Here is a 55,719-nt window from a genome sequence, read left to right as displayed (position 1 = left end):
GACACCAAATCGACGGTTAATACCACGAATGATTTTCAATATTTGCGGACTAACATCAGTTGGCAACAGGGTACTAGCCTTTGTTTTACCCATCTGAATAAACTCAATGTCATCTTGCTCTAGCCCATACTTAAGCATTAGGCGGTGGGCCATTCTTATCGCTTGAGCGGCTTCATTAATGTTGGCAGAGTTTCCCAGCTCTAGGCATTTTGCAATTTTTTTTAGCGCCTTTCGCTTTTGTTCAGACATTCGTTCGCACCATTTTTTAAAAGGGGGCGTATTTTAACGTTTTCATGCGTATAGCACAAACGTTAGATGTAAAGAATCCGCACTGTGAAGTACGAAATATGGCGTTAAAGGTCGAGTTTTAATCTGTTAAATCAAGCAATAATCGGTATGTGGTTGCGACCAAAGTAGATGACGATTAAGTTATTAAGGCTCTTGAGTCTACCAATGTTGCCCCCCATAATGATATTGAACCTAACTTATAAAGATGTAAGAGATGATCGAGACTTATCACTCAATAGATGTGCCATTTGAATATCGCCATACCTGCTGGTTTTGTGGTGAGCCTTACTTTGAATCGCATGCTTTCATGGCTTCACCAAACTACGATAATCAGTCATTACCAATACTTATTCCTTGTTGCCAAGAATGCTTTGGTATATGCCATAAAATCAAAGTGAGTGGGTTAGATCTACTTCGAGATAAAGTGAAAGAAAGCTTACATCGTAAGTACCAAAAACACCTTCAAATCGGCGTTAATTGGACTAAAGAAGAACTAGAAGATTGTGAGTTTGAAGGAAAAGCGCTTGAAGGGTTTAGAGAAAGCGCATGGGAGATGTTCGAGATTGCGAAAGCACGCGTAAATTATGCCGGATGGCCACTCGCCATTGATGGGCTACCTATTTCGAGCATGAGTACCACTTTTCATATTGAGTTTGATGGCATTATTTATACCAGCCTCAATCAGGCGGTGGAGCAATTAGCAAAGGCTTATGCTATACCGCAACCCTATTTAGAAGATGTCGTGCAACTCGTCGGTCGTGAACGTTTGGCATATGCCATTCGTTTTGCGAAAACAACGTATGGTTATTCTCCCGCTGAACGAGATGTGAGTATTGGTAGCCTTAAAGCTTTATTGGCTGAAGAACAGGTGCTGTCTTCAACGCAGGTTGTGAAAGGCAACACGATTGAAATTGCACTTGATGAAATCAAAGAACTGATATTACATCGAACATTAATACCGATACATGCCACGCAATGGATTCTCAATCATGGGGTCAGCTCATTGCAGCAATTGGCAGATGTTGAAGATGCGTTTTTTGAACATTTCGTGAAAGAGTCTGAGCTAACCGCATTTACCTATTTTAATGCCATGCAGATTTACCTTGAACAGCGAGAAATTGATCCGGAATGGTCAGCACAAGATGACCCGAATAATGGCTTGTTTGAACAAATGAAGCGTGCCAATTAAGGGGACTCGGAATCAAAAACAGGCACTTTGAGTGCCTGTTTTATTTAACCTAAGAGGGCTTGTTATTGATTATGACGAGACCAGACCGTGGTATTGCCATCTTCGTCAAAAGCGAGCACTTCATACGGGTCTTTCTGATTATTATATTCCATTCCAGGTGAGCCCATAGGCATACCTGGAACCGCTAGTCCAACCATGCGCTCGGGCTTCGATTCAATAAAGCGAAGAATTTCTTCTGCAGGTACATGTCCTTCAAACGTATAGCCTTCAATCTCTGCCGTATGGCAAGAGGCGTATTGTGGGCGAATACCAAGGTCAATTTTTACGGGGGTTAAGTTGTTTTCATAGACGACATCAAGCTCAAAGCCATTATCTTCCATATGCTCAACCCAGTCACCACAACAACCGCAAGAAGGGGATTGATAGTTTGTCCCTTTAATAACCTGAGCGACGACGAGAGAACTTGCAGTTAGTAGTGTAAAAGCCAATAGTGCGTTTAGCGAGTGTTTCATAATAATACCTATTTATACTGAGTTTTTAAAAAATAACGAAATTAAAAAATCAGCTATAAGCGGGTGGTCTTAATAGCACATTGGTTATTTGATGACTTTTTCCATTCGGTTCAGTAAATATCGGTTGTACTGAAGGCAATGAAAAGTGAAGTGTGTTTGTAAGAATAGCAAACTGAATATTGGTTGTATTGCAGTTGTGATCACCACAACAAGAGCCCATGTGAGTCGGGCTCATGTCGGCACATTCTAATAAGTTTATTACTTGTACCGAGGTCGTCTCTTGATCCATGCAACAAGACATAGTCATTGACTGGTGGCATGACATTGGAGTGGCTGGTGAAGGTAGGTGAGCAGCAGATACTACTGGCAGTACTGAACCAAACAGCATAGTCAGAATCACAAGCTTTGATATTACTTGTTGAAAGCAGCGCATATAAAACCTTAAAAACACCAATGGTAAGAGTATATCGTTCCTCGTAGGAGAACACACACAAAATGTATAAAAGTCTTATCAATTGAACAAAAAATGACAAGTGATTGATGTGGCAAAATCTTTTCAACTAACTGAGTAAATAATCGGCCTACGGCTGATGTGATGCGGGTTAGAAACAAAAAATCCCTTACCAAACGCTGACAAAGCATAACTCTGTTTAGGCTTAAATAAGTACAACGAAAAAATACAAGGTGCTAGGACGTTTGGTTATGCAATATACGGAACAAGATCGTCGTGTTCTTCATGATACGTGGATGAGCTATAAAGCGAAGATGCGAGTGACACAGATTGAAATGGCGAAGAAGCTGGGTGTTAGTCAATTAGTCTTCTCAGATATTTTACGTGGGCAAGTGCCTTTAGAGCACCGCTTTGTTAATCAATTTTGCGATTATATTGGCGTTGATCCTGCGATAACCCTGCCTTCGTTGAGAAATCAGGTTAGTGCAAATATGCCGAATTCTGTGACATTGAAAAATACTTATATTGTTGACGGTGATATCACGAACGTTCGTTATAGTGGTAATCAAATTATTGTGGAATATGTACATAGCGTTGATATTCACTAGTCGACTTCACGGTAATGCAGTAAGTAACGTTAATTGCTAGCACTAAGAAGTAGTCAATATTAAATAACAAAGCCCTCATTCGAGGGCTTTGTTATTTTGGGTATGAACTAGTGGCTAGTGGTAGGCTGAGTGGAAGTCATTGATTTATGTCCCCATTCAGGTACGAACAAATATAAAAAGGCTGCGCCACATAGCGAAGCGATGAGATCTGTTGGCCAGTGCATACCAAGCCAAATTCTACTGATACCAACACTTGTTGCCCACAAAATAATGATGGCGGTAGGTATCAATTTCTTTCTCCGTAAGAAAAAGCCTCCCCAGAAGGTCACACATACAGCTACAAAAATGGTATGTCCAGAAGGTAGAGAGTAGTTGGTTTCACCCAGCCAGTGTGAAAGGCGCCAGTGGCTTACAGTCCCTTCGGCTTGTCTTACCGCTTCATCCTTTTGTTTGGCTGAAAGTTGGTAAAAATTATCTGGTGATTCAACTATTTCTAGTGCTTGCAGCTGATACGTATAGGGGCGGGGCACCTCTGTAAGGTGTTTCATTGCTGTTTTTGCGACAAAACTAAGCGCAAGTAAAATGCCAAATTGAATCAGCAGCTTTAAAATCTGCTGCTTAGGAAGTTTAAGCGCAATAGGTATTAAACAGAGCAAACAGACAGAAATGAGAAAACCAGGATTGCCTGCTGAGTGACTAAGCAGAGAAAACACGAATCCGGTGGTGTCAGACACTTCCCCAGCGAGATTGCTTTGGGAATAGAACATTAATGTGCCTGATAGGATCGTAGCAAAAAGCAGCAATGCTATATAGCCGGGGATTTTTTCGGTAAGGAATTCTTTATTAAACATTATTACTGGCTATGTATTAAAAGGGGGCTGAAGTTTAACAGAGGATACTGTCCTCACTGTAAAAAGAATGTCATTTTATTAAGTCACGTATTCAGCTAATGTACAGTTGCAGGGCAGAATGCATACCGATGCATGAACTTAATAAGGAAGAAAATGAAAATAGCTGTGGTTGGTTTAGGCGACATTGCCGAGAAAGCGCATTTACCGATATTGACGCAACTTGAGGAGGTCGAGCTTGTCTTTTGTACTCGAAATATAGAGCGGCTAAAGCAGTTAGCGAATAAATACCGTATTCAAGAGTACTATACCGACTATAAAAGCTTGGTGAATGCAAATATTGATGCCGTTATGATTCATAGTGCAACGGCTTCACATTATGAAATCGCGCATTTTTTCTTGAACGTTGGCATTCCCGTTTTTGTCGATAAGCCGTTGGCTTCTACATATAAAGAGTGCGAACAATTGCATGACTTTGCTGAGAAGAAGCAGCAGCCCCTCTTTTTAGGGTTTAATCGCCGTTACATACCACTATATCAACAGCATTTGCCGACAGTAACAGCTAATGTGAGCGAGACAAATCCATTACTGTCGTTGCGCTGGGAAAAGAATCGTCACAACTTAGTTGGTGATGCGAGAACGTTTATCTTTGATGACTTTATTCACCCTCTCGATAGTATCAATGTATACGGAACAGTCTCGGAAGATGATCTCTACATCACTTCCCAACGTGATCAATTGTCATCAACCCCCGCAAAACTGGCACGATTAGATGTGCAATGGCAGCAGGAAGGAGCCATTTTCCATGCTTCAATGAATCGCTTGTCTGGGGCTACGAATGAAGTGATAAGTGCGAGTTATAGAAATACCAGCTTCCGCTTTGACTCATTTACCGAAGGGAATAAATGGCAAGATAATAGCCATGAAGTCGTGAAGCTTGCAGACTGGACACCAATGTTAGCGGCAAAGGGGTTTCAAGGCATGGCTGAACATTGGCTTGATGTCATTCGTTCTGGTAAGCAAATGCATTCGGTTACAATGCGTAATTTACATTCTCACCGCTTAGCTGAAACTATCTATCAAAAAGTGCTTCCCCAAATAGATTGATTAAACAGAAAACGTTCGATGTAACGATATTTATTCAGTTTTGAGTAGCTTAGGTGCTTCTATAAGGTGCATAAAAAACCTAGCCCTAAGCTGCAACCTGAAATCTGAATTTATCTTTTTGTGATTAAAAATCGCACAGAGAATGGTTCGTACACGAAATATTTTTTATTGTTCCTTTCTCCAAGCTAACTTATTAGTTACACAGTAAAAACTTGATGATTGTCACATTTTTGCTTCTACATTTTCGAAAAAACAAGTACTCGATCAGAAATATTTAACTGGTCTACTTGAGATCATGCTGGTAAAGTGCCGCCCCTCACACACAGCGTGAGAATATTATGCTAAGCAATACCCTAAAAGGTAGCGACAAACTTGTTCCAGCTTTAACGATTGGGTTCATGGGACTCTTTCTTCTTTCTTCCCTCATTGACCTAGGTGCAGTAACCCACTTCATTGGTGTGGCATTTTCTGCATCGGCTGCGTACTTTGGTGAATTTTGGCAGTGGCTAATGGTAATTAACTTTATCGTTGCTGTTGTAGTTGCGCTTAGTCCATACGGCAAAACGCGTATGGGTAAGCTGAAAAAACCAAATATCGGTACATTTCGCTGGTTAGCGATGATTATGTGTACATTACTTGCGGGTGGTGGTGTCTTCTGGTCTGCAGCAGAACCGATTTATCACTTTTTAACACCATCTCCAAGTTTTCCTGATGTGACAGCAGCAACAGTTGAAGCGGTAACACCAGCATTAAGCCAAAGCTTTTTGCACTGGGGTTTTCTTGCTTGGGCTGTACTGGGCACATTAGCAACGATTGTACTGATGTATGCGCACCATCAAGGTGGCGTAAAACTACGTCCTCGTGCACTGCTATACCCGATTGTTGGCGATCGTCTTGAGAACCACTGGGTGGGCTCTGTGATTGATGCTTGTTCAATCATTGCGGTTGCAGCAGGTACAATTGGTCCTATAGGTTTCTTAGCTTCTCAGTTAGGTTATAGCCTTGAAGCTGTAATGGGCATTGAGAACACTATCTCAAGTCAAATGGGTATTCTTGCGGTTGTTGTCGCGATTTACTCAATCTCAGCATTTACCGGAATGGATAAAGGCCTACAGTGGCTTAGTCGATTCAATGTCGTTGGTGCAGCTGCATTGCTAATGATCATGTTAGTGTTTGGGCCAACTCAATTTATCTTCCAACACTTTGGTTCAGCTTTTGCTACGTATTTGCAGCATTTCCCTGAAATGAGTGTCAATGTAGAAGACCCAACTTGGAACCCGTGGTGGACATGGTTCTTCTGGGGTTGGTTTATTGGTTTCGCACCAATGATGGCTATCTTTATTGCACGCATTTCTGAAGGTCGCAGTATTCGTGAATTAGTCCTAACGGTTGCTATTGGTGCTCCGATTGTGACGAACTTTTGGTTTACTGTACTTGGTGGCACAGGCATTTTCTTTGAACTGGAAACGGTGGGTAGCATTTCTGGTCCATTGGCTGAAGCTGGACTGCCTGCAGTATTGCTTGCAACACTAGCCCAGCTACCGTTTAGCGATTTACTGATTCCTGCTTTCCTGATTCTGACGACAACATTTGTTGTGACAACAGGCGACTCAATGGCTTACTCCATTGCAATGGTAGTTTCTGGCGATAATGAGCCAACGAAAGGCCAGCGTTTATTCTGGGCGATTTCGATGGGTTGTATTGCTGCGGTTCTACTTGTTGCGGGCGATGGCGGCTTGAATGCTCTGCAGTCATTTATCGTTATCACAGCGGTACCGGTATCACTGTTAATTGCGGTGACATTGGTAACTGGACCTATCGCTGCGGTTCGAATGAAAAAGCAAAAAGTTGCAGAAAAAGAAGCGAGTTGGCAACAAACCGACGTTGCTGGTCAAACGCTTTAATGCCTTTGTAAATTCACATGAGCACACTGCTAATGTGAGTTAGACGCTATATAGAAAAAACCGAGAGTGAATTTATTTCACTCTCGGTTTTTTATAGCAGAAATAGCGGTTAAGTTAACGCGCCCATACCTCAATTACTCTGAAGTTATTCCACTCTCTAAGACTTTGGTTTTGACTATCGTTATTGCCGTTACATATCAGTCGGATACTTTTTGCTGAAACGCTGCCTAGATTCAAGCTAATACGTTGCTCAGAGTCGCCAGGAGTGGTGATATCCGATAGCTTTTCAAATTTATGACCGTCTTCACTATATTCGACAGAAAAGAAATACTGTCTCAGGTCCCCTTTATTTTGTGCCACTTTAAGCGTGTGAATCTGATGTGGTTTGTCAAAGTGCAAAGTAAACGGGATACCGATGCCTTTGGCTGACCATTTTGTCTCTAACAAGCCATCGATGGCGTGACTCGGTGGCTCACTAGGCTTTTGTTCTTCAGCTTCGATAGCGGCTGGAGTGACTTGGTAATCACTGCTGCCATTCCCACAGCTCGCAAAAAGCGGTAATAGTTGAGGATTGAAGTTCTTCAACGATGGGAATAGAAAATTTAGGCCATCTTCAGAGACACCAAGCCAATTTAGCAAAGTGGCATGAAGCTGGTCACTGGCTAGGGTCGGGATCATTCGACCCCGACTTAAAGACTGCTCTCCATCAATAACCAATGACGGCCAAGCACCGTAGAGTTGGTTACCGTTTAAGTCACCGCTGATAACGAGGTGATTGCTTCCCCAGCCATGATCTGTCCCTGTTGCATTTGGCTCTATGGTTCGACCAAATTCTGAAAAGGTAAAAGCCGTAACGCTATCGGTAAGCCCATCTTCTTGTAGTCGAGTGAATAAAACCGTGAGGCTTTCTGCGAGGGAGGTGAATAGTTCCTGTTGTTCTCTTAATTGATTTGAGTGTGTATCGAACCCACCAAGTGTTAGTGAAAAGCACTGAATGTCTTGCGCAAGCTGAGCTTGTTCTCGGATCATTAAATATACGCGTCGACACTGTTGACCAAAATCGGAGTTGGGAAAGCCGTAGTCTTGCTCGTCTGACATAATGTCATCGAAGAGTGAATATTGATCTCGAGCACGCTGAGTTTCAGTACTGAAATGCTGACGATGAATATTATGATCTAACGAGTCGGCGTTATGTAAGTCATCGAATAGATCTTCTGCTTGATCATGACCATCAAAATTAAGATATGGCGGTAATGAATCACCGATTAGGTTCGGTACTACATTTCTGGACTGTGCCCAAACATTGCTGGCCGACGTCATGGAGTACATTGAAGATAACTGATTGAAGTGACTAAGTACGAGATCTAGGCCGTTAGCTCCCCAACCATCTTGAACTAGGCTTGCTCCGGTGTTGGTTTGAACTAACTGTGATTGATAGTCATGAGCGTATAGCCTATTAGGGTAAAGAGTTGGATCGTTACTTAGCTGCTCTTTGGTAACAGGCCTTAGCAGCGGGCCTGTATTAACAATAGGGCTAGCAAAGCCTAGATCAAATAAAGGCTGTAACGCTGTCATTGCTGGGTGTAACCCAAGCTGATTATTATCATCATTTAGAAAGAGTGGGACGATATCATCTTGTTTTATTGCCAAACTTTGTCTTGATGATGCATATTCTTGGTATTTTCCTTGCTCCCGTGGAATAAACATATTGAAGCCATCATTTCCTCCTGACAAGTTTATGGCAATTAAGGCTTTATATTGTTTTTGCTCACAGGTTTCAAACGCGCGTGCAAATGAACTGTTCAAGGTTAGAGTCGACACACCAAGGCTGCTCATACCCGTTTTTAAAAAGTTGCGGCGAGATAGTTTCATCGTTTACCCCTGAGTATGAAATGATGGTGAAAAAATAAGTTGGATAAAAAGCTGCCATAATCGCGTTTTACTACTGCGATTGCTGGGGGTGGCAACAAGGTATTTCCTGACGGCATCTTTAACTTTTTCAGGCATGGTATAGCCAAACAATTGGTGATCGAGCTTGGTGATTAATGCTTCATCCTCAAACTGTTCAAATAGGCTCTTGAACTGATAAAAGTCATATTCAATGCCTCCGTGTTGATGGCAAGCACGACGGATTTGATCATGGTAATAGTGGCAGTCTATCCAGTTATAAACTGCAAACTCAGGGCTGGCATGGTTTGCAAAGGCCTCATCACTCGGTGAGTCATCAGGTTGGTAGTAATAAAAAACAGAAGGGGCAGCCATTGGCCAAAAGCGCTGCCCACGCCACGAGTATAAATTATCCCAAGTTAACTTTTCTGGTCGGCGTTGTATGCCTAAGGCGCGATGGGCATGAATATAGACAATCTCAGGTTCTCGGAGTTTTCCGTCGTATTTTCCACCGGATTGTTTTGCTTCTGGATCATCAAGGATGGCAACAAGAATAGCCATCATGTCACCTTGAGAGTGGCTAAACTCATTGGCCACTCGCTGTATATATTCCGGACTCGGGTTTGCCGTAACCATTTTCTGGATAAAAAACTTCACTATATATGGCGCGGTATTAGGGTGGTCTGTCAGTATATCCAGCACTAGATCCATTTCGTTATCCGCGCTCATGCCGCCTGGAATACCTTGGCCAAGAAAGAATTTGCTGCTCGTATCATGAGAGCCACTATCAACCATCGGTTTCAGCCAATCACCATCATCAAGTTGCCAGCCGGTAAATACGCGAGCAAGGTTTTCGATATCAGCTTGGGTATAACTTGGTACTTCTTTGCCATCATCATCAAGTACTGGCGTAGCATTCTGATTGAGTATGATAGGGCCTAGGGTAAAGAGTTGTAGAATTTCTCTCGCAAAGTTTTCATCGGGGTTTTTTCCTTCTTTATAGTTGTTGTCACGATAGGTAAGAAACTCACCCATTAACGCATGACGTGCCATTACCCCAAGTGTATCTCGGAAAGAGCTAAGGCAATGCTGTGATAACTGATCATAATAATTTGCAAAGGCAATTTTGCGGTCGTGGCTTCTGAGTGTCGGAACATTTTTACTTATCACAAACAGCTGAGTGAAAATATAAGCAATACGCTGGCGCAAGATATCTTCATTTTCGATTGTCATATGCATCCAACTACAATTTAGATGAACATCAGTCCAGCCTGGTTTATCGTGGTTATTTTGGTTGTATTCAAATAAGCTCTGCCACGATGTTCTTGGTAATGCTTTTTGTTGGTCGGCCCATTGTGATATCGATGTAAATGAAAGGAAGTTGTCGATATCTTGTTCTTTGGGGCCAAAAGTACATTGCACTAATGACCTGTATGCTTGACGATATTGCTCTGACATTATTTGTCTCCCAGCCGGAAATAAATACGCTAATAGATAAAAATCTAGTGGCGTTATTTTGCTGTTATAATTGTATATGAAATAAAACAGTATCAATTCAGCTGAATACATAAATACGAGTGATTTATAACTGTGAGTTTATGTCCATAATTAATAAAAGTATATTCAGGAGGAAATAGCACAGGCGTTGTATTGCTATAGTGTTCTGTTGTAATACATATCTTGTTGGAAGCCGTATCTTGGTTTAATTAATTTATGTTTATTGTAACGAGAATAATTAACACTATGTTATGGTCAATATGGCTTAATATTTATTTACTGATGAGGAATTAGTGGAAAATTGGCGTGGAATAAGAAACAGGATAGTGTAGATTTAATGAATCGACAGTTGGCTGCGAGCAGCGAAACACTGCCCACAGGTGTTATTTTTATAGTGTGCTCTTTGTCGGGTATAAATACCCATCATTGTATTTTAGGCCATTATTTCTGTCGTGCTTTAGCAGTACTGGTCCATCTAAATCAACAATTTCGGCTCTGGTTGCGATAGGAAGTGCCATTTCCATGGCAAGTGAACTGCCAACCATACATCCAACCATGATTTTAAAGCCAAGCTCACGTGCTTGAGCTTCAAGTGCTAATGCCTCAGTAAGTCCGCCAGTTTTATCCAACTTGATGTTTATCATTTCATAATGGCCAACTAATGCATCGAGATCGGCGCGGGTATGGCAACTCTCATCAGCACAAAGAGGGATAGGGTGATGAATGCCTAAAAGTTTGTGATCTTCACCTTTCGGAACGGGTTGCTCGATCATTGATATATTAAGTGCAACGAGCTGTTCAAATAACGTCGGTAGCTCGAGCTCTCCCCATGCTTCGTTTGCATCCAAGATAATATCGACATCGGGCGCTGCTTTTCTAATGGCAGTTACTCGTTCGATGATCGCTTTGTCATCTAGTTTTACCTTCAGTAACTTCGCACCTTGTTGGCAACGTTCTTTGGCTTGTTGTGCCATGCTATCGGCATCACTTAGTGATACAGTCATGGCCGTCACAATACGATGTTTAATGTCAAAGCGTGGTGTAGGAAACGTTGAAGGGTTTTCTAACCGCCATAAAGCACAATCGATAACATTCCTTGCGGCACCAGGAGGAAGTAGTGACTGTAATTTATCTCGTGTTAGGGCGTTATTATCGCAGCTCATTGAGGCAGATTGAACTTGTGATATCACGCTGTCAACCGTTTCACCGTAATGTGGGTAGGGGGTGCATTCAGCTACTGCGGTTATTCCCTGATGCGAAATTTCAACCGTGACAACGTCTTGATGGGTACGAGTGCCCCGTGAAATTGTAAAAGGTTGCGCCATCGAGAAGCGTTCATGTTGCGTGGTGATTTTCATAAACCCTCCTACTTAAAGTGAATGTAATTTATCAACAATGTTCGCGACACCGAATCTGACAGGGTCGGTAACTGGCAAATTATAGAGCTCGCTCCATTCGTGACATAGCTGCTGGGCTTCTGTTTCGGAAAGCGAAGAGGTATTTAGGCAAATACCAACGAATTTAGCGTTAGGGTTGGTTAGCTTGGCTGCTTGCAAGTTTGCATCTAAAGTCGATTGAATTTCTGGTACAGCCATATGCGATAAGTGGCGAATATGTTGTCTGCCGATCTCATGGCATAAAACAAGGGCATCTGCTTGAGCACCATGTAACAAACCAAGGCTAACGCCAGCGTAAGACGGATTGAATAACGAACCCTGTCCTTCAATCACATCCCACTGGTGATCGGTAAAGCTAGGACTAATTGCTTCTGTTGCGCCAGAGATAAAATCTGCAACCACAGCATCAATTGAAATGCCTCGCCCTGAGATTAAAATGCCCGTTTGCCCTGTTGCACAAAATTGTGTTGATAAGCCTTGTTGATTCATTTCTTTTTCGAGTGCTAAAGATGAATACATTTTGCCGACTGAACAATCTGTTCCTACGGTTAGAAGGCGCTGACCGTCACGTGGCTTGCCGTTACCAACATCAAGTGTTTTATCATAATGACGAACATCAAAGAGCTGACATTGATTGGCTGCTGCTTTTGCATTTAATTCAGGGTAATCAACAAGACGCTGATGCATACCCGAAGCGATATTAAAGCCTAAATCGAGTGCAGCTGAAAGAGTACTAAGCCATCGTTCAGGAATGTAACCACCAGCATTTGCCGTACCGAGTACCAAGGTTTTTGCACCTAGCGCTTTAGCTTCTTCCAATGACAAATCACTAAGGCCTAGCGAGACGGTTTCCTTTGTCAGGCGGATTTGACCAACACAAAGTTCTGGTCGCCATTGCTGGATCCCTTTAGCGGTTTTAGCTGATAGCGGGTCGGTAACATCGCCGAGGAATAGTAAGTAAGGTTGAGGGATTAGCATATTACATCCTTGAATTTCGTGATTAATCTTCTTCCTTAAGCCTATGTAATTGCAGGGTGGTTAACGAATACTTTAATGTATTGAGGGTATAACCTGACGTTATAGTCATAGCGGGGGTATGATAGAGCCGCGAACCACTAAAAGGGTTAATTTAATAGCTAGCGGCTATGTTCTGTTTATAAAATGGGCGTTAAAAATACTGAAAGTTTAACTTTATCAATGTGCTAGTTTTCATTGACTGAAAGTGTTGTTGGCATAGGTACATCAGTCTCAACCCAGCCTCCACCAAGCACTTTATAAAGAGTGAGTAGATTGAGTTCTTTAGAGAGCTTGGTGGTTAATAATTCTTGTTGTGCTGTGTAGTATGAACGTTGTGAATCAAGTACGGTAAAATAGTCGTCTACGCCTTCATTAAAGCGAAGGTTTGAGAGCCTAAAGCTATCGCCTGTGGCATCGACAAGCATTTGTTGTGCTGTGACCTGATCTTTTAATGTAGCCTGATTGGCTAAGGCATCAGCCACTTCACGAAAAGCGGTTTGTATTGCTTTTTCGTAATTGTTTAATGCAATTTGTTGATCGGCTATAGCAACATCACGTCTTGAATCTAGTTCTCCCCAGTTGAAGATTGGTAAGTTTAGCGCAGGATTAAATGCCCAGCTGCGGCTATCACCAGAAAACAAATCACTTGCAGATGCACTAAGTAATCCACCCGTTGCAGTCAGTGAAATGGTTGGGAAATAGGCTGCTCGTGCTGCACCGATATTTGCATTTGCGGCAATTAATTGATGCTCGGCTTCGAGAATATCAGGTCGTTGTAGCAGTACATCTGATGGCATCCCAACGTAAACTGGGGCAAACCGGTTACTATCTCCAGCTTGAGGCAGTAAGTGTATAGGTACAGTAGCCCCCACTAATGCATTCAGCGCGTTTTTATCGACGTTTACCTGACTGGTAAAGCGGGCAACATCTTTCAATGCAGTAGCGACAGTGGTTTTGGCTTGAGCGACATCTAGCCCTGTTGCAACGCCATTGTTGAAACTTTTAAGGGTTAAATCGAGTGATCGTTGTTGAGAAATGAGAGTTTCATTTGCTAAGCGCAATAAATTTTCATCGGTCATCAACGTCAAATAGGCTTCGATGACGCTGCTCACTAAACTTAATTGTGTATTCCGTCGGCCTTCTACGGTTGCTAAATATTCCTCGAGTGCTTGTTTTTCAAGACTTGAAATTCGTCCCCAAAAATCAATTTCATAGTTGGTTATACCCAGGTCAACGCTATATTGTCTGTTGATGGTGGAGTTACCGTTAGACGCATTTTCAGGTAATCGCTGATTTGTACCGCCAGCACTTAACTCGAGGTTAGGGAAAAGATTTGCACGTTGAATACCATATTGTGCCTCAGCTCGAAGTATGTTCAACACTGCAATACGAACATCACGGTTATTGCTAAGAGCAAGGTCAACAACACTCTTGATTTTGTCATTGGTGACGAAGTTTCGCCAGTCACTATAGGGCGAAACGCTCGGCACGAAGGCTCGGGGTGGACTATTTACACTGTTGGATGGATCGCCTGTTTGGTAGATAGAGTAAGTTTGCTTACTTTCATCGACTGGCCATTGCGTATTAACAGGCGCTTCAGGACGAGCATAATCAGGGATGAAATTGGCACAGCCACTCATTAATACCGAGGTTGCCAACATGAATGAAATTTGTATTTTCATAATTTTGGCTCCTTTGCTTTTGCCTCGATAGGGTGTTCAGCATCCTCACCAAGAAAGATTTTTGTTACTACTACAAAAAACAATGGAACAAAGAGCACCCCAAGGAATGTCGCTGTTAATACTCCACCGAGTACACCAGTACCGACAGCATTTTGCGCCCCAGAGCCAGCACCACTTGAAATAGCGAGGGGGAGAACACCCATACCAAATGCCAGTGATGTCATTAAAATAGGGCGGAGACGAATTTTGGCTGCGTGGATTGTTGCTTTATATAACTCCTCACCAGAATCATGGTATGACTTAGCAAATTCCACGATCATAATGGCGTTTTTTGAACCTAAACCTATCGTTGTTAATAATCCGACCTGAAAATAGACGTCATTATCTAGCCCAAACAGCGATGTTGCGGTAACTGCGCCAAGTACGCCCAAGGGAATAATTAATATAACGGAGAAAGGAACGGCCCAACTTTCATAAAGTGCAGCAAGGCAGAGAAATACGATGAGGATGGAAAGTGCGTAGAGCATGGGGGCTTGCCCACCGGAAATACGTTCTTGATATGACATGCCGGTCCATTCAACCCCCACATCAGGAAGCTGTGCAATCAGGCTTTCCATCTTGTCCATCGCAGCACCTGTACTTACGCCAGCAGCAGGCTCCCCGAGGATTTCCATTGCGGAAATACCATTATAACGTTCAAGACGCGGTGAGCCGTAAGTCCATTCCCCTTTACTAAAGACTCGCATGGCGACCATGTCACCTTCTGCATTTCGTACCTTCCATTCCATAATGTCTTCAGGGTTCATACGGTAAGGCATGTCAGATTGAACATAGACTTGTTTTATCCGGCCTCGGTCAACAAAGTCATTCACATAGCTACTGCCTAATGAGGTGCCCAGTGTGCTGTTGATGTCATTAATCGAAACGCCCAGCGCTCGGGCTTTTAGCTGGTCGATTTCAATGTGGTATTGAGGCGTATCATCGAGCCCGTTAGGTCGTACCGCAGTCAGCTCTGGCTCTTGTGCTGCCATCCCTAATAATTGATTTCGAATGTCCGTCATTTTTTCATGACCGAGTCCAGCTCGGTCTTGAAGGAACATGTCAAAGCCAGTGGCATTACCAAGCTCCATGATGGCGGGTGGTGCAAAAGCAAAAATTAATGCCTCTGGGATTTGGGTGAAAGCACCCATTGCCCGTCCAACAATTGCGTTAACCTTGTCTGCATCATTTGTACGCTCACCCCAATCATTTAATGAGATAAACATCATGCCTGCATTTGCCCCCGCACCAGCAAAGCTAAACCCAGCGACGGAAAAGACTGATTTCACATTGGCTTTTTCATCTTCAAGGTAATAATTTTCCACCTTATCAAGAATGGCCAGAGTTTGTTCTTGGGTTGAACCACTCGGCAGCTGGACCATGCTCATCATGGTACCTTGGTCTTCGTCGGGTAAAAAACTGGTGGGCAAGCGTAGGAAAATGAAGGCCATAATGGCTGCAATTCCTAAATACACCAACATGAAACGTACACTGCGGTGAGTTATAAAGGTCACTGCGGAGGTATACTTTTCCGTTACCTTGCTAAAATTCCGATTAAACCAACCTGGAAACCCTGTGTCTTTATGGCCGTCAGTGGTTTTCAATAAACTGATGCACAGGGTCGGGGTTAAAATGATAGCAACTAAAACGGACAGGGCGACTGCAGTAACGATGGTAATTGAAAACTGACGATATATAGCACCAGTTGATCCGGCAAAAAACGCCATAGGAATAAAGACAGCACATAGCACCATACCAATACCAATAAGCGCACTGGTAATTTCTGTCATTGATTTCTCGGTGGCAGCTCGTGGCTCTAATCCTTCTTCTTCCATTATTCGCTCAACGTTTTCAACAACCACTATGGCATCATCGACTAATAGGCCAATAGCAAGTACAAGTGCAAACATGGTTAACGTATTGATGGAGTAGCCGAGTGCTTGTAATACCGCGAATGTGCCTAAGACAACAACCGGAACAGCAATCGTTGGGATGAGCGTCGCGCGCAAGCTTTGAAGAAATAGCAGCATAACCAAGAAGACTAAGAACACGGCTTCAAGTAGCGTTTTAACAACTTCTTCAATTGATATTTCGATGAACGGGGTTGTGTCGTAAGGGTAAACAATTTGAATACCTTCGGGGAAAAAAGGCTTTAGCTCTGCGAGTTTATCACGGACGGCATTTGCCGTTTCAAGTGCGTTTTTACCTGTGGCAAGTGCGATGGAAATACCGGTGGCAGGCTTTTTATTATAAAGCGAGACAGTTTGATATGACGCTGAGCCAAGTTCAACGTTAGCCACGTCTTTCAGTAATACTTGCGAGCCATCTTCGTTTACTTTTAGTAGAATTTGTTCAAATTGCTCAATGGTTTGCAATCGAGATTGGGCGGTTATTGTCGCAGATAGCTCTTGTCCAGCCGCGGCGGGTGCAGCGCCGAGCTGGCCTGCTGAAACCTGTGCATTTTGCTCTTGTATTGAAGCGACGATATCAGAAGGCATTAAGTTAAAACTTTCCAACTGATAAGGGTTTAACCAGATACGCATGGCGTACTCTGCACCGAATAGCTGTGTTTGCCCAACACCATTAACACGGCTGAGGGGATCCAACACGTTACTTGAAATGTAATCTGAGATATCAGCATTCGTAAGAGAGTCATCTTCAGACACAAAGCCGATAACCATTAAAATGGAGTTACTGGCTTTTTCAACGCGTACCCCTTGGTTTTGAACATCGAGCGGAAGTAACGGCGTGGCCGCAGATAATTTATTTTGGACTTGTACTTGGGCGATATCCGGGTCGGTGCCTGAAGCAAAAGTAAGTGTTGTTGTCGTGTTACCAAATGAGTCAGAGGTTGAAGACATGTACAGTAAGTTATCTAAGCCATTCATTTGTTGTTCGATAACTTGAGTGACCGAGTCTTCTGCCGTTTTAGCGGATGCCCCAGGGTAAACAGCTGAAATTTGAATGGCTGGTGGGGCGATGGTTGGGTATTGAGCAATAGGCAAAATAAACAGTGAGATAACCCCAGCGAGCATAACTAAGATCGCAAGTACCCAAGCAAAAACAGGGCGGTTTATAAAAAAATGCGCCATGGTTTAGTCCTATTGTTTTGTACTTGTTGTGGTAACTTCATGAGACTTAGCGACCGGTGCGCCAGGGCGAATGAATTGCAGTCCTTCGACAACCACTTTTTCGCCGGTTTTTAAACCATCCAGTATGAACCAGCTATTGTCGATCATGCTCTGGGTTTCTACCGTGCGTAACTCAATATTATTATCGCTACCAATCACATTGACTTGCGCTTCGCCTTTTGGCGTGCGTGATAGGGCTTTAGCTGGCACCATAATGGCACTTTTAACGATCCCGCGAGGCAATGATGCTCTGACAAACATGCCGGGCAATAAGATACGATCTGGGTTAGCAAAAGAAACCCTCAAAACAAATGAGCCAGTCGTTTGGTTTATATTGATATCGGAAAAAAGGATGCTGCCGGTATGATCATACGTGGTGCCATCTTCAAGAAATAAATCAATGCCACTTAGCTCTCCTTGATTTCGAGAAAAAGCCCCTTTAGCTAAATCACGACGAAATTGCAGTAATTCGGTACTTGAGGCTGTTAAGTCAACATGCATAGGATCATAGGTTTGCACGGTAACTAATGGTGATGATTGATTGGCGGTGACTAATGCACCTGCGGTTACCGTTGAGCGTCCAGCTCGCCCTGAAATAGGGGCGTTAACTTTGGTGTAGTTGAGGTTTATCTTTGCATTTTCAACAGCGGCGTCTGCACTTGCAACGTCTGATTGCGCTTGTTGGTAGGTGGCAACTGCATCATCATAATCTTGGCGTGAAACAGCTTGTTCTTTAACAAGTCGTTGGTAACGTCCTGCTCTATTTCGTGCTGTGCTCTGATTTGCTTTGGCTTTACGTAGCTCTGATTGCGCACTTTTAAGGCTGAGTTGAAAGGGGGCAGGATCTATCTGATACAGAGGCTGACCCTTTGTCACCATCGAACCCTCCTCAAAGAGTTGCTTTAGAATGATCCCGCCAACTTGTGGACGAACTTCCGATTCGAATGAGGCGACAGTTCGGCCAGGCATTTCATCGCGAAGCTCAATTGTTTTAGGGGTGATTACAACATACCCAATATCATACACTGGCCCCTGCTGCGGAGCTGTTTGTTCCTCACTACAGCCAATTATTACGACTGCGAAAAGTACAGTAATAATAAGGCTGAATAGTTTCTGCGGTTTGATAGTTACTGTTTTCACTGGGCGTCCACCGAACCTTTTGCGATGAGTGCATTAATGGCAATGCACCCTAGGTAAATATGTATGTGCTAATTCGTAAGAATATTAGATATAGAGAAGGAGGCTGTCTTAATTATAAGGGGTGAGAAGGTTATGCAATTAAACAGTACAGCGATTGCCTATATCGCTGTACTTTATATTGGCTATTGGCTATTGGCTATTGGCTATTGGCTATTGGCTATTGGCTCATTCGTTTGAGTTGTTGAATAAATGTCATCGCGATTGGTGAAAGCGGGTTATGGTCAGCATATAGGATGGAAACATCAATTGTTAATGGATGCCTAAGCGAGCAAACCTGTACGTCTTTATTAACCATTTGCGCAGTCCAAGGGTCGACGATTGCAACTCCGCAACCTTGAGCCACTAATTGAGCTGCCGCTGAATATGAACGCACCGAAATTTGATAACGGTATTGCGGTGATATCTGTTGAATAGCGTGCGAGACAATAAAGCCAATAGGGTCACGCGCATCTAACCCAATAATATTGTATGACCCATCGACAAGCTGATTTAACGTGATATCAGTTAAAGGCGAGGTTAAGTGAGGTGTTGACGTTGTTTGTGGTTCGAGTGGGAGGAGCGCGACCATTTTAGTCGAGAGTAGTGATTCACCAGAAATCGCGGGTGGGATTTCGCTACCAAAGCAAACGATAAAATCTAATTGGTTCTGTACCAGTGCATTACAAAGCTCTGCTCGGTTATCTGTGGAAAGTTCGATTGAAATGTTTTTATCGGCACAAACATGATTGATCACCTTGGGCAGCAAAGACGAGGCCAGAATTGGAGGTGCACCGATACGTAAATGTTGATGACCTTTTTGGATTTTACTGGTTAGCGAGTGAAAACGGTTCAGTTGTTGGTAGACATTTTCCGCTTCTGGTAATAACTTTTGAGCTTCTTCAGTTGCAACTAAACGGCCTTTAGCGCGATGGAAAAGCGTAAATCCAAGTTGTTGTTCGGTATGCGCGAGTACTCGAGTGACATTCGGTTGTGAGACATGCAACAGTTTAGCTGCACCAGATACTGAACCTGCTTTCATGATGGCGTAAAAAATTTCTATTTGTCTTAGGTTCATTCGTTATCCCTATGATTAAAATGGCTAGCGACATTTTTAGAATCCATTCACGCTGCTAAGGCGAATATAATACAAATTTTAATGATTACCTAGCGCACAAAGAAGCGCTTACATTCATTGAGTATGAGTAACTTCGTTGCTTATACTCAAAAAAGTGAATATGAATTGCTTATGCCTTATTAACAAATAATAACGACCGATGGCATTATATTGACGAGTTGGGTGGGAGGGTGACAGTTTATTGGCTAATATTGGTAAGTTTATAAATATTAGTACCTAGTTGAATTTTATTTCATATTGTTTTACAGAAATAACTGTAAGCTAGTTGTGCGATGATCCATGACTCATGTATATTTCGGTGCTCTATGTTTTTCGTCTATCAAGGCTGTTACCAATGTCATCAATTATTCCGCTATCAGATTTAACAGCGTTAGTTTGCTTTGATAACAGGGAGAAAGCATCACAAGTTAAACAAATGTTTATTAAAGCAGGCGTTAACAATGTTGATGTTATTAACCATGAAAAATTAAAGGCAACTTCTGTAACAAAGTATGATGTAAGTATTTTTGAGTACTCTTATGATTATGTAAGGGAACTTAATGATTTTACACGGAAAATGAAGGACAAGTTGTACTTTAAAACATACCCAGTTGTTATCTTGAACCTGCCTGATTTTTCAAAAGCTATTGATGTTGATAGTGCAAAAATGCTCAATTCTGATCATGTTATTACAGGGTTAATTAACTACGAGCAATTTAGAGAATTACTAAATCGACTTATTTCACTAAAGCAGTTTTACGATAAAGTATACGTTGGCGCAAAAAAGAATCATAAATTATTTTCACAAAGTGTCACTCAATATAATAGTAAAATTAAAAGTAAGCCTCTTATCAATTTAGCATTGGAATCTTTATATAAAAGTCACAATAAAGAAGAGTTTTTTTCTATTTATAATAAATATGAAAGAGCTGAGATATCCACGGTAAATGTTATTCGATTTAGTGAATTTTGTGATGATAGCAAGCGTAGTATTGCATCGTTAAAATGGGTCTTAAAAAAGAATGATTGCTTATTTATGGCGCATTGTCGTTTAGCCGAAGAGTATCGAGTATTAAAAAATTATGAAGCGATGAGCCATCATCGTCATAGTGCGTTTGAGTGCCACCCTGTTGATGACGACGCTTATAATCAGTTGATTGATTGTGAAATAAAGCAGGGAAAGTTAGAATCATTAGCTTCGGTTGTATCAAAACGAACACTTTACTTATCTAAAAGCCTCGATAGCTACCAGTCTTTGGTTATTTCAATGTTTAACTCTTTAATGTGTATGCGTGTTGGAATACGTGCAACGCAATACAAGCAGTATATTCAGCCAATCAATAGGGTGATAAATAAGCGTATACCATTAGATAAACGAGAGGAGTATACAGCAACCGTTAAACTGCTAGTGGCGATGCACTTTCATAAAGAGGGTAAGCAACTAAAAGCGAGGGCTATCGCATTAGATATCTTTCATAATGTCGTTAGACGTAAACGTAAGCCGTCAGTGCTACTCGTGTTAACGGCGCTTCGATGTTTAGCCATTTGCGGAGAGGCAAAACTCTGCGTACAAATCATTAACACAATGAATGTACCAGATGTGTCTAAGCGGTATCCGGAACAATTTCAGTGGGCAGCTTCACCTTATAGCCAACTGCAGAAGACCTATCATTGGCTGACAAGACAAAAGCATCAACGTGATCAATTAGCCAAAATACCAACGGTTATGGATCGTTATCCTTTCTCATTTGATTTGAATTGTCTATTACTGACGATACTGGTCGATAATGAAAAAGGGTCAAAGCAATATACAAAGACTATTATCAAGCGCTTAAATCGCAGCAACTATGTTGTGAGACGACTTGAGCTCCAACCAGAAGTGAATAAAAGTCAGTCATATATTGATTCGTTGGCTTTAAATCAAGTGGTGGCAGAATACTAGGGTTTAAAAACCCCGATATGTTCAGGAGTTATTGAGTATGAGCCATATCGGGGGGAAATGTTATTTATCAGCAACTGGCACCATGATGTGGACATAAGGTGTATCTTTCCACATAACATAAGGCCCACCAGAGCTAGGATCATCCGTAATGCCTACTAGCATTTCTTTCGGTACGATGATCATTAAATGAGGGCCCGTTTCTGTATAGTCTTCCGCTTTTTTAGGTTCTGGGTGGTAAGGGTCTGAATTACTGACACCAGCCCCGCGATCACCTTGCAGCATGTATGAAATACCAATTTGGGTCGCCGTATATTCTTCCTTATTTACCATAGCCCCTAACATATCCATCCATACTTGATCGTTACACATTGGCATACCATCACCGGGAAATGTATCCGGTAGACAGGTCCAGCCATTCGTTCCTGTAACGACTTCTTTGCCATCAACAATGATGGTTGCATGATCGCTAATAGAAGCTGGTGCTGCAGATTTAGCTCTACCAATTTTATCTGTCATTACATCGTCTTCGGCGAATACTGCTGAAGTTAAAAACGGGGAGCATAGTAAAGCCGTGACACATAGTGTCGAGAGTGTTTTTTTAACCATGATTATTTCTCCACATTATTTGAAAGTAACATCATGGGGTGCCAATATCGGAGGATAAAGACAAAGTAAAGTATAGGAGATATGGGTGTAAGGAGGATTAATAACTAAGCAGTAGATGGAAATAAAAAAGGCCAGCAGTTGCTAGCCTTCATTGAGCGGTACAAATGAGATTAAGCCGCTAATAATGATGAAAAGTCTACTTTGCGTTGGTTAAAACGGCTAACTAAATCATCAATATCGTCTTGGCAATAAGGTTTTAAGCCACTCATTACCATACGCTTTTTACCAGTACCAACAATTTCACCGTTCTCTTTGAAGCAAAACTTAAGCGTCACACTGCCACGTTTGCCTTGAACATCAATTTCAGAGTCCATTAGCTCAACAGTCGGGGCTGTTATGTCTAATCTGCTGAAGTCTAATTCCATGCTTTCATAGATCACAAGGGGACGGGTTGGGTTAATCATAATGTCTTTTGATTTCATCAAAGGCACCATGATGTGTGGGAAGTTCATCCCAGAAAACTGTACATAGCTTTTGGTAACTTGCTCTATTAAAGCGGGATCTGTATTGATCTCACCTTCACGAGTAATGTGTAGGTACTCTTTAGCATTGTTATCAACAACAGAAAAATCATCGAATGTTCTGTGGGCGCCTTTTAATGCGACACCATCACTGATCATGCCTGCAAATTCAAAGCGCATTTTATGGCTTAAGCCAGCTTTAGCAAGAACAACAGAAAAAAGAAGATCTCCAGGAACACAGAATCGCTTGTTGTCTTCATCATGAATGGGGTTAAAATCGCCAGCGATCTTTTTTGCAAAATGGCTCGCTTGCTCTCGGGTAAATGTGAATTCACCATTCTGTTCAGAGTAATAAGATTCTAAAAACATGCCTAACTTATTGATACCTTGATAATCAAACTGAGGCCATTCTACATGATAAGTACTCACTGAATGGTCTAGCCAGTGAAAAACATGATTTTACTCGAGATTATGCGAACATTCTCGTTTTATTCGACGCTAAAGCTTATGACCCTGATAGATTTTGACGAATAGTTGTTGGCGAAAGTGCTCAGCAAGCTCCTGTGGAAAAAAGAGAATATCATCCAGTTTGTCTATATCAACCCATTCGTAGCCAACTTGATTGGGGTCGAGGTTTGTTGCGGTAGAATGAAACTCGATATTGGATGCAGATACAAAGATTTCAACTTGATGGAAGTTGTCAGGTAAATATGGGGTAGGGGCTCTATCTGAAATCAAATCTCGAATACAAATAACATCCCCCATTGTTGCTTTCGCACCAAGCTCTTCTTTGAGTTCTCGATGAAATGCTTCTTCTAAGGTTTCACCGTGTTCGACACCGCCACCGGGTGTGATATACCAAAAACCCCGCTCATCATGGTGCTTGCAAAGCAAGATGGCATTGTCAGTATAGATAACAGCACGAATCGATAACCTTGGTTTCATGTGAAGTCCTTCATGTTTTACAGTTAATTTATGTAAATTATTGATAAACCCTGAATTTATTGATGCAAATTATTCGATAATTCGGTAAAATTCTTATCAGTAATGAATATTGATTAAATCATAAAAATGAAACCATTACTGCTATACAGACAGGTTGCCATCAGCGCTTTGGCTAGGGTTGCTTTATCTGAGTAAACATGAAGTACCAAAGAGTACTCTTCTTCTAAACGTGTAGAAGCTCAGGAAAATAAAGTAGCACGGAAGCTGCAAAAAATAAGCACTCAGTAAGCAGCATGAAAATGCAGCTTGCTGAGTGCTATAATATTTTGCAGTAACAGGAAAGAAACATTGATCGGAAGTGCAGCAATAACCCAGCATTGAAGCTGGGTTTTTTAGTTTGATACGCGTTATATACGATTGACTAGCGGTATCACACGCACTGTTTCTCCAACCTCGATACTAGGCTGTTCAGGCACAATTTCAATTAAGCAATTTGCTTCACTCATCGAACGTAAAATCCCCGAACCTTGCTGGCCTGTTGATTTTACGGTTAGACGGCCATTTGCATCTATGCCATAACAACCACGGCTATATTCTGTACGGCCTAGGCGAGAGCGTAATTTTTCTTCCGCGATGGCATTGAATGTTGTCGCTTCCCAATGAGTCATCCCCTGAAGTTTACGGATAGCAGGCTCTACAAATTGTAAAAAGACGACCATGACGGCGACAGGGTTACCGGGTAAACCGAAGAAGGGTTTCGCTTGGATTTGACCAAAGGCTAGCGGTCGGCCTGGGCGCATGTTAATACGCCAGAAATTAATCTGGCCTAACTTGTCCAGCACAGTTTTGATGTAATCAGCATCACCAACTGATACTCCTCCCGATGACAAAATTAAGTCTGCTTGTTCGCTCGCCGCTGTAAGCGTTGCTTCAAGTGATGCTTCATTGTCTTCGATGATACCAAGGTCAATCACTTCACAGCCGATTTTGGTCAACATGGCATGGAGTGTGTAGCGATTAGAGTCGTAAATACAATTTTGTTTTTGGTCTTCGCCAGGGTGTTGTACTTCATCACCGGTCGAGAATATAGCGACCTTAACTTTTGGGCGAATATTTACCGAGTTTAAGCCTAGTGAAGCAATCATTCCGAGTTCTGGGGCAGTGATTTGTGTACCAGCACGTACTGCAGCTTGTCCTCGCGCGAGATCCTCACCTGCTTGACGCACATTCTGCCCTTGGCGGATTGTACCCATGGAAAGGTCAAAGGTAACGGTGTCACCATCTTGTTGGGATTGTTCACGCATGATAACCGTATCAGCATTTTCAGGTACGGGTGCTCCTGTCATGATGCGGACAGCTTCACCTTGTTCCAGCGGTATATCATAGTGATGTCCAGCCATTACTTGAGCTACAACGTTATAGCTATTTCGTTCAATATCATCGCCGCGAATCGCGTAGCCATCCATTGCCGAGTTGGTGTGCTGAGGGACATTCACTGGAGATAAAATGTCTTCTGCGACAATTTGTCCCAGCGCTTGTTTAAGCGCAACGTTTTCAGCAAGGGAAGGTGCGACGATTTGGCTCAATATCTTTTCGCGCCCCTGCTCGACAGATAGCATGCCTGAAGGGTCAAGATCGCTACAGCTGAGTGGGGCTGTTATACCTTGCTTGGCAAAGTTAACCACGTAATCAGTGATTTTATCCAAATCATTAATATTAAGTTGTGGTAGTGATGTTTCGGCTGTGATGTCGGCAGCAACAGCGATAATGTTATTGTCTTCTGGATGAAGCCAAGGTTTACCGATTTCTTCTCTGTGAAGTTCAATTTTCGGGAAATCGAGCTTTTTAAAGCCTTCAACCAAAATCAAATCGAGTTTGGTTTGATCAAGCTGGGCAATCAGTTGCGGCAAGTTCGCTTCTTCTTCCGGTGTTTCTGTCACCATTGCGCGGCGGTAACGAGAAGAAATGAGCATCTGACCCGCGCCTGCTTTACGCAGTCGGTAACTGTCTTTACCTTCCTTATCAATATCAAAGTTATGATGAGCATGTTTTATTACGGCAACACGAACGCCACGTTCAACAAGCTTTGGTAGTATGGCTTCAAGTAACGTTGTTTTACCTGTTCCGCTCCATGCGGCAAAGCCTAAAAGAGGAAGGCTTGCAGTAATTTGACTCATAAATTTTGTCCGAAATGTGCTAGTTCTTCTGGGGTGTTTAAGTTCACAAATGCGTTAGGCTGGTCGCTAAAATCAACGGTGATCATATTGCATTGCTTATAGAGTAAGATGATTTTACGGTCACCATTTGCGAGAAATGCTTCCAACTTTGGCAGTATGCGTCGATGCAGTAGCGTCACTACTGGTTGAATATGTTCACCATCATGGGCAACAGCGATATCGGTTGTTTCGTCGCAAGCATCCGCCATGCGGCTAACGAGATCATGAGGTAGTTGTGGGCAGTCACAAGGAACAAAACCCACCCAGTCATCGTTTAAGTGATGAAGTGCCGCATGCATACCACCCAGAGGGCCAGGGTAATCTTGAATGTGGTCACCAAAAACAGGACCATATTGTTGGTAAGTTGATGCGTTTCTATTAGCGTTTATTGTGATGGCATTTGTTTGTGATTTAAGAGTATCCATCACATGTTCAATCATGGCTCGGCCGGCTAATTTAACTAGCCCTTTATCATTACCGCCCATGCGGCTTGCTTGTCCACCTGCTAAAATGACCCAGCTAGTGTTTTCAGGCGTAGGCATAGCTATCGTTATCCTCGTCTACAAGATGTAGTTCAGCACGTTCAATTAAGTTTGTATCAGTAATTGTCCATTGGCGACGACACAATGCCGTAAGTGCATTTTTCTGGTGACTTGTGATCACTAAACTTGTTCCTCGTGAGAGTAAATCTTTAGATAGCACAACGAGCCTGTCGATAGACTCAGGATCCAAGCTTGCACTTGATTCATCCATTAACAATACGCCGGGTTTTAATACCCAAGCGCGTGCCATTGCAACTCGTTGGCGTTCACCACCAGATAAAACAGAAATATGTTCGTCTGCCAAGGTTTCTAACCCTACCATACGAAGGGCATTAATAGCTTCAGTTCGGCGTTGTTGTCGGTCTCGAATGGTGAATTTAAGGCCATAAGAGACATTATCCATCACACTGCCATCAAACATGTAAGGTGTTTGATGCATATAGATAACACCGCCATTGCTCTGTGTGCTAAAAAGGCGGCGCAGTAGTGATTGTTTTTCAAGGCTAACAACACCTGTCGTTGGCTTTTGTAACCCACTCAGTATTTTTAATAGCGTCGTTTTACCGACACCATTATCACCAGTAAGGTAGATAGCATCTTTAGGGCCAATAGAAAGTTGAGGAATGTGAAACAACAGGCGATCTTTGAAACGTATGGAAAGGTCTTTAGCCTGAATAGATAGTTGAGTCATTACCTGTTCCCCGACTTAATTTGTGCGCAAGTGGGCTTTACCACGAGCAACAGATAAAAGAAAGTTTAGTACGAGTGCCAAAATCAGCAGCACCATTCCTAAGGCAACACCTTGGGCGAATGCACCTTTAGAGCTTTCTAATGCAATCGCCGTAGGAATATTTCGTGTTGAATTTAATATATTACCACCAACCATCATCGAGCAACCAACCTCGGTAATGATTCGGCTAAATGCAGCAATGACAGCGGCTAACAGCGGGAATCGACTTTCCCACATCAGGCTCATTAGCGCCCGTGGGAGGCTTGCACCTAGCGTAAGGGATGTTTCCCAAGCTCGGCGATCGCTGTTTTGAAAGGCTGCGTGCATCATTGAAACCAAGATCGGAAAACAAATGAGGATTTGGCCAAGAATCATCGCTTGTTGCGTAAACAACATTTTCCAATCACCCATAGGGCCCGAGCGAGATAAAAGCATATAAAGCAATAGCCCAATCACGACTGTTGGAATCGATTGAAAAGTATTAAATAACGATAAAATCAGCCATCGGCCAGGAAACTTTCCATAGGCGAGGGCGAAGCCAATCAACAATGCTGGCAATAGCACAATGCCTATTGCCAGCAAAGACACGGAAAAAGAAACCCCCACGATTCCCCACAGAGCGCCGTCACCGCTCAGTAATAGTTGGATCGCTTGTTGTGTGGTTTGCCATATATCCATTTATTGAGTAATCGCGCTCGCGACAAAAAGTTGCTCGCCATGTCGCTTGTAGTTGTTAATCAGAGACTGTGCTTTTTGATTGACTAACCAGTCACTGAATGACTTAGCACCTTGATAATTCGTATCAGGGTAGCGGCTTGGATTGACAATAATGACTTGGTACGGATTAAACAAACGATCATCACCCTGAAGCACGATCTCTAAATCTAATTTGTTTTGATATGCCAACCAAGTACCACGGTCTGTCATGGTATAGCCTTGTAGTTCTGATGCCATATTCAGCGTGGGACCCATACCTTGTCCTACTGCTTTATAGCCACCAAAATTAGGTTCGATTTTTGTTTGAGACCATAGTGTCAGTTCTTTTTTATGCGTACCTGAGTCGTCACCACGAGAGACAAATGTTTCGTTTTCATTAGCAAGTTTGGTTAGGGCTGCCGCTACATCGGTCATGCCTGWCAGTTTTGCTGGGTCAGATTTTGGTCCCACAATAACAAAGTCATTGTACATCAGTTTACGAGGTAAAACGCCGTAGCCTTTTTCAACAAAATTAGCTTCTGCTTCAGGCGCATGTGTCATAACGACATCAACGTCACCATTTTGTCCCATCCGAAGTGATTTGCCGGTACCAGCCGCCAGCACTTCTACGCTATAACCGGTATCTTTTTTAAATGCTGGTAATAGGTAATCTAATAGCCCTGAATGGTAAGTACTGGTTGTTGTTGCAAGGCGGATAGTCATGTCTTCAGCTGCTTGAAGTGCAGTCGCAGAGAAAAGAGTTAAGACAACAAGCGTTGATTTTAATAATTTCATAGGTCTTCCTGACAGTTTAGTCATTTGAGAATACATAGAGTTCTAGTACCAAACTAACCACCAACTAACGTGGTTATAGAATGCACAAGCTGTTATCGCCTGTATAAGCAATTCAAGTGCCAACTTGATGAGCGCTAACATTTTATATGTGAAAATTTATTTAACGTAATGATTTAAAACAAAAATAGGTTAAATACCTACGAAAAAACAAGAAACAATTAGAAACAACTTTGACAGACATTATGTTGATAAGACAAAATGTCTCATCAATAACCATAGCTAAATTATGTATTTATGTCTGAGAACACCACGATTTCATGGTCAGCCGTTTCGGTACTTGTTGTTGATGACGAACCGGGGATGCGCGCTATTCTAAAAAAAGCGTTGAGCAAACAGTTCGCCCAAGTTGATGTTGCGGGTAGCATTGAGGAAGCTGAAGAAATTCGTAAACGCTGTCATTTTGATTTACTCATTGTTGATATCAACTTACCTGGTCGTTCTGGTATCGAGTGGCATGAAGCATTTGACCCGTCAACTCGACGCAGTGACGTGATTTTTATGACAGGCTATGCAAATCTCGATACGGCAATTCAAGCGCTTCGTGCTGGTGCTTCCGATTTCATTTTAAAACCATTTAACTTAAATCAGATGATGCAATCAGTCAGTCGTTGTATTGAGCGTCGGCTGGTTGAACGGCAAAATTTCGCGTTGCAACGTGATGTTTCGCGTAGCTATCCTGTTGATATTATTGGTGATGCACCACGTACATTGGCGATGAAAAAGTTAATTGCTCAAGTTGCACCATCACAAGCAGCTGTATTGGTTGAAGGTGAGTCGGGCACGGGTAAAGAACTGGTGGCAAGGGCTCTTCATCAAATCAGCAAACGTAGCGGTCCTTTTGTGCCGTTAAACTGTGGCGCTATTGCATCCGATTTATTGGAAAGTGAATTGTTTGGCCATGTATCAGGGGCATTCACCGGGGCTAAAAAAGGACGGGAAGGGCTATTTAGAGTTGCCAATAACGGCACACTTTTTCTTGATGAAATTGGTGAAATGCCAATGTCTATGCAATCGTCATTGCTACGAGCACTAGAACAAAAAGCAATTCGCCCAGTGGGCGCAGAGCGTGAAGTGAGTGTTGATGTACGAATTGTTGCGGCAACAAATCGAAATTTAAAGATTGAAGTCGAAGAAGGGCGTTTTCGCCGAGATCTTTACTACCGACTAAATGTACTGACGATTGAATTACCCTCACTACGTGAGCGATTGGATGATATACCTGTTTTAGCCCATCACTTTACCCAGCAATTAGCGAAAGATATTGGCTCTAAGCCTGTCAGTTGGACGCATGAGGATATTCAGGCGATGCAGTCGTATGATTGGCCGGGTAATATTCGAGAGTTGCGTAATATGATGGAGCGTTGCTTATTGCTAGGAAAACCGCCAGCAGATTATTGGCGTGAGTTATCTGGTCTTCCTGTCAGTACTGATAAAGACGTTGAAACAATACCGATGACAGCAGACAGCAGCATGACTGACAATGTGACGATAGTATCTCCCGTCGATGCTCAAGAGCTGTGCCAGTGTCAGGGTGTAGATGGTGAGGCATTTTGTTACCCATCTGATTGGACGCTGAAAGAAGTCGAAAAAGCGCACATTATGCAGGTTGTCGATTCGCATCAGGGGAATAAATCGGCTGCAGCAAGGCAGCTTGGGGTAGCGCGTAAAACATTGGAAAGAAAATACAAAGATTGGGCTGAAGAGTCTGTTTTTACCCCTCATAATTAACAGGGAATAGGCATTAATGAAACAGTATATTTTAATGTGGGTACGTCGCTTTCGTACCATGGTTCGTTATCGCTTATTGTTACTGACTTCTGTACCAATCATTATTACGTTATTGGCCTTAGTTGCATTAACCATGTATTGGACTGTGATGTATACATGGCAAAGTGCGCTTATGAATGTAAGAGCTGATCTCGCCGTTGCCCACCATAGTATGGTGTTGTTGCAAAAAGAGCAGCGGATGCAATTGACAGCGTTAACCGAATCTTATGATTTTCAACACTTACTGCGCAATGATGAAGCCAAACTCATTGATTGGGTGAAGCTGCAGCCAAGTCATTACGATTTAGATTTTGTTGTTATACATCCAGCTTCGGCATTAGGTGGGTTTTCTAAAGTGAACCGCCGTTTACTTATGCGTGGTGAAGAGCAAACATTCTTTCAGACTTTAAAAGATTATGAGTTAGATTCGCTCAACCCCGATTTACCTGCACGAGCGCAAATACCATTGTTAAATGAAAGTGGAATTGTTACCCGTGGCTTGGTAAGCCGTAGCTTAATTCCTATCTTCAACTCACAAGGTAAACTCCAATGGATTGTTGATGGTGGAATGCTGCTTAATAACAGTACGTTGTTGGTAGATCGAATGCGTGATCTTGTTTATGCATCAGATACCTTGCCAAAGGGAAGTATTGGCACAGTAACGTTATTTATGAATGACATTCGAGTCAGTACCAATGTGCCGCTTGATAGCAGCCAGTTAAATGGGAGGGCAGTAGGCACTCGGGTATCTGATGATGTTTCCAAGTCGGTGCTTCAGCGCGGTGAAACTTGGGTTGATCGTGCTTTTGTCTATGATGACTGGTACGTTTCGGGTTATGAACCACTCAAGGATCATGATGGCAATATAATAGGTATGCTCTACACGGGCTATCTTGAATGGCCCATAATAAAAATATATTTAATGAATATTGTTGAACTCGGTTCAGGCATTCTTGCCGTGTTATTGCTCTCGGGAATAATTGTTTACCGTGGAGCAAGGGATCTCTTCTTACCGATTGAAAAAATGCATCAGGTAGTATCAGCCATTAAGATTGGTTTAGACCGCCGTATTGGCCCCTTAAACCTAACATCAGGCCATGAATTAGAGATCTTGGGGAGACAGTTCGATACTGTACTTGATCAACTACAACTGCGTAATGACGTGATTAAACAAGCATCATTAGAATTAGAAGATAAAGTAAAAGAACGTACCCAAAGCCTTCGAGAAAAAACGGAAGAACTTGAGCAGCATATTAAATTATTAAATCAGGCGCGGAGTAAGCTAGTGAGCACCGAAAAACTAGCGGCACTCGGTGAGTTAACTGCCGGCATTGCCCATGAAATTAATAACCCGACGGCGGTGATCCTTGGCAATGTTGAGTTACTTCAGTTTGAACTAGGTGATGACGCAGAAAAAGTTCAAGAAGAATTAGAAGCTATCCATCAGCAAATTGACCGAATAAGCAATATAACTCGAAGCCTACTTCAATATAGTCGCCAAGGTGGTGTGCAAGATGAAGTGACATGGCAGCATTTGAACCCAATTGTTGAAGAAAGCCTAACGTTAGTAAGAACGGGTACAAAGCAGCTTGATATTCAAATCGAATCCGTTTTAGATGCAAAATGCTCGGTGGAAGTGAATCGTCATCAGTTATTACAAGTTTTGGTTAATCTGCAAATGAATGGTGTTCATGCCATGAACGATGAAGGAATATTGCGTGTAACGACAGAAGACTGGGTTAACGAACAAGGTGATATTACAGGCGCAATCGTGAATATTACTGACTATGGCTGCGGTATTTCAGAGAAGAACTTACAACGTATATTTGACCCATTTTTCACGACAAGACGAAGTGGTACAGGCTTAGGGCTATCGGTTAGCCATGGAATTATTAGTGGTATAGGGGGAGAGATAATAGTGCAATCATCCCTTGGCAAAGGAACAACTTTTTCAGTGTACTTACCACAAAAGGCAATATCTGATGAGAAGCAGGTATTAGCATTTGAAAACATTGGGTGAGCTGGTGTCGAGGTGAAAATAAAAAGGCATGAAAATTAAATTCATGCCTTTATTACTGTCTACAGTGCAAATACATCAGTTGGTTTTTCACACGGAGATACCAAGTTAGTTATTACATCAAGAACAAACCGACGACCATAAAAGCTAAACCAGTCAGAGCGGTGCGAGTAATTAATCCAGTATGGGTTGGGTTGATCATTTCATTATGCTGCATATATTTCCTTTTTATGACAAATGTAAGAGTGTTGCGTTTTTTTCTTGTAAATAAAGCCTAGATCAAATTTCTCATAATTGTGAATATAAAACTGTGATCTGCGTCGTTTTTTGTATTCTCTGCATAAATCCATTCATAAAACTGTCATTTAGTCATTGTATTAACATTTGCAGCACTTTAACTGGTTTCCATACTGTAAATATATACTTAATCATTTCATGGAATTAAATATTTAGACTCGAAATTTATGTGCCTATACTTGATTRAAGCATGATAGTGGGGTGGAGGCGTGTGATGAAACTAGCTCTATTAACAACGGGTGTACTACTACAATTTATTGCGTTATTTGTGGCTTTTTACTCTGATGTTGAGGGGAATATTTACATCGCGACATTAATATCGGTCGCAGCGATGGGGTGTATCGTGACGATAAGAAGCTTAGCTGCGCCTGTTTGCCTAATTGCAGGTATTTTAATTGGCTTGTCACTGTCACATAACCAATCAGATTTAAAAACGCTAAATTTGCTAGAGCAGCAGGCAATCGCCGCATTAAATTTTGAAGAAGAAAGTATAGAGAATTCTGAATCAGGAAATGTGATACAGGTAGAGCCCATCTTAACGGTATCGACTACAAATGTTGAATGAGTTAATTTTAATAAAATAGCAATGAGCTGGAATCCCACTGAAACCTGTACCTTGAAGTAGCTTGAGTATACCCCTTTAAGTATTATTGGTCGCAAAATCAAATATCCCTCCTAATAGACATTTAATTACATCACTGTTATTGCCATAATTCTTTTTATTGTGATAAGAGTGATAACATTTATTTTCGCAAGGTGCTTTACTAATGTTGACGTTACATTATGCATCTTTTCATTCTTATCATATTGATTTTAAAGAACTGTCATGTTCTTGTCGTGCTTGTGTCGTTCCGGTAGGTTGGGCTAAAGGATAGTATTCATCAAAACAGCAGGAAGGATTCTACGGTGATTATTAGAAAAATGAGGTTACAACGAGGTTGGTCTCAAGAGCATCTATCTCAACTAAGTGGACTAAGTGTTAGGACAATTCAGAGAATAGAAAGAGGGCAGAATGCTGGCCTTGAATCGTTAAATGCTTTGGCTGCTGTTTTTGAAGTTAACGTAACTGACCTTAAAATGGAGTCAAGCATGAACGATGAATTAACGGTTTCTAGTGAAGAGAAAAAAGTAATTGAACAAGTCAGGGAGATTAAAGGATTTTACTCCCACCTAATCACATATGGTTTAGTTATTACGATGTTATTTGTGATTAACTTTATGACAGACCCTAGCTATATATGGGCATGGTGGCCAGCAATGGGGTGGGGAATTGGTATTGTTTCTCATGGCCTGAGTGCTTTCGAAGTATTCAATTTTTTTGGGGCAGAATGGGAAAAGCGTCAAATAGAAAAGCGGCTTGGTCGAAAGTTATAATCGCAAAATCAGTGCCACAGCAAAGAGCGGCACTGATTGATATTATTTGATTGTTACGGCTTCGATGATAATTGAGTCAAGTGGTACATCATCGTGGCCATTTTTCGATGTTGTGTAGGTATTTGCTATGTTATTTACAACATCCATACCCGCAGTTACCTTACCAAAAACGGCGTAGCCCCAGCCTTGGTTTGTGGTCGCTGTATAATCAAGGAAATCATTATTTTCTAAATTAATGAAGAATTGCGCTGTCGCTGAGTGGGGGGCATCGGTTCTTGCCATGGCGATTGTGCCAATAGTGTTTTTTAGCCCACGGTTTGCTTCATTAACGATAGGCGCGCGAGTTGGCTTTTCTTGCATGTTTTTGGTAAAGCCACCACCTTGGATCATAAACCCTTTGATAACACGGTGAAAAATAGTGCCAGTATAGAAGCCATCTTGGCAATATTGTAAGAAGTTCTTCGAACTTACGGGTGCAGTGTCCATATTCAGCTCTATATCGATATCGCCGAAATTTGTAGTGAAGGTAATCATATTTTCTATAACCAAATCGCTAAACATTGAATCTTTCAGTATACGTAATCAGTTCTGTGAACTGTAGTGGTAATTATAGAGAGCCTGTCTATAACGTTTAAATTCACGTAAGTGGTGAGTTTTTAATCATATGTGAATGCCGATACTCGTAATATAGTGAGCCGATCATTACCGATGATGGTAACTACTGATGTATTTATGTCGCAGGTTGATATTTAAATTATGAAAAAGGCATAATTAGTGTCAATAAATTTAACACTTTACCATTATAAATATTCATAAATAATGCGCTGAAATTTTAAAATGCTTTGTTATTAGGTAGTTAATAGATAGGCATAAATATTGCTTAATAATTTTGATAATCGCTGACTTATGGAACTCGTTTTCATTGTTATTATCAAAAGGACCTTATATGAAAGCTTTAGTACGCATTGCTGCTGCTGTAATACTCTGTATAGCTCCATTTCGAATTTTTGCGGTGGTTTTAGGGGTAACTGATAACAGTAATCAGTATTCAAATGTTGGGTTTATTGCGACAGGAAATGGCACTTTAGCTAGTGGGGTCCTGATAGCCCCGAACGTCATACTTACCGCAGCTCACGTGGTAGAACAGCATAACCTTAACCCGAATAGTTTCTTTCGTACTGGGGTTGATGCTTTCAGTAGTCCTGATCAAACCATTTCAATTTCAGGCAGTGGCCTAATTGACCCTCTGTATTCACCGATAACATTATTTCATGATATAGGGCTACTATTTCTAGATTCGCCAATTGTACTGCCAAGTTCTACATTACTCTGGGCGAAGCCTTCGGCAGAGCTATTAGGGATAGCTGGCACAATGGCTGGATATGGCTTTAACAATGTTGGCCATACAACTGGATTAGGAACACGTCGTACAGGTGTTAGCAATGTAGTCAGTGCAACTGACACATTGTTAACCATTGGGATTCCGGCGTTAGCACCTGGTGATAGTGGAGGGGGATTGTTTGTAGATACTCCCCAAGGGCGTGTACTCGCTGGTATTAACTCTTTTGTTGCTAATGGTGGTGGAGGCTCAACAATATCGGGTTTTATTTCTGTGTCTGCGGCAAAAGATTTTATTGATATGAATACTTCTGGTGTTAATTGGTACGGTGTGACGGCCAGTAGCGTGCCAGAGCCACTACCTATTACTTTTTTCGCCGCGGGACTACTTACGGTCGTAGTTACTCGCCGTAGTAAGCATTCTTTGGTACACCCGTCAAAAACAAGAGCCTAAAGTAATATTAATAGCGAACAATTTGATTAGTTGTTCGCTATTTGACGAGATAGTGCTGGAGTTACAAGGCTGTGACAGTGAAATTAATTGTAGGCTCTACAATTTCGTTTTGTGCTGCAATCGTTTGTAATTCCCATTCACCTCTATCAGAAGTCGCTTTTAAAATGGCATAGCAAGCATCGTTACAGTGCGCAAAAGCTGCTTCTGGGTTGTTACGCGCGAGTAACTGGCCAGTAAATAACGAAGAAATTAAATCGCCAACACCGACAGGTTGTTTATCGAACTTAAGGTGTGGACGTTGCGCCAGCCAGCAACCATCTTGAGTTGCGAGCATCATTGAGAACTTCTCATCAGAAACGCTGTGTAAATGCTTGACTAGCACGACTTTCGGCCCCTTGGCTAAAGCACGCTTACAGGCTGTCATTGCATCTTCCAATGAGTGTATTTCCATCTCAGCAAACTGACTTAACTCAAACTGATTAGGCACGATAATGTCAGCCATTGGCATTAAGGTGTTGATCAAATGTTCAGCTATACCTGGTGCAACGATACAGCCTTTGTCTGGTGCTCCCATTACAGGGTCACAAACATAAAGTGCACTCGGGTTTGCAGCTTTTACTTTTTCTACCGTATCTTTTATTGCAAGGCATTGCTCAGCACTGCCTTGATAACCACTCAGAATTGCTTCGCAATTCTCAAGTTGTCCAATAGCTGCCATACCTGAAACAAGGTCGGTGATGTCATCTGCATGGAAAGCACGACCCGTCCAGCCCTCTTTATATTGCGTATGGTTTGAAAATTGTACGGTGTGAATAGGCCAGACTTCATACCCCATTCTTTGTAGTGGGAACACGGCAGAACTATTGCCTGCGTGGCCGTATACAACGTGTGATTGAATAGACAGTATGCCTTTCATGTGTAGATTCCTATTGGGTATGGTGATATTGGTTCTGATAATAATGGGACTTTTCTTATATCACAATCACTTAACGAAGTAGATTGTGCTAGATATGGAAAATCACGACAGTCACTTACTTTTCTGCCTCAACCTCACATAAAAGCAATTTTTCACGTTAATCAATGTGTTTCTATGCGGTTTGTTGCACTTGATCTCAGTATTAACGGTTGCTCAATGCTAGTTTTTGCAGTGCATTGTATTGAAGGAGTATATCATGCAAGATGCAAACACTAGATTCCCTTTTATAGCTAGAGTGTTAATCTTAAGGCAGTTCCTGTGGGGAGCTGCTTTTTACGGTACATATGTACTACTAACTAAGTATTTTCTTGTTGAACTAAATTATAGCGAAGCCGATACCATTATGATGATGGGGGCATTTGGCGCTGTAGGACCAGTATTTTCAGCTGTTGGTGGCTTTGTTGCTGATCGATATATAGGTTCGTTTCGAGCGGTATATATAGGCTATACAACCTATACAGTTGGCTTTTTTATACTTGGGATAGGGGCAAGTAGCCTAAACATTCCATTAAGTATTTTTGCTATCGCCTTGATTGGTTATGCTAGGGGGCTTTCGGCAACAAGCCCAACGGTATTATTAGGCAATTCATATTCAAGCACGAATCGTGATGCTTTCCAGCAAGGTTTGACTGTAAACTATTCTATTAATAATTTAGGGTCGTTTGCTTCAAAATACCTTTTCCCTTTTCTTGTAGCGTTTCTTGCATACCGCGGTAATTTTTATATTGCTTCAGGTTTGATGTCTATTACGTTAGTACTTTTTGTACTATTCCGTGACCGCTTTATTGCAGTGGGTAATGACATTGACCGTCGTGCAGTAAGTTTGAAGGTATGGACTGCATTTTTTGCCGGTTCTGTGGTTATGTTGGGATTGGTTTTCTGGGTGTTTTCGAATTTAGATGCTGGTAAATATTTATTATACGCCTTGGGATTCAGCGCAATTGGCTATTTCATTTTTGAGATAACTCGTGCAACCAAAGCGTTTCAATATAAGATGCTGGCTGTACTTATCATGATTTTCATTATGATCGTATTCTATTTTTACTACGGTCAAATGCTAACATCGATGAACATCTATGCGATAAACCTAATGGGAGACAGCTTACTTGGCTTTATTCCTATTCGCCCTGAATCAAACGCAGCGTTTAACCCACTATGGTGTTTTGTACTAGGTGGTCCGGTTATTTTCATTTATGGCTGGCTAGAGAAGAAAGGTTTCAATCCATCGATTCCAACTAAGTTCTCTGCTGCATTCTTGTTTAGTGCTATATCGTTTTCTTTATTAGGCTTATCAACCAACTTTGTTGGTGAATCAGGAAAAATCTCTGCTGATTGGATCTTATGGGTTCATTTCTTCCAGTCACTTGCTGAGTTGATTGTGGGTGCTTTGGGCGCTGGCTTTATTTTTGAAATGGTGCCGCGTTATTTGTCGGCGTTCGCGATTGGTTTGCGCTCTGTTGCACTTTCACTTAGTGGGATTCTAGCTGCGGTTATTTCGACACGCATCGCGTTACCGAAAGACCAAGTTCTTACGCAAGATATTATAGAGAATGTGTATGCAAGCTACTTCTTTAATCTTGCAATTATGGCTGTAGTCATGGTGTTTGTGACGCTGGCATTATCAAAAGTGATCACTAATTTGGTCCGTAAAGGTGAGGAATTAGAGCAACAGAATAAAGATGATGAGCAATCATTAACTGTTCAGCACTAATTATTACTTGAATATAAACAAGCGCCGGATAATACCGGCGCTTGTTTTTCAATTATGGGTTCTAAATGTTATTGATTACTTACGATAATCTTGCTGGTATCAAGCGATACCTCAGTTGAGGTAGATGTCATCTCAACAACATCCACTTTTAGTTTTCCTTCACCTAATAATTCATCGACTAATTTTTGTGAAAATGGCCAATATTTTAAAGTAGCACTTAACGTAATGTCTTGGTTAAGGTTATCGGGCATTAAGAAAGTATATTCAACGATAGAATAGCCTTTAGGCGGTATTCTGGTGTCAGATAATATTCTGTCGACTTCCCAAACATTAAGTTCTACGATATTTCCGTCAACATCACCGAGGGTAACTTTAAAATTACGCGTATTTTTTTCAGTATGCCCATCTTCGATAGCCCCTGAGCGATATATTAAGTTATCGTCAGGCGTGGATGCAGTGAAATCTATCCAAACTTCACGCCCTTCAGGAAAGCCAGTCGGTAATTTATGGCCAGCCCCAATATTTGTCACTTTAACTTTTACCGTTACAAGTTCACCCGCTTGAATTTTATTGGGTAAATCGACAAATTCTATTTTCGCAGCAGATCTCAACATAGAACGAGCTAACTCGGCACTTTCAGGTTCATTAAAGTAGTTATGTAAGGTTGAATTACCGCCGGTGAATTCATGGGAATAAATATGTTCACGTTCTTTACCCATAATGGCCGACTTACCTGGGTTACTACTGATCCCTGGGCCAGGCGTCATATGACAATCTTGGCAATGTATCCCTTGTTCGTTGTAAACACTCTCTTGCCATTCATCGTAGGTGCGCTCGATGGGGGTACTGTTGAATGGATGAGAGACATTATGGCAGGTAGAACAAAACTCTGAACGAGTATGCAAGTCAGAGTATTCAGTTTGATGATAAGGTGATGAAGCATCACGGCGAGGACCTAATTTAACGTGCTTTTGTTTATTCGGGCTAAGTACATAAGCACCATTATCCTGCCCCGTAATTCCAGTGATATTATGGCAAACTTCACAATTCACACCTGGCAAGTGTTCTTTCGTATCAATCATTTTTGCACTGCCATTCATACTCGTCATGCCGATAGGGCTATGGCAAGCGATACAGAAATTATCTATCTGCTGGTCGGTTGCTTTACTGGCTCGCTTAAATAAGGCTTGGTAAATGGGATCGTCCCATGAATTAGCCATAGCAGACCGTTTCCACTGTTGGTAAATTTCACTATGGCAACCTTGGCAAACCTCAGGTTTCTCAAACATATCTGGCGTGAGTGTTTTCCCACCTGTAGTGGCTCTAGATGGAAAGTAGGGCAGTGTTTCAGCTATTTCATCGGGAGATAGAATTTTATATGGCTTTATCCATTTTGTATCATGATGGACGTCTTGGGAATAACCAAAGGGTGTCAGTAAAAAAGATAACAAAAATAGTAAAACATGAATTTTCCTACTGACTAGCTCTGTAGTTAGGGTGTATTGGCTACCATTTGATGTCATGATTTTATCCATACCTATGTCTAATAACCTAGCGATAAGAGTATAGAGAAGGCAACTTTGAGACGGTGTCACGAAAACAAAAAATAAGCGCATAAAAAGTCTGGTTATGTGCCGCGATCCACGAGATAGCGAGCGATATAGAGAACAGCGTTGCAGCTCTGTTTTCTTTCACTTTATAATCAGTAAAAATAAGAATTAAGGAGAATAGTGTGAAGCAAGGAATGAAAGCTGGGATAGTATTTCTACTGTTAGCCTTCGTTACGGGCTGTAGTGAAGAACTGCAATTGGTAACGACGCCAATACAAAACGTCGAGAAAATACAGGTTACTGCCAATACTCTTGATGTTTATTGCGTAACGGGCATTTGTAAATTTGAATTATCAGCCAATATGGAAACTCAAATAACAGTCAATATGCACTACAGTGACACAAAAACCTTCGAAAAAATTGAGGGCGTGAGTGTGACTGGAAAAATGGGTTCGACAGTTAAGGTTGTCGATGAAAACACATTTGAAATGGCATTAGCGGGTAGTGATGCCATTTCTAAAATTCAAGTTGTCGATTATTACCGAAATTGATATCAGTGGCTGGTGCTTTAAAATACTCTATTTAGAGCGCGCCTGAGCAGTACGTTTATGCCGATTAGACGCATTTGCTGGTGGTTTGGGATCAACGACTTTCTTGCCAGCCAGTAAGTGCTTAATCGCCAAAACCGGGTGTTTGAATATCATTTTTGGCCCAGCGTAAAGCATGATGGCTTTAGAACGTGCTTTATAGTCAGGTTTATAGCAATGAATTGGGCACAGTTTACAAGTCGGCTTGTTGTTGCCATATGGACAGCGATCTAGTCGAGTATAGGCATAGTCTAAAAAGTCGTCACATTCGCTACAAGACGTAGTTTGATCATGGTGAGCTTTACAGTAAATGTTTACCATGGCTTTTATGGTCTTAAACTCCACGTTTAAATTGGAGTAAAGAAGGTCGCAATTTACTTGTTTTTTCATTGGTTCACCTTCTCAATGAATGGCTGAAAATGTAGGAAAAACCATAAAGGTATATTTGTAATGTAACTTCTTTTGGTGCATTAAAACATGACATATATCGTTATTTGCATGGTTAAAATGGTAGATATTGTTAATAGAACGAAAAAAACATACAAATATGCCAATAATCAGCCCTGTATGGGTTGATTTCATTGGTGTGTAGCAGTAGTATCCGCACCTCTTTTTTTGTGGTGGTGTACTATGAGCAGATTTGAATGCCTAGAAAGAATTGTCGACGAATACCGTAAGAAAGTTCGTGACGCGGAGTTTAATAAACAGAATGACAGTGAAGTCGCTAAAGTGTTGGTTCTGCTTGTTGGAAACTCTATGTTCAACTTGGCAGATGAATTTGCAGATTGGGTGAATCGTGGTGGCGATCGTAGCTACGGCGGTAAGTTTTTTGTTTCTAAGCAACTTATGACGTTGTTAGAGCCTGTGACTTTCCGTGGTGTGACGGTACGTCGAGACTCGATTAAGTTATTCCGAATTTCATAATTCCGATGACCCAATATCGTTTATTCAATGACTCTCATAGAAAGAAAAGTTGAAGAACAGATTTTAATTGGTTTTTAGCAATAAAAACCAATTAGCAAAAAAGGATGCTTAGGCATCTTTTTTTGTATCCAAAGCTCTCCAAGCTCGTTATTTGAACGTTTTGGCTGAAATGCGAACTTGGGGTGGAGTGTGATGAAAAAACACCTTAGATGAGGCTCTGGGCGCTTTAATAGGCCTTCAAACTTGTCTGAAGTAGGGTGCTTTGGTATAACTCAGGCATAAGACAGTCAGTCACATAAAGAGATAAGAATAAATGGATGCAGAATTTTGGCATAGCCGCTGGGCAGAAAACCGAATAGGTTTCCACCTTGATGACATCAACCCTGCTTTAACGAAATATTGGTCACAGGTGAATGCGAACCGAGATGACGTTGTATTTGTCCCTATGTGTGGCAAATCGGTCGATCTTACATGGTTGGCTGAAAAGCATAACAAAGTGATTGGTGTTGAGCTGAGTGATATTGCTGTACGCACCTTTTTTACTGAGCATTTTTATACCCCAATGGTAACAACGCTTGGTAACCACCAAACCTTGTATGAATTTGATGAAATCAGTATTTACTGTGGCGACTTCTTTTCAACGCAAATAGATCCAGCCGATGTGGTTTATGACCGTGCAGCGTTGATTGCAATGCCTGAGTCAATGCGTAAATTGTATGTAGAAAAGCTTCTGTCGTTGGTTAAGCCTGGTGGGCGTATTTTATTGGTTACTCTCGATTACCCACAAAATGAAATGGATGGCCCTCCATTCTCTGTACCAAGCATGGACGTTGATGCGTTGTTTACCAACTGTAAGATCACCCATTTGGGACGTTACGATGCTGGTGAGACGCACCCACGCCGTCAGCGTGGTCTTACACGTTTTGCAGAAGAAGTATGGTTGATTGAAGTTAACTAATGCCCGACATGGCTTCTGGGCGGCCTCTTTAAAGTAATAAAAAAGGAGCTTAAGCTCCTTTTTTAATTCGTGTTGAACTTAATATGACGTTGTAATGAACTAGAAGATAACGTTAATGTCTGCTGCTGTAGCGACTGAATCTTCAATTGCTTGTTCCACACTGTCACGTCGGGTTAAAGCAACACCTAAGCGACGTCGGCCATTGATTTCAGGTTTTGCAAACAAGCGTACTTGCGTATTAGGACGTGCAAGCGCAGCGGTTAAATTATCAAAACGAATATTGCTTGATACACCTTCTGCAAGAACAACCGCAGATGCTGATGGGCCGAATTGATTGATCGAGTGAATAGGTAAGCCAAGGAAAGCGCGTACGTGAAGAGCAAACTCAGATAGCTCTTGAGAAATAAGCGTTACCATACCTGTGTCATGTGGGCGAGGGGATACTTCACTGAACAGAACCTCATCGCCTTTCACGAATAGCTCAACACCAAATAGGCCATAGCCGCCTAACGCGTTAACAACCTTCTCGGCAACATCTTGTGCAGCCTTTAAAGCGGCTTCAGACATTTGTTGTGGCTGCCATGACTCGCGATAATCACCATCTTCTTGTCGGTGACCAATTGGCGCACAGAAATGAATGCCATCTACCGCTCGTACTGTTAGAAGGGTAATTTCATAGTCGAACTCGACAAAACCTTCAACAATGACACGTCCAGCGCCCGCGCGGCCCCCTTCTTGTGCATATTGCCATGCAGTTTCAATGTCTGCTGGTGTTTTGATTACACTTTGACCTTTGCCCGATGAACTCATGATTGGCTTAACAACACAAGGTGTGCCAATACGTTCCACAGAAGCCGCAAAGTCGTCAAACTGATCAGAGAACTCGTAAGGTGAGGTTGGAATAGATAGGTCTTCAGCGGCTAAGCGACGAATACCTTCACGATTCATGGTCAGTTTAGTGGCATTTGCTGTTGGTACGACATTTAGGCCATCTCGTTCAAGCTCTACTAATGTCTCTGTTGCAATTGCTTCGATCTCAGGCACCACATAATGTGGCTTTTCAAGTTCAATAACATGTTTTAATGCTTCGCTGTCAAGCATATCAATGACATGGCTACGATGTGCAACTTGCATAGCTGGTGCGTTAGCGTAACGATCTATGGCAATAACTTCTAGACCAAGGCGTTGGCATTCAATCGCGACTTCTTTACCTAACTCACCAGAACCAAGAAGCAGCACACGTGTAGCATTTAGACTTGTTGCAGACCCTAACATCGAATTTCCTTACTGGGTGTAGTCAAATTACCTAGAATCATACAGTATTTTTACACTCGCGCAAACGTTTGCTATTTATGGGGGGAGCAATCTTTTTCCCCATTTTTTCATTGGTTAACCTCAATCATGATTAGCGAATAATTAAGCGGCACTTTACGCTTTTTTGCGTAAAAACCATTCGCACTCATCACTGGCACTTCTATTAAACACCGTTCATAATTTGTCAAAGTTATGTCATATCTGCCTAGTCAGGCTCGAAATTTGGGAACTTTCTCGTTAAGTTACTACCAATTTCGTCTGAATAGAGCAGTAGTATCGTCATGAAAAAAGCGTTAATTGGCTTAGGTTTATTATGTGCATTACCAATCCAGGCACAGGCTTCACAAGCTTTGGGTATGTTTTTTGGTAGTCCAATGTCCGGTATTCAGTATAAGCACCATGATTTACGCTTCTCATTGGGTATTGATGATTTTGGTTTGGCTTTCGATAAGACATTTAATTTAGGATCACTTACTAATGACCCAGGTATGAATAACTTGTATACATTCGTCGGTGCTCAGTATGTCGATAAGAAGCATAATAAGTTAGGTGTACGTGGCGGTGTTGGCTTTGAAGTACCAGTTAACAGTTTTGAGTTTTATGGCGAAGTGGGCCCAACGTTATATGTTGTTGAAGATGTCAATTTAGAGTTGGAAGGCCAATTAGGCTTTAGGTTTCGCTTCTAGTGATGCCAATCGTTGTTATAGGATGCTGTTATAGGTAATAGAGGCGCCGATATTTAATGGCAATCATTATAGTGTCTATCAGGCTGCAATCGCCTGATAGACTAAAATATTATCCAGATTGGTATTATTTTTCTTTGATTAACCCTGCTTCTTCATAATATTGCCTAGCACCGTCATGCAAAGGTGCAGAGAGCCCATCTGTCGTCATTTCAGCTTTGTTTAAATGGGCAAAGGCAGGGTGTAATTTTTTAAATGTATCAARGTCGGTAAATACAGATTTGACGACTTGATAAATAAGCTGTTTATCCACGGCTGCTGAAGACACAAATGTTGCCCCTACGCCAAATGTTTTCACATCGTTTTCTGATCCTTTGTACATGCCCCCTGGTACAGTTGCGACCCGATAGAAATCATTTTCATTGACCAGCTTGTCAACAACAGGACCAGCGACTTCCACTATTACGCTATCGCAAGATGTTGTCGCTTCTTTAATTGCACCGCTAGGGTGGCCTACGGTATAAACCATGGCGTCGATTTTATTGTCGCAAAGTGCCTTCGATTGTTCAGAAGCTTTGAGTTCAGCAACCAAAGTAAAATCTTTTTCAGTCCAGCCTAGTGCCGCCATAAGCACTTCCATGGTGCCACGCTGACCTGAGCCCGGATTACCAATATTGACGCGTTTACCTTTAAGATCAGCAAATGTTTTAATGCCGGAATCAGCCCGAGCTACAACCGTAAAAGGTTCTGGGTGAATAGAGAATACCGAGCGAAGCGATTTAAACGGGCCTTTAGATTCAAATTTACTGGTTCCGTTATAGGCGTGATATTGCCAATCGGATTGAGCAATCCCCAAATCTAACTCGCCAGCCCGAATCGTATTGATGTTGTAAATTGATCCACCCGTTGACTCAACCGAGCATCTTATACCATGGTCTTTTCGGTCTTTGTTAACTAAGCGACATATGGCGCCGCCAGTTGGGTAGTAAACACCTGTTACACCACCAGTACCTATGGTAATGAATGACTCTGACAAAGCAGCCGGTGCAAATAAAAATACGCTAGCACTAATTAAAGAGGTTACCCAAGTGCGTATAGTCATCATTATGTTTCCGTCTAAACAAATATTATGACCTTGTATTTTAGTTGCTTATCCGCTTGCTCTTTGTCATGCATATAAGAAAATTACTGATGACAGGCTTTATCGCTTTCTGTGATAGCCCTAATAGCCACAGCAGGAGAACCGACACACACTGAGTTCGACGGCAAATCTTTAACCACAACGCTACCAGCGCCCACAACAACGTTATCGCCAATGGTGACCCCAGGGCATACCGACACATTAGCACCAAGCCAAACGTCATGACCAATTGTGATTGCTTTTGCGTATTCATCGCCCCTAGCTCGAGCAATGGGATCCAAAGGGTGGCCAGGGGTCGCTATAACAACATTTGGGCCGAATAAACAATTATCACCAATTGATACTGCTGCGCCATCTAAGATCACGCAGCCATGATTACTGTAGAAGTTTGAGCCCAGTTTTATGTTGTAGCCGTAATCACAATAAAATGGCGGCTCTACCCATGCATCGGTTGAATACCCGATAATTTGGGATAGCAATTCTTGCTGTGACGTTCTATCTGTCGGGCATGTTTGAGATATTTGAAAGCATAACTTTTTGGCTTTGTTTCTATCTTCCGTTAGCTCCTCATCCCAAGAAATATAAGGAATGCCGGCAAGTAATTTTTGCTTTTCTGTTAGTTTTGTCATAGTGCCCTCGCTGTAGAAACGTTTCGACTGGCAAGTCTAACATGAGAAAAAAAACGGCTCAACTCGTTAGGAATTAATGGAAAGGCTCACAGTTGAAATGAAAGTGTTAGGGGGGACGCTCGGCTTCATCATGGTGTAAAGCCTCGCACTCAGTACTTCATCGAAGAGTAGAGTGCGAGGCTTTACTTTGGTGCACTGTAATACAGAACACTTACCGAGAGATTTTCTTGTTTTCCCATTGGGTAATGAATGCGACAGAAGCAATAATAATTGCTGCGCCAAGCCATAAACGCCCTGGTGGCACCCAGCTGAATACTACCCAGCCAGCAAGTACATTGAGCGGTAGTTTTGCATGGTCAAAGGGTTGCACAAAAGAAGCATCTGCAACCGCATAGGCTTTTGCAATCGCCCATTGTGCAAGGGCGGTGAGCAGACCTGCACCAAATAATAAAACCCAAGTAAGCCCAGTGCTTGGCATGGTAAAGCTCGGAACAGCAAGGAAGACATTAAACGGTGTGATTAAGATCAGTAAGTAAACCACTATGGTGGTCGGAGAATCATGCGCTGACATCTTTTTGACCATCAGTGAATAGGCAGCCCAGAAAAAAGCAGCACCGACGGGTAGTAATGTTGCCCAATTAAAACCATCTCCCCATGGTTCTAGAATAATCATGGCACCAATGAAGCCGCTTAACGTCGCCACCCAGCGTGCTTTGCCAACAGTTTCTTTTAGGAAGATACCCGATCCAATGGTTGCAAACAGTGGTGATGTCATTAATAACGCAATACCTTGCCAAATTGGTACAGGGTAAGCTAACGCCCATAGCCATAACTGGATGCCTATAACTGAAAGAAAGACCCTAAAACAGTGCATACCAAAGTATTCTGTTTTTAGTGCGTTTCGCAGCCCCAGTTTTGTGAGCCAAGGGAAGATAGCAACGAGCGCAATAAAATACTGAAAGAAAGCAACAGTGGTAGATGGAATGTGCAGAATCATGCTGACGTATTGCGCCATGCTGTTGACTAAGGCGAAGGCCAAACCTGCAATAAGCATCCAGCTAGCGCCTTGGATCGGGTTATGTTGATGTGACATGCTTTAAAATAATTAGTTAACTTTCGAAAAATCATACACCTGCTTACTAGATGAAGATACAAGATATTTCTTTTATTGATAATAAAAAACCGCCGAAATGGCGGTTTAAAATCGTCATGCTGTTTTAAACGCAATGTTTAAATTGCAACGTAAGTCAGCGGTACATCCGGGTTTAGTGCTTCAAGAGTTGTTTGCGTGTCAGATAGGTGGCTAATTGTACTATCAGCTTTTTCAACCAAAGCAACTTCTGTAATTTCAGATAGCGGATAACCCGCCATGTTCATATTAACCAATGCGACTTGAAGCGGTGGTAGGCTAGGGTTGAAAGCCGCATTTTCGGCATACATACCAATAAAGGTTTGACCGTCGCTTGCTTTCAGCGCTACACCGCTAAAGTTTTTGGTATAAGGCGCATGTGCACGGTTTGCTGCTTGGCAGGCTAATTTAACCAGCGCTTCATCTGCTTCGGTTGTCATACCGTGGTTTACCGTAGAAAGTAGCGCATCAGTAATGTTCAAGTCAGCAGGGCCAAATGATTCAGGCAGATATTCTTGAAGCGTTTTTTCTGCTCGTTCTGGTAATTGAACAATAAGTTCGTTTGCCGTTGTTAACTCATTCATGAACTGGCGACAGTGACCACAAGGACTGTAGTTGATGGTGATGTCTTTAATGCCCGTTTCACCTTTCACCCAAGCGTGGCTAATGGCTGATTGTTCGGCATGAATAGTTTGAGATAAACATGCGCCAACAAACTCCATGTTTGCGCCGAAATATAGCGTACCAGAAAGGCCACGAACAATGGCACCAACATAGAAATTAGAAATTGGTGCGACGGAATAAGCAGCGGCGAGAGGGAGTAAAGCGACACGTAATTCGCTGTCAGTCATTTGCGTTTGTGACAGGAGTTGAGTAAATACTTCAGAGCTCAGGGTGGCATCAAATGTCTCTGATTCTAATACGGGCTTAATCGCAGAAGCTAGATCAGCGGGTAGAGCGCCTAAAGCATCCATTACTTTAGTGTGCATGAGTTTTCACTCCGTCTTGTGTATGGAGAAATATTGTAGACTTAGCAATAAAATAATAGTGTGATCTGCATCTCATTTGTGATTCATTGTTTGCACTTGTTACACTATTGGGAGTCGGCTCACACGGTTTTAAATTTCTGAGTCTTTATTAATCAATACCTTACCTTTGTATTCGATTACCTACACAGTTATGCAAAAAGATAAACAATGGTAGGAAAAACAATGGGTGCCAAAATTGATGTAATAACGCCACAAATCACTAAAGCTAATGAGCTAAATGCTCCATCTTGGTAGTTTTCTTCTGCGGCTTTCGCTGTTCCAAGTGCATGAGAAACGGTGCCCATGGTTAACCCTTTTGCGATTGGCGCTTTAATACCGAGTAGTCGAAATAGTGGGTAGCCTAAAACAGCTCCAAATAAGCCTGCAATAATCACCATAATGGCTGCAACCGATGGGACACCGCCGACTTGATCAGCGACTGCCATTGCAATAGGGGTCGTAACCGATTTGGGTAAAATACTGGCTGTTAGTTCTAAATCAGCACCAAGTAATAATGCAATCCCTGCTCCTGTAAGCATAGACAAAACACTGCCGACGAAACAGGCTGAAAGAATGACTTTCCATTTTTGCCTAATTTGTGAAAGTTGCTCATAAAGCGGAAAAGCAAGGGCCACAACAGCGGGCTCTAATAGGGCGTTTAACCACTTATTTTGCTCAAAATAGGTTTCATAAGGTACCTCTAGCCACATGAGCAATGGAATGATAATCACAAGGCATATTAGCAACGGATTAACGATAGGGTGTTGAAGGTGCTTTGAGATATAGCGAGCAGTGTAAAAGACCACTAACGTGGTGAGTAGCCAGATCATTGCTTTTCCTTGTACTGCACAGTAAGACCAATCACAACAAAGACGATAATGCTACTGCCAAGCGTACTTAGTAAAATAGTTAATGCGTTGGTTTGTAAGAGATCGAGGTAATTGATTAGCCCAACACCCACCGGTACAAAAAGAAGTGCCATATGACGAATAAGGAAGTGACAGCCCTTCATCGTCCAATGTGCAGGAATTAAACCTATCGATAGCAAGGCGAAGAGCAATAACATACCGATAATGCTACCGGGTATGGCAAGCTGTGTGAGGTGTTGAATGCCTTTACCAATTATTAAGCAAACGAAGATGATGAAAAATGAACGTAGATACGCCATAGGGTCCTTCAATATTAGCAAACGACCCATTCATCATACAAAATAAACGTGATCTAAGCCACGTTTATTTGAATAGTGAGATGATTAATAATTAGAAACTAAAATGATGGCTAACCCAGCGGCTGCCAAAAGGAAAACAGAGATTTTATGCAGTAAGCTGTGTTTAACAATATGCTCAGTTGCCGTTTCGACGAACTCATCGTCTTCTGGTGGTGTTGGTTGTTTTATTTCTTTACTTTCATGTACTAAGCGGCATGACTTTTCAGGTAATGGCACTCTAAAACCATAGTGAGCAATAACCTCGATAGGGATAGCTGTTTGGCCGTCACGTTCCAGCTTTTGGTTTAACGATTTAAAAAGGGTATTAAGGTCATAATGGTTTGTGTTTGTATCTTCATAAGGGTCTAGTTGTGAAAAGGTCTTATCATAAAGTGGTTCTGCGCTGATCACTTCCCCAGCACTAAAACATAGTGCTTCCAGCAAGCGCGACTCATGCACAGTTAACGATGTTTCACTGCTATCTTTCCAAACTAACAAGTGTAAATCAGGCTCAAAATCGACTGTTTCAAAACGATAACAGCGAGTTAATGTTTTTGTTGTCATATCAACCACTTTAAATTCAACAACTCAAATCCATGAATGACAAACGATGAGTCCTTTATCCATTGAGTGTTGATGGTGTTGATAAGAATCGCAATCGCACCTTTGAGTATTTTGTCTTAATAAAAAGCCTCTTGGCAGTCGATGCGCAAGAGGCTAAGTAAAACATCAATATTTTCTATTGCTTACTGACAATATTTTATTTTAAAAAATATTGAGTCGTAGGCTGTTTATCTATACGAGAGACGCTACATAATCATACAAAGACTTTAAAATTTTCATCTTTTTTTCGTCGGATTGATGTTCCAGAGCAACCGCTTCTAAATTTTCCATGTATGCAGGTAAGTTAGATTCAAAAAAGTCCTGGCAGTGGTGTTTCCACTGTTGCTGTTCTTTGTAATCTAATGTCATCGGGTAGTGCCTTGCTCTATAGCGGAAAAGCAATGGTTTAATACGTTGGTCGCCAACATTGAGATCTAAACTACTTAAGGCCTCTGGTTGAGTATCTCGTATGATATCCATTGTAGAGCGATCAGCCGTTGAGAAAAAGCCATCGTATAGCATGCTATCTACATTCGTGTTTTCACCATAGTCACGTTCTTGGCTATAGATTTTCAGCAGCTTTTCACGAACCTCTGGGTGAGACTTCAGCACTTGAAGGTGCTTTAAGCACTGTTCACGATTAATACCAAGACGAGCGGCATCTTCTGCTTTCAAGGTTTTTGCTGGCGCGAGTACAGGGCACTTATTAAGGTGAACCAACTTTAATGGAATAGGTAATTCATCAGGGCCTAAATCAGAACGCTTAGTATAAAGTCGCTCAAGAATTTCGTCTGCGCTTAGTTCAAGTAATGGGGTTGGATCCATCGCCAAGTTAACAGTAATCACTGCATTCTTGTTATCTGGGTGCCATGCCATTGGCACAATCCAACTTGTGTTGCCACAGCCAACGCCAAACATGCCTGAGATGTGCACAAGTGGTGTCATTTCAGCAATATCAACCAACTCCTGTAACTTACGTTTGTGTCGTAGGTCGAACAGGTAGTTAAATAGCTTTGGTTGGTTTGTCTTCAATATTTTGGCAAGTTCAATGGTGGCGTATACATCAGCCATCGCATCATGCGCATTGGCGTGCTCAATACCATTGGCAACCGAAAGGTGCTCTAACTTAAAGCTTGGTAAATCATCTTCATTTGTCGGCCAATTAACGCCTTCAGGGCGTAAGGCAAAACAAGTACGCATAATATCCAGAAGATCCCAGCGAGAATTGTTGTTTTGCCAACTCCATGCGTAAGGGTCGAAGAAGTTGCGATAAAGCGTATAACGCGTTACCTCATCATCGAAGCGAATATTGTTGTAGCCAATTACACAGGTATTGGGCTTAGATAATTCAGCGTGAATGCGAGCAATGAACTCAGGCTCTGGCAACCCTTTTTCATGAGCTTCTTGCGGTGTAATCCCCGTGATTAGGCAAGCTTCTGGCGAAGGAAGGTAGTCAAGAGGCGGCTTACAGTAAATAACCAGTGGCTCGCCAATAACGTTAAGGTCCATATCCGTACGTACACCAGCAAACTGGCAAGGACGGTCAATCGACGGACTAGCGCCGAAGGTTTCATAATCTAGCCAAAACAGTGTTGGCTGATTTGTATCATTCATAGTCGTTTCCAGAAGCTATCGGTGAGTCATTTGTTGTTATTTTACAAAGGCTCATTAATGCACCAAGGATAGCTGTTAGTGTTAGAACTTATGTTAGTAAGTATCCCGCAACTTCCCTTAAAGAGGCAAGGCGGAAACATAAAATCATGCTTGAATTGAGAGAATCTGGCCGAAATCCATAAATTGCTAACGGGTTTGGAGGTAGCGGTGAGCAAGATTTCATCACTTTAGACGACTGTGTTAACTACTGGCTAAAATACTATATACCAAGCTTAAAAGAAGGTACTCAAGCACTCTATTACCCCCCTTCGCTAAAAATTACTTCCTTGGTACCTTCCCAGACAGAAACGTCGAAACCATACCCGCTAGGGGTGGATGCACACCTCTAGAAGAATGGTTAGATACAATAAGTGCTGAAAAGCCCAAAACAGCCAACTCAGTTTTTACCCAACTTCGTTCCTGCCTGAACTTCTGTAAAAGTAAATTCATTATTGAAAGAACAGATGTAGATCGGATTAAAAAGCAAAACGTTGGCATGAAGTCAGAGAATGGTACTCGTGTGCCTACTTGGTCTGAATTAGAACAAATATGGCTAGCGATGGAACGTAGCCGCGCAAGCACTGCCAACAAAACCCTTCATCAACTCACCATGCTATTGGGCAGTCGCCTTTCTGAACTCCGCCTCGCTCGCCGTTCCCACTTCGACATGAAAGCTGGCATTTGGACTGTTCCAAAAGAGCTGAGCAAAACCAACAAGCCAATTCGTCGCCCAATTCCAACAAAAGCCCGAGCCATATTAGAACGTGTAATGGAAAGCAGATTTATACAGAAGAAGGATGACGTGTTGTTCCCAGGGCAAAACCACAATACACCAATAACTATATCAGCCGCTAATTGCTATATACGCCGCATACGAGCCAACCTGCCACTAGAAGAGTGGCGTACTCACGATTTTAGGCGGTCGCTTTCTACAGGCGCCTCAGAACTTGGTGTGATGCCACACGTAGTAGAGAAGATGTTAGGCCATGAGCTGGGTGGGGTACTGGCTGTATACAACAGCATGATTGGTTAGATGAGCAGTTTGAAGGGTATGAGCTATATGCGAAGAAATTGTTTGATTATCTAGACAATAATGACGGTTAATACTTTCCAGAATGCCGTTCACGTGGTTTGATGGTTCTATTAATAGAGCGAACTCCATCGATAAACGCGAGAGAAGCGAAGTTGATTTGTATATTCGCCGAAACAGGAAGGTATATGAATCGAGTTCGTAGAATAAGATGTTATGGCTTTCTATAAAGTTTTAGGATATCTAGCATGTTTGAGTTTGTATTTGATAAATCAAGGATTGAAGCTTGGTTTAAGTGGTTAGAGGGGAATCAACAGGTAAATTTGCAAAAGTGCCTACCATTGAACTCTTAAAGCGGCTGCACCAACGAAACGAATATTTCATAAACAGCCATTTGCCCTTACGTGAAACGTTGTTACAGCAAACAGGTAGCAGCGAACTTAAACGTAAGTAGTTCCTTCAAGATCAGTATAAATAGCCAAAAGTAGGCTAATCCATGAGTGGCAGCCAGAAATTCGCGGAATAATCACCTTTTAATATGACTATTGAGTTTTACCAAAATAATGCTGATACCTTTTTTGACGGAACAGTGAATGTAGATATGACCCATATCTACCAAAAGTTTATTGAGAGCCTTCCTGCTGGGGCAACAATTCTTGATGCTGGGTGTGGTTCAGGAAGAGATACCAAAGCTTTCCTTGATATGGGATTTAAAGTTGATGCGATTGATGCTTCGAGTGAGATGGTTGAACGAGCCACTGCTCATACAGGTATTGACGTTCAACGGGCTCGTTTTGATGAGGTTGAAGTAGTTGAAAAGTACGATGGTATTTGGACTTGTGCCTCTTTGCTTCATGTCCCAGAAGTAGAGTTATTCGATACTCTAAATGTACTTGGTAAATCATTAAAGTCAGGAGGGGTATGGTATCTGTCGTTAAAGTATGGTGATTACCAGCGTGAAAAAGATGGTCGCCTGTTTACCGATCTCAATGAAGAGCTTTATGAAAATTTACTTCGACATCTCTCACAGTTTAAGTGTAAGCAGCTTTGGTTTACTGAGGGTTGCCGCCCTGGTCGTTCAGAGAGGTGGTTAAATGATATTTGGAAAAAGAAATAGTAATATTTTATCGTTTGCCATGTTAAGTATTATGGGTGCTTATTTTGGTACGTATTAACAGAGTGAATTTATTTTAAGTTATTGTTAATAATCATTTTTTATTGTTATAAATAGTGTTGGTATATTTCAATGACTCTAAGTGCTTCTGAACTATTCTCTTAGACTGGTTTTATGGTCACTAATATCTAAAATATCAGCATATGTTCTATAATTCTTGAAGCTTAGTTGGATCAAGGATATAGACAATGAGATATAAAGTGTTAATGGCACCGTTCACAGTGTTTATAATGTTGGAGTCTTTGGGGGCGAAAGCCGCAGATCTACAACTAGTAGGTAGAGTCTATGACCGAGATAATTCGAGAACATCAATAATCGATGCAGACCTTATCATTTCAGTCTCAGGTAAAGAGCCGGATGAATTAAATTATTCAGAGGAAAATGGGAAATATAATGCATTATCATATAACCGAAATGAGCCTATGGATGTTTATATCCATGCGACACATCCAGATTTCATATTACCGCAAGAAATAAAGTTCGAGACTGAAGAGTTTAGAGAAACAAAAAATATCAGATTGAAATATAAACCTGCTCTCGCGGAAGAATACTATAGTGAAGCTAGTGATCTCATGCTTTCTTCATCATCACCCAATGATATTGAGAAAGCTTTGCTGAGAACTAAAACCGCAATTGAGTTATCTCCACAGTCAAGGTATATATTATTTCAAGCTGATAATATAGGTAGATATTTATACAATAACAATGATCATAATAAATTACCTTCATATATTACAAATTTTTCAAAACTTGCTCCTGAAACTGAATTTTTTCAAAGTATGCCTAAGGCTATGAAATATGAATTTCTTTTGAAAATAGGACATGGTTTTTCGAGGGCAAAAGATTTAGAAAATTTAGCCGATAACTATAGGACGTACTTGAATTATTCAATAGAAGCCTTTGATGCAGCAATAAAATTAGATCCGACATTAGCAACAGCATATCAAGGTAAGTATCAATTACAGGGTAAGGTGGAGAATTACTTTGATGCAATTAGTACAATTGAAGTTTTTTTTGAAGTTAATAACCCTGTTAAATCAGAGAGAACTATAAAAGGTTTTTTGGTTGATTGGGCTACATACCTTAAAATGGCAACTCAAGTAAAAGGTAGCAATGAAGATATTAAACTTGTACAGTCTAATTCTGAATATTATTCATTATGGAAAAATTTTTATAATAGGTTAGAACAATATCAAGGCTACTTTAAATCGAAATCGATTAATGGAAATAAAAATCTTATTGATATACATAGATTAGCTTATGATATAATAC

At 41.7% G+C, this 55,719-nt stretch carries 51 protein-coding genes; 18 read left to right on the top strand and 33 right to left on the bottom strand.

From position 1 onward, the window contains the following. Window positions 1–249 (bottom strand): DUF2786 domain-containing protein (locus L4D09_RS19645; protein WP_428459224.1); only part of this gene is annotated, 249 nt, incomplete at its 3' end. 253 nt (window positions 250–502) lie between these two features. Between L4D09_RS19645 and L4D09_RS19640 the strand changes: the two genes are divergently transcribed. Then, window positions 503–1,477, top strand: a complete 975-nt coding sequence (locus tag L4D09_RS19640) for a hypothetical protein (RefSeq protein ID WP_428459223.1) — start codon at window positions 503–505, stop codon at window positions 1,475–1,477. Between the two features lie 62 nt (window positions 1,478–1,539). Here L4D09_RS19640 and L4D09_RS19635 read toward each other — a convergent pair whose 3' ends face one another. After that, window positions 1,540–1,989: a DUF411 domain-containing protein gene (locus tag L4D09_RS19635; protein ID WP_428459222.1), complete on the bottom strand. Its 450-nt coding sequence runs from the start codon at window positions 1,987–1,989 to the stop codon at window positions 1,540–1,542. Window positions 1,990–2,038: 49 nt separating this feature from the next. Next, on the bottom strand, window positions 2,039–2,422 hold the full coding sequence (locus L4D09_RS19630) for a hypothetical protein (RefSeq protein ID WP_428459221.1): 384 nt from the start codon (window positions 2,420–2,422) through the stop codon (window positions 2,039–2,041). Window positions 2,423–2,691: 269 nt separating this feature from the next. Between L4D09_RS19630 and L4D09_RS19625 the strand changes: the two genes are divergently transcribed. Further along, a complete protein-coding gene (locus L4D09_RS19625; RefSeq protein ID WP_428459220.1) occupies window positions 2,692–3,048 on the top strand; it encodes a helix-turn-helix domain-containing protein in 357 nt (118 codons plus the stop codon). Between the two features lie 107 nt (window positions 3,049–3,155). Here L4D09_RS19625 and L4D09_RS19620 read toward each other — a convergent pair whose 3' ends face one another. Beyond that, complete coding sequence (locus L4D09_RS19620) at window positions 3,156–3,899, bottom strand: phosphatase PAP2 family protein (protein WP_428459219.1); 744 nt, start codon at window positions 3,897–3,899, stop codon at window positions 3,156–3,158. A gap of 153 nt (window positions 3,900–4,052) precedes the next feature. Between L4D09_RS19620 and L4D09_RS19615 the strand changes: the two genes are divergently transcribed. Both L4D09_RS19615 and L4D09_RS19610 read left to right on the top strand, forming a co-directional pair. Then, window positions 4,053–5,003 carry a Gfo/Idh/MocA family protein gene (locus tag L4D09_RS19615; RefSeq protein WP_428459218.1) on the top strand — a complete coding sequence of 317 codons (951 nt, stop codon included), beginning with the start codon at window positions 4,053–4,055 and terminating at the stop codon, window positions 5,001–5,003. A 338-nt stretch (window positions 5,004–5,341) separates the two neighbouring features. Next, complete coding sequence (locus tag L4D09_RS19610) at window positions 5,342–6,907, top strand: BCCT family transporter (RefSeq protein WP_428459217.1); 1,566 nt, start codon at window positions 5,342–5,344, stop codon at window positions 6,905–6,907. A gap of 114 nt (window positions 6,908–7,021) precedes the next feature. Here L4D09_RS19610 and L4D09_RS19605 read toward each other — a convergent pair whose 3' ends face one another. The 8 genes from L4D09_RS19605 to L4D09_RS19570 all read right to left on the bottom strand — a co-directional run bounded on the left by L4D09_RS19605 (window position 7,022) and on the right by L4D09_RS19570 (window position 19,811). Then, a complete protein-coding gene (locus tag L4D09_RS19605; protein ID WP_428459216.1) occupies window positions 7,022–8,779 on the bottom strand; it encodes a DUF1501 domain-containing protein in 1,758 nt (585 codons plus the stop codon). Window positions 8,780–8,782: 3 nt separating this feature from the next. Then, entirely contained in the window at window positions 8,783–10,252 is a 1,470-nt protein-coding gene (locus L4D09_RS19600; protein WP_428459215.1) for a DUF1800 family protein, read from the bottom strand. A 428-nt stretch (window positions 10,253–10,680) separates the two neighbouring features. Further along, complete coding sequence (dgcA, locus tag L4D09_RS19595; RefSeq protein WP_428459214.1) at window positions 10,681–11,649, bottom strand: N-acetyl-D-Glu racemase DgcA; 969 nt, start codon at window positions 11,647–11,649, stop codon at window positions 10,681–10,683. A gap of 12 nt (window positions 11,650–11,661) precedes the next feature. Beyond that, a complete protein-coding gene (dgcN, locus tag L4D09_RS19590) occupies window positions 11,662–12,666 on the bottom strand; it encodes an N-acetyltransferase DgcN (RefSeq protein ID WP_428459213.1) in 1,005 nt (334 codons plus the stop codon). A 224-nt stretch (window positions 12,667–12,890) separates the two neighbouring features. Next, window positions 12,891–14,387: an efflux transporter outer membrane subunit gene (locus tag L4D09_RS19585; RefSeq protein WP_428459212.1), complete on the bottom strand. Its 1,497-nt coding sequence runs from the start codon at window positions 14,385–14,387 to the stop codon at window positions 12,891–12,893. After that, window positions 14,384–17,518 carry an efflux RND transporter permease subunit gene (locus L4D09_RS19580; protein WP_428459211.1) on the bottom strand — a complete coding sequence of 1,045 codons (3,135 nt, stop codon included), beginning with the start codon at window positions 17,516–17,518 and terminating at the stop codon, window positions 14,384–14,386. Before L4D09_RS19580 ends, L4D09_RS19585 begins: the two co-directional genes overlap by 4 nt. A 9-nt stretch (window positions 17,519–17,527) precedes the next feature. Continuing rightward, window positions 17,528–18,697 (bottom strand): efflux RND transporter periplasmic adaptor subunit, encoded by a 1,170-nt coding sequence (locus L4D09_RS19575; protein ID WP_428459210.1) that lies wholly within the window; start codon window positions 18,695–18,697, stop codon window positions 17,528–17,530. 217 nt (window positions 18,698–18,914) lie between these two features. Then, entirely contained in the window at window positions 18,915–19,811 is an 897-nt protein-coding gene (locus tag L4D09_RS19570; RefSeq protein WP_428459209.1) for a LysR family transcriptional regulator, read from the bottom strand. 394 nt (window positions 19,812–20,205) lie between these two features. Here L4D09_RS19570 and L4D09_RS19565 point away from each other — a divergent pair, with 394 nt between their 5' ends. Next, a complete protein-coding gene (locus L4D09_RS19565) occupies window positions 20,206–21,792 on the top strand; it encodes a hypothetical protein (RefSeq protein ID WP_428459208.1) in 1,587 nt (528 codons plus the stop codon). A gap of 60 nt (window positions 21,793–21,852) precedes the next feature. Here the strand turns inward: L4D09_RS19565 and L4D09_RS19560 are convergent, their stop codons facing one another. The 8 genes from L4D09_RS19560 to L4D09_RS19525 all read right to left on the bottom strand — a co-directional run bounded on the left by L4D09_RS19560 (window position 21,853) and on the right by L4D09_RS19525 (window position 28,843). Continuing rightward, window positions 21,853–22,398, bottom strand: coding sequence for a hypothetical protein (locus L4D09_RS19560; protein WP_428459207.1), 546 nt, complete (start codon window positions 22,396–22,398; stop codon window positions 21,853–21,855). Between the two features lie 170 nt (window positions 22,399–22,568). Continuing rightward, the gene (locus L4D09_RS19555) at window positions 22,569–23,288 is read right to left on the bottom strand and encodes a DUF3581 domain-containing protein (protein ID WP_428459226.1); all 720 of its coding nucleotides are present in this window, start codon (window positions 23,286–23,288) and stop codon (window positions 22,569–22,571) included. 129 nt (window positions 23,289–23,417) lie between these two features. Beyond that, window positions 23,418–23,864, bottom strand: a complete 447-nt coding sequence (locus L4D09_RS19550; protein WP_428459206.1) for an NUDIX domain-containing protein — start codon at window positions 23,862–23,864, stop codon at window positions 23,418–23,420. A 407-nt stretch (window positions 23,865–24,271) separates the two neighbouring features. Then, complete coding sequence (locus tag L4D09_RS19545) at window positions 24,272–26,041, bottom strand: bifunctional molybdopterin-guanine dinucleotide biosynthesis adaptor protein MobB/molybdopterin molybdotransferase MoeA (protein ID WP_428459205.1); 1,770 nt, start codon at window positions 26,039–26,041, stop codon at window positions 24,272–24,274. Beyond that, entirely contained in the window at window positions 26,038–26,622 is a 585-nt protein-coding gene (mobA, locus tag L4D09_RS19540) for a molybdenum cofactor guanylyltransferase MobA (RefSeq protein ID WP_428459204.1), read from the bottom strand. The genes L4D09_RS19545 and mobA overlap by 4 nt, the downstream gene beginning before the upstream one ends. Next, window positions 26,609–27,313: an ABC transporter ATP-binding protein gene (locus L4D09_RS19535; RefSeq protein WP_428459203.1), complete on the bottom strand. Its 705-nt coding sequence runs from the start codon at window positions 27,311–27,313 to the stop codon at window positions 26,609–26,611. Before L4D09_RS19535 ends, mobA begins: the two co-directional genes overlap by 14 nt. Window positions 27,314–27,328: 15 nt before the next feature. Continuing rightward, a complete protein-coding gene (locus L4D09_RS19530) occupies window positions 27,329–28,030 on the bottom strand; it encodes an ABC transporter permease (RefSeq protein ID WP_428459202.1) in 702 nt (233 codons plus the stop codon). Then, window positions 28,031–28,843 carry an ABC transporter substrate-binding protein gene (locus L4D09_RS19525; RefSeq protein ID WP_428459201.1) on the bottom strand — a complete coding sequence of 271 codons (813 nt, stop codon included), beginning with the start codon at window positions 28,841–28,843 and terminating at the stop codon, window positions 28,031–28,033. Window positions 28,844–29,137: 294 nt separating this feature from the next. On the opposite strand from L4D09_RS19525, the gene L4D09_RS19520 reads away from it, so the two are divergent. The 4 genes from L4D09_RS19520 (at window position 29,138) to L4D09_RS19505 (ending at window position 34,358) form a co-directional block, all read left to right on the top strand. Next, complete coding sequence (locus L4D09_RS19520; protein WP_428459200.1) at window positions 29,138–30,631, top strand: sigma-54-dependent transcriptional regulator; 1,494 nt, start codon at window positions 29,138–29,140, stop codon at window positions 30,629–30,631. Between the two features lie 16 nt (window positions 30,632–30,647). Beyond that, the gene (locus L4D09_RS19515) at window positions 30,648–32,690 is read left to right on the top strand and encodes a sensor histidine kinase (protein ID WP_428459199.1); all 2,043 of its coding nucleotides are present in this window, start codon (window positions 30,648–30,650) and stop codon (window positions 32,688–32,690) included. 508 nt (window positions 32,691–33,198) lie between these two features. Further along, entirely contained in the window at window positions 33,199–33,549 is a 351-nt protein-coding gene (locus L4D09_RS19510; protein ID WP_428459198.1) for a hypothetical protein, read from the top strand. 341 nt (window positions 33,550–33,890) lie between these two features. Further along, entirely contained in the window at window positions 33,891–34,358 is a 468-nt protein-coding gene (locus L4D09_RS19505) for a 2TM domain-containing protein (RefSeq protein ID WP_428459197.1), read from the top strand. A gap of 42 nt (window positions 34,359–34,400) precedes the next feature. On the opposite strand, the gene L4D09_RS19500 is transcribed toward L4D09_RS19505, so the two are convergent. Next, window positions 34,401–34,892: a peptidylprolyl isomerase gene (locus tag L4D09_RS19500; protein WP_428459196.1), complete on the bottom strand. Its 492-nt coding sequence runs from the start codon at window positions 34,890–34,892 to the stop codon at window positions 34,401–34,403. A gap of 412 nt (window positions 34,893–35,304) precedes the next feature. Between L4D09_RS19500 and L4D09_RS19495 the strand changes: the two genes are divergently transcribed. Then, window positions 35,305–36,150: a trypsin-like serine protease gene (locus L4D09_RS19495; protein WP_428459195.1), complete on the top strand. Its 846-nt coding sequence runs from the start codon at window positions 35,305–35,307 to the stop codon at window positions 36,148–36,150. A gap of 61 nt (window positions 36,151–36,211) precedes the next feature. Here the strand turns inward: L4D09_RS19495 and pdxY are convergent, their stop codons facing one another. Further along, a complete protein-coding gene (gene pdxY, locus L4D09_RS19490; RefSeq protein WP_428459194.1) occupies window positions 36,212–37,066 on the bottom strand; it encodes a pyridoxal kinase PdxY in 855 nt (284 codons plus the stop codon). A gap of 256 nt (window positions 37,067–37,322) precedes the next feature. On the opposite strand from pdxY, the gene L4D09_RS19485 reads away from it, so the two are divergent. After that, window positions 37,323–38,837: a peptide MFS transporter gene (locus L4D09_RS19485; RefSeq protein WP_428459193.1), complete on the top strand. Its 1,515-nt coding sequence runs from the start codon at window positions 37,323–37,325 to the stop codon at window positions 38,835–38,837. Between the two features lie 68 nt (window positions 38,838–38,905). Here L4D09_RS19485 and L4D09_RS19480 read toward each other — a convergent pair whose 3' ends face one another. Continuing rightward, complete coding sequence (locus tag L4D09_RS19480) at window positions 38,906–40,360, bottom strand: multiheme c-type cytochrome (RefSeq protein WP_428459192.1); 1,455 nt, start codon at window positions 40,358–40,360, stop codon at window positions 38,906–38,908. A gap of 209 nt (window positions 40,361–40,569) precedes the next feature. Between L4D09_RS19480 and L4D09_RS19475 the strand changes: the two genes are divergently transcribed. Further along, a complete protein-coding gene (locus tag L4D09_RS19475) occupies window positions 40,570–40,938 on the top strand; it encodes a spore gernimation protein (protein WP_428459191.1) in 369 nt (122 codons plus the stop codon). A gap of 27 nt (window positions 40,939–40,965) precedes the next feature. On the opposite strand, the gene L4D09_RS19470 is transcribed toward L4D09_RS19475, so the two are convergent. Continuing rightward, entirely contained in the window at window positions 40,966–41,364 is a 399-nt protein-coding gene (locus L4D09_RS19470) for a nitrous oxide-stimulated promoter family protein (protein ID WP_428459190.1), read from the bottom strand. A 240-nt stretch (window positions 41,365–41,604) separates the two neighbouring features. Here L4D09_RS19470 and L4D09_RS19465 point away from each other — a divergent pair, with 240 nt between their 5' ends. Further along, on the top strand, window positions 41,605–41,898 hold the full coding sequence (locus tag L4D09_RS19465) for a hypothetical protein (protein ID WP_036826689.1): 294 nt from the start codon (window positions 41,605–41,607) through the stop codon (window positions 41,896–41,898). Between the two features lie 313 nt (window positions 41,899–42,211). Next, window positions 42,212–42,856: a thiopurine S-methyltransferase gene (locus tag L4D09_RS19460; RefSeq protein ID WP_428459189.1), complete on the top strand. Its 645-nt coding sequence runs from the start codon at window positions 42,212–42,214 to the stop codon at window positions 42,854–42,856. A gap of 99 nt (window positions 42,857–42,955) precedes the next feature. Here L4D09_RS19460 and purT read toward each other — a convergent pair whose 3' ends face one another. Beyond that, window positions 42,956–44,131, bottom strand: a complete 1,176-nt coding sequence (gene purT / locus L4D09_RS19455; RefSeq protein WP_428459188.1) for a formate-dependent phosphoribosylglycinamide formyltransferase — start codon at window positions 44,129–44,131, stop codon at window positions 42,956–42,958. A gap of 320 nt (window positions 44,132–44,451) precedes the next feature. Between purT and L4D09_RS19450 the strand changes: the two genes are divergently transcribed. Next, window positions 44,452–44,856 carry a hypothetical protein gene (locus L4D09_RS19450; RefSeq protein WP_428459187.1) on the top strand — a complete coding sequence of 135 codons (405 nt, stop codon included), beginning with the start codon at window positions 44,452–44,454 and terminating at the stop codon, window positions 44,854–44,856. A 124-nt stretch (window positions 44,857–44,980) separates the two neighbouring features. On the opposite strand, the gene L4D09_RS19445 is transcribed toward L4D09_RS19450, so the two are convergent. From L4D09_RS19445 to sbcB, 8 genes are all read right to left on the bottom strand, one after another. Further along, window positions 44,981–45,955 carry a TAXI family TRAP transporter solute-binding subunit gene (locus L4D09_RS19445; RefSeq protein ID WP_428459225.1) on the bottom strand — a complete coding sequence of 325 codons (975 nt, stop codon included), beginning with the start codon at window positions 45,953–45,955 and terminating at the stop codon, window positions 44,981–44,983. 83 nt (window positions 45,956–46,038) lie between these two features. Beyond that, on the bottom strand, window positions 46,039–46,623 hold the full coding sequence (locus tag L4D09_RS19440; protein ID WP_428459186.1) for a sugar O-acetyltransferase: 585 nt from the start codon (window positions 46,621–46,623) through the stop codon (window positions 46,039–46,041). A gap of 211 nt (window positions 46,624–46,834) precedes the next feature. After that, window positions 46,835–47,716, bottom strand: a complete 882-nt coding sequence (locus L4D09_RS19435) for a DMT family transporter (RefSeq protein WP_428459185.1) — start codon at window positions 47,714–47,716, stop codon at window positions 46,835–46,837. A 137-nt stretch (window positions 47,717–47,853) separates the two neighbouring features. Beyond that, window positions 47,854–48,741, bottom strand: coding sequence for a cytidine deaminase (gene cdd / locus L4D09_RS19430; RefSeq protein WP_428459184.1), 888 nt, complete (start codon window positions 48,739–48,741; stop codon window positions 47,854–47,856). 188 nt (window positions 48,742–48,929) lie between these two features. After that, complete coding sequence (locus tag L4D09_RS19425; protein ID WP_428459183.1) at window positions 48,930–49,610, bottom strand: CidB/LrgB family autolysis modulator; 681 nt, start codon at window positions 49,608–49,610, stop codon at window positions 48,930–48,932. Beyond that, complete coding sequence (locus L4D09_RS19420) at window positions 49,607–49,948, bottom strand: CidA/LrgA family protein (RefSeq protein ID WP_428459182.1); 342 nt, start codon at window positions 49,946–49,948, stop codon at window positions 49,607–49,609. Before L4D09_RS19420 ends, L4D09_RS19425 begins: the two co-directional genes overlap by 4 nt. Window positions 49,949–50,032: 84 nt before the next feature. Beyond that, window positions 50,033–50,551 carry a winged helix-turn-helix domain-containing protein gene (locus L4D09_RS19415; RefSeq protein ID WP_428459181.1) on the bottom strand — a complete coding sequence of 173 codons (519 nt, stop codon included), beginning with the start codon at window positions 50,549–50,551 and terminating at the stop codon, window positions 50,033–50,035. Between the two features lie 231 nt (window positions 50,552–50,782). Next, entirely contained in the window at window positions 50,783–52,204 is a 1,422-nt protein-coding gene (gene sbcB, locus L4D09_RS19410) for an exodeoxyribonuclease I (RefSeq protein ID WP_428459180.1), read from the bottom strand. Window positions 52,205–52,739: 535 nt separating this feature from the next. Between sbcB and L4D09_RS19405 the strand changes: the two genes are divergently transcribed. From L4D09_RS19405 to L4D09_RS19395, 3 genes are all read left to right on the top strand, one after another. Then, window positions 52,740–53,276: a tyrosine-type recombinase/integrase gene (locus L4D09_RS19405; RefSeq protein ID WP_428459179.1), complete on the top strand. Its 537-nt coding sequence runs from the start codon at window positions 52,740–52,742 to the stop codon at window positions 53,274–53,276. 535 nt (window positions 53,277–53,811) lie between these two features. Next, complete coding sequence (locus L4D09_RS19400; RefSeq protein WP_428459178.1) at window positions 53,812–54,390, top strand: class I SAM-dependent methyltransferase; 579 nt, start codon at window positions 53,812–53,814, stop codon at window positions 54,388–54,390. 245 nt (window positions 54,391–54,635) lie between these two features. Then, on the top strand, window positions 54,636–55,719 hold a 1,084-nt coding region (locus L4D09_RS19395; protein WP_428459177.1), incomplete at its 3' end, for a hypothetical protein.

The organism is Photobacterium makurazakiensis (assembly GCF_050336715.1).
GTDB classification, from domain to species: domain Bacteria; phylum Pseudomonadota; class Gammaproteobacteria; order Enterobacterales; family Vibrionaceae; genus Photobacterium; species Photobacterium makurazakiensis.
Note: the sequence above shows the minus strand (reverse complement) of the source record. Positions and strands in the feature narration are given on the sequence as shown.

Excerpts from the sequence above, each read along its gene's own strand:
- L4D09_RS19580 (WP_428459211.1), bottom strand. The coding sequence starts at position 17,518 with ATGGCGCATTTTTTTATAAACCGCCCTGTTTTTGCTTGGGTACTTGCG.
- L4D09_RS19480 (WP_428459192.1), bottom strand. The coding sequence starts at position 40,360 with ATGACATCAAATGGTAGCCAATACACCCTAACTACAGAGCTAGTCAGT.
- pdxY (WP_428459194.1), bottom strand. The coding sequence starts at position 37,066 with ATGAAAGGCATACTGTCTATTCAATCACACGTTGTATACGGCCACGCA.
- L4D09_RS19530 (WP_428459202.1), bottom strand. The coding sequence starts at position 28,030 with ATGGATATATGGCAAACCACACAACAAGCGATCCAACTATTACTGAGC.
- L4D09_RS19535 (WP_428459203.1), bottom strand. The coding sequence starts at position 27,313 with ATGACTCAACTATCTATTCAGGCTAAAGACCTTTCCATACGTTTCAAA.
- cdd (WP_428459184.1), bottom strand. The coding sequence starts at position 48,741 with ATGCACACTAAAGTAATGGATGCTTTAGGCGCTCTACCCGCTGATCTA.
- L4D09_RS19545 (WP_428459205.1), bottom strand. The coding sequence starts at position 26,041 with ATGAGTCAAATTACTGCAAGCCTTCCTCTTTTAGGCTTTGCCGCATGG.
- L4D09_RS19630 (WP_428459221.1), bottom strand. The coding sequence starts at position 2,422 with ATGCGCTGCTTTCAACAAGTAATATCAAAGCTTGTGATTCTGACTATG.
- L4D09_RS19440 (WP_428459186.1), bottom strand. The coding sequence starts at position 46,623 with ATGACAAAACTAACAGAAAAGCAAAAATTACTTGCCGGCATTCCTTAT.
- L4D09_RS19420 (WP_428459182.1), bottom strand. The coding sequence starts at position 49,948 with ATGGCGTATCTACGTTCATTTTTCATCATCTTCGTTTGCTTAATAATT.
- L4D09_RS19405 (WP_428459179.1), top strand. The coding sequence starts at position 52,740 with ATGAAGTCAGAGAATGGTACTCGTGTGCCTACTTGGTCTGAATTAGAA.
- L4D09_RS19620 (WP_428459219.1), bottom strand. The coding sequence starts at position 3,899 with ATGTTTAATAAAGAATTCCTTACCGAAAAAATCCCCGGCTATATAGCA.
- L4D09_RS19465 (WP_036826689.1), top strand. The coding sequence starts at position 41,605 with ATGAGCAGATTTGAATGCCTAGAAAGAATTGTCGACGAATACCGTAAG.
- L4D09_RS19640 (WP_428459223.1), top strand. The coding sequence starts at position 503 with ATGATCGAGACTTATCACTCAATAGATGTGCCATTTGAATATCGCCAT.
- L4D09_RS19600 (WP_428459215.1), bottom strand. The coding sequence starts at position 10,252 with ATGTCAGAGCAATATCGTCAAGCATACAGGTCATTAGTGCAATGTACT.
- L4D09_RS19615 (WP_428459218.1), top strand. The coding sequence starts at position 4,053 with ATGAAAATAGCTGTGGTTGGTTTAGGCGACATTGCCGAGAAAGCGCAT.
- dgcN (WP_428459213.1), bottom strand. The coding sequence starts at position 12,666 with ATGCTAATCCCTCAACCTTACTTACTATTCCTCGGCGATGTTACCGAC.
- L4D09_RS19495 (WP_428459195.1), top strand. The coding sequence starts at position 35,305 with ATGAAAGCTTTAGTACGCATTGCTGCTGCTGTAATACTCTGTATAGCT.
- mobA (WP_428459204.1), bottom strand. The coding sequence starts at position 26,622 with ATGCCTACGCCTGAAAACACTAGCTGGGTCATTTTAGCAGGTGGACAA.
- L4D09_RS19610 (WP_428459217.1), top strand. The coding sequence starts at position 5,342 with ATGCTAAGCAATACCCTAAAAGGTAGCGACAAACTTGTTCCAGCTTTA.
- L4D09_RS19570 (WP_428459209.1), bottom strand. The coding sequence starts at position 19,811 with ATGAACCTAAGACAAATAGAAATTTTTTACGCCATCATGAAAGCAGGT.
- L4D09_RS19555 (WP_428459226.1), bottom strand. The coding sequence starts at position 23,288 with ATGTTTTTAGAATCTTATTACTCTGAACAGAATGGTGAATTCACATTT.
- L4D09_RS19425 (WP_428459183.1), bottom strand. The coding sequence starts at position 49,610 with ATGATCTGGCTACTCACCACGTTAGTGGTCTTTTACACTGCTCGCTAT.
- L4D09_RS19560 (WP_428459207.1), bottom strand. The coding sequence starts at position 22,398 with ATGGTTAAAAAAACACTCTCGACACTATGTGTCACGGCTTTACTATGC.
- L4D09_RS19500 (WP_428459196.1), bottom strand. The coding sequence starts at position 34,892 with ATGATTACCTTCACTACAAATTTCGGCGATATCGATATAGAGCTGAAT.
- L4D09_RS19435 (WP_428459185.1), bottom strand. The coding sequence starts at position 47,716 with ATGTCACATCAACATAACCCGATCCAAGGCGCTAGCTGGATGCTTATT.
- L4D09_RS19565 (WP_428459208.1), top strand. The coding sequence starts at position 20,206 with ATGTCATCAATTATTCCGCTATCAGATTTAACAGCGTTAGTTTGCTTT.
- L4D09_RS19550 (WP_428459206.1), bottom strand. The coding sequence starts at position 23,864 with ATGAAACCAAGGTTATCGATTCGTGCTGTTATCTATACTGACAATGCC.
- purT (WP_428459188.1), bottom strand. The coding sequence starts at position 44,131 with ATGTTAGGGTCTGCAACAAGTCTAAATGCTACACGTGTGCTGCTTCTT.
- L4D09_RS19625 (WP_428459220.1), top strand. The coding sequence starts at position 2,692 with ATGCAATATACGGAACAAGATCGTCGTGTTCTTCATGATACGTGGATG.
- L4D09_RS19515 (WP_428459199.1), top strand. The coding sequence starts at position 30,648 with ATGAAACAGTATATTTTAATGTGGGTACGTCGCTTTCGTACCATGGTT.
- L4D09_RS19635 (WP_428459222.1), bottom strand. The coding sequence starts at position 1,989 with ATGAAACACTCGCTAAACGCACTATTGGCTTTTACACTACTAACTGCA.
- sbcB (WP_428459180.1), bottom strand. The coding sequence starts at position 52,204 with ATGAATGATACAAATCAGCCAACACTGTTTTGGCTAGATTATGAAACC.
- L4D09_RS19470 (WP_428459190.1), bottom strand. The coding sequence starts at position 41,364 with ATGAAAAAACAAGTAAATTGCGACCTTCTTTACTCCAATTTAAACGTG.
- L4D09_RS19520 (WP_428459200.1), top strand. The coding sequence starts at position 29,138 with ATGTCTGAGAACACCACGATTTCATGGTCAGCCGTTTCGGTACTTGTT.
- L4D09_RS19485 (WP_428459193.1), top strand. The coding sequence starts at position 37,323 with ATGCAAGATGCAAACACTAGATTCCCTTTTATAGCTAGAGTGTTAATC.
- L4D09_RS19450 (WP_428459187.1), top strand. The coding sequence starts at position 44,452 with ATGAAAAAAGCGTTAATTGGCTTAGGTTTATTATGTGCATTACCAATC.
- L4D09_RS19585 (WP_428459212.1), bottom strand. The coding sequence starts at position 14,387 with ATGAAAATACAAATTTCATTCATGTTGGCAACCTCGGTATTAATGAGT.
- L4D09_RS19460 (WP_428459189.1), top strand. The coding sequence starts at position 42,212 with ATGGATGCAGAATTTTGGCATAGCCGCTGGGCAGAAAACCGAATAGGT.
- L4D09_RS19510 (WP_428459198.1), top strand. The coding sequence starts at position 33,199 with ATGAAACTAGCTCTATTAACAACGGGTGTACTACTACAATTTATTGCG.
- L4D09_RS19605 (WP_428459216.1), bottom strand. The coding sequence starts at position 8,779 with ATGAAACTATCTCGCCGCAACTTTTTAAAAACGGGTATGAGCAGCCTT.
- dgcA (WP_428459214.1), bottom strand. The coding sequence starts at position 11,649 with ATGAAAATCACCACGCAACATGAACGCTTCTCGATGGCGCAACCTTTT.
- L4D09_RS19400 (WP_428459178.1), top strand. The coding sequence starts at position 53,812 with ATGACTATTGAGTTTTACCAAAATAATGCTGATACCTTTTTTGACGGA.
- L4D09_RS19415 (WP_428459181.1), bottom strand. The coding sequence starts at position 50,551 with ATGACAACAAAAACATTAACTCGCTGTTATCGTTTTGAAACAGTCGAT.